Here is a 57,671-nt window from a genome sequence, read left to right on the forward strand (position 1 = left end):
GCGGGGTCCGTTTTAAAATCCGTCTCCCCCCCCGGGCCTAACCCGGGCCTGGTGGCGGGGTTAACCCCCCGGCCCCCGGGCCCGTTTTCATTCCGGGCCTACCGGAGCCCCGCGTCGACGGCGTTCATCAGCACGCCGGTGTCGCCGGACATCTCCCAGGCCATGACGCCGAGGAGTCCCTTGGACTTCAGCCAGGCCATCTTCTTCCCGATGGACCACGCGTCGTCGAAGGTCCACCACTGCCCGTTGTTCCCGGTGTAGCAGTACGTCGCGATCGCCGGTTCCGCGTGGTAGACGGTACAGTTGGGCACGCTCGCGACCAGGTTCGCGTAGCCGCGGGTGCCCGCCTCCTCGGCGAACTGACCCGGTGCGGCGCCGTTGGCCGATTGCCACGCGCCGTGTTTGCCGCCGTCGGCCACGCTCTGCCAGCCTCGCCCGTAGAAGGCGAGCCCGAGGGTGAGTCTTCGCGGATCGACGCCCGCGTCCGTGTACGCCTTGATCGCGCCCTCCACGCTGAAGTGGAACTTGTACGGATCCTCGGCGTCCACGTACAGGTTGCCCTGATGACCGGTGCGCAGCGGCTCCCACGAGTTGTCACTGCCGGACCCGTGGAAGTCGTAGCCCTGCACGTTGGCCACGTCGAGCGAGCTGAACACCTTCGGCAGTTCCCAGCCCGAGGCCACCTTCGCCGGGTCGGCGGGGGTGAAGGCGTGCAGCTGGTAACGCTTTCCGTTGGTCGAGCCGAAGGCGTCCAGCTGGGCGCGGAACTCGGCCAGCAGCGCGGTCAGGTTCTGCTTGTCGTTGACGTTCCAGTGGTTTCCGGCGTGACCGTCGCCGCTGGCCGGCCATTCCCAGTCGATGTCGATGCCGTCGAAGATCCCGGCCGCGGTGCCGGGCCCGCCCGCGCCGCCGTACGACGCGATGTTGCCCTTGATCCACGTGTCGATGCAGGAGCTGACGAACTTCTTCCGCGACGCGTCGGTGGCCGCCACGTCGGAGAAGTACTTCGAATACGTCCAGCCGCCCAGCGACACCAGGATCTTGAGGTCGGGGTGCAGCTTCTTGAGCTTTTTCAGCTGGTTGAAGTTGCCGCGCAACGGTTCCCAGCCGGTGTCGGCGACACCGTCGACGGACTGGTCGGCCGAGAACGGCCGCGAGTAGTCGGCTTCGGCGTCACCCGCTCCGTCGCCCTGGTTCGGGTCCTGCGGATTCGAGGTGGTGCCCTTCGTGACGCCGGACAGGCAGGTGAGGTTGACCGGGTCGATGTTCTCGAACGCGTACAGCAGATGGGTCAGTTTGTTCGCCGCGCCTGTGGTCTGGAGGTTCTTGACGAAGTACTGGCGGCCGTAGATTCCCCATTGGACGAAGTAGCCGACGCGGGCGTAGCCGGACACGATGTCCCCGGTCTTCGCGGTCACGGGCGTGCTCGGGGCGGACACGTTGTCGTAGCCGTCCTTCGCCCGCACGGTGAAGGTGTACGAAGTGGACGGTGCGAGGCCGGACACGGTGGCCGACGTCGTGGTCACGGTCGTGGCCAGGGTGCTGCCCTGATAGACGTCGTAGCCGACGACGCCGGTGTTGTCGGTCGAAGCGTTCCAGGCCAGCGAGACGCTGCTGGAGGTGGCGCCGGTCGACCGGACATTGCCCGGAGTGGACGGTGGCTGGGTGTCGGCGGCCGGATCGTTCGTGGTCACCGACGCGGGTGCGCTGGCGGCGGATTTCGTTCCCTTGCCGTCCTTCGCGACCACGGTGAAGGTGTAGGCCGTCTTCGGCGTCAGCCCGCTGATGGTCGCGCTGGTGCCGGTGACAGAGGTGGCGAGCGTCGTGCCTTGGTAGACGTCGTAACCCGTGACGGGGAGCGAGCCGGGGGCCGAGGCGCTCCAGCTCAGCGAGACCGTGGTCGTTGTCTTCGTGACCACGGACAGGTTCGCCGGCGCTGCGGGCGGGGTGTCCGGCGAGCCGTCGCAGTTGGCGTCGTCGATCCGGCACTGCGTGGGTTGAACCCCTGAGCTGAGACGGAAGGTCGGGTTGTACGGGAAGGTCGAAGCGCCCGGCTGCAGCGTGGCGATGTAGTACGCGGGCGTGAGCGTGACGAGGTTGCCCGACTGTGTCACGGTGCCGTTCTCGCCGGTGCCGGCGGTGACCCCGGAGGGCAGCTGGAAGGTGATCGACCAGTTGCTGACGGCGGCGCTGCTGGTGTTCTTGACGGTGTAGGAGCCGTTCGTGCCGTCGAGCGCGAGTTGCGCGGTCAGGCGGCCGGCGGCCTGGGCGGGGGCGGCGGCCGCCGCGACGCCGCCCAGTGCGAGCAGTGCCGCGGCGAGTGCGGAGCGTAACCGAGGGGGAGTGCGTCTCATGCGGTTCTCCCAGTGAGACGGAGGGAAGGTGACCCTGTGTGGTCTAGACCACAGAACAATGTAACCCCGCTGTTCCGGAAGGTCTAGACCAAATTGGCCCAACCGTCACCCTGGCCAGCGTTCCTACATTGGTGTAGCGTTTTCCGGCATGAGTGAAGGAACGGGTGCGCGGTCCCGGGCGAGGCATCTCGGGCCGGAGCGGCGACGGCCGCAGGTGCTGGACGCCGCGCTGGCCATCGCGGTGGACCAGGGGGTCGCCGCGGTGACGATCGGCGCGGTGGCCGACCGGGTGGGGGTGACCCGCCCGGTGGTTTACGCGTGTTTCGCCGATCGCGTCGAACTGCTGCGGGAGTTGTTGCGGCGTGAGGAGGAATACCTGCTCAACGACGCGCTCGCCGCGTTGCCGCACGGGCGCGCCGACGCGGATGAAAGCGTGTTCACCCACGGTTTCCAGGCGCTGCTGGAGACGGTCGCCAAACGTCCGGACTCCTGGCGGATCGTGTTCGACGCCGACCCGGATCCCGCGGTCGCCGACCTGTTCGGGCGCGGCCGCGCGGTGGTCGCCGAGCACGTCACCCGGCTGCTGCGGCCGACGCTGAAGCAGTGGGGGACCCGTGACGCCGACCGCAAGCTGCCGGTGCTGGTCGAGCATTTCATGTCCGCGAGCGAGGGGGCGGTCCGTTCGCTCCTGCGTGAGGGGGCCGCGTGGTCCCCTGCCGAACTCGGCGCTTTCGTCGGCGGTGCCGTCTACCGCGCCTTCCGCGACGCATAACGAGGAGGACGATCGTGAACCAATCCCGGATGCTGGCCGGTCACGGCTGGCCGTTCGACGCGGACCGGCCGCGTGAGGATCACGGGCTCTTCGGCCCGGACTCGCCGACCTGGCGGGTATGGACCAATCCGACGGCGTTGATCGCGTTCCTGCGGTCGATCGTCGTGGAGAGCTTCGATCCGTTCCTGACCGCGGCGGTCGACGACTCCAACGGCGTCCGCTACGACCTGCGTGGACGGCTCGACAGCACGTTGACGTACTTCACGATCGTGGCGATCGGTGACAGCCGCGCGGCGATCGAGTCCTCGGAGCTGCTGACGAAGGTCCATGCCCGCGCCACCGGCATCGAGCCGATCAGCGGGCGCCGCTACAGCGCCAACAACCCCGACAGCCAGCTGTGGATCCACATCACCGGATGGCAGTCGAACCTCCACTGCTACGAACGGTACGGACCGGGTCGTCTGTCCACAGAGGACGAAGAACGGTACTGGGCGGACTGTGTCACCGCGGCGGAACTGCAGACGTGCGATCCGGCGAAGGTACCCCGCAGCCGCGCCGATGTCCGGGACTACTACGCGGACACCCGGAAACGGCTCTGTATGTCCGAACGCGCCGCCGGGCTCATCGAGCATTTCCTGCATCCGCCGCGGCAGAAGGGCGAGCCGTTGTTCTGGCCCGCGACGAGGGCGCTGACCGTCGCGACGGTGGCCACCATCCCGCGGTGGATGCGCCGTCTCGGCGGATTCGACCAGCCCGCCGCCCTTGACGCCATGGCGCTGCCGACGGGCCGGGCCGTCGTGCGCGCCGCGACGCCGTTGAAGCGGCGACTCGCCATGGTCGATCGCATCGCACCGTCGGTGCGACCGGTCTGGCAGCAGGCGCTCGCCGGTCCGCCACCGCTGCGGGACGAGGTCCTCAGTCCGTCGCGGGCGCGGGAACTGTACGGGCGGCAGGGCGCGCGAGCCGAGAGGTCCGCCGGGTAACGAGGCCGACGCTCTGTGCTCTCGCCGGGGCACGCAGGCTGGCGGCCGGGTTCAGCGGCCGGTGAAGGTGGCCTTGCCGGGGCCGTCGGCGAGGAACGACTTGACCGCGTTCCGCAGATCCTCGGTCTCGTACAACTCGGCCGCGATCGTCGTGACGTGGGCGTTCGCCTCCGGCACCCCGCCGTGGGCGAAATGCCCGAGAATTCGCTTGGTGGCGGCGTGGGCGCGGGTCGGCCCGTCGGCGAGCCGGGTGGCGAAGGCGCGCGCCGCTGCGTCGAAGCCTTCGGCGGGGAGCACGCGGTTGACGACGTTCCAGCGTTCGAGGGTGGCCGCGTCGTAGGTGTCGCCGGTGAAGACGAACTCCTTGGCCCGGCCGGCCCCGGCGCGTTCCGCGAGCCGCTGCGTGCCGCCCATGGTCGGGGTCAGGCCGACGACCTTCTCGACGAGCCCGAACTTCGCGCGCTCGGAGGCGAGGATGAGGTCGCAGGCGACGGCGACCTCGAAGGCCCAGGTGAGGCACAGGGCGTGCGCGGCGAAGACGGTCGGGAACTCCAGCGCCGCGATGCGGTCGGGCAGCGTGAGCATCCGGTCGAAGAGCACCTTCGCCTCGGCGGCCGAGTCCTGCGCGTCGAACAGGGAGACGTCGACGCCGCCGCTGACGATCTTGCCCTCCGCCCGGATCAGCAATGCGCGGGCCGGTGCGGCCTCCAGCTGCGCGACGGCGTCGACGAACTGGTCGTGCAGCTCGGCGGTGTAGAGGTTCAACGGCGGTGCGTCGATGGTGACCACGGCGAGGCCGCCGTCGCGGTCGAGCCGGACCAGTGCGTTGTCAGCCATGCTCACCCTGTTTCTTCGGCTTCCAGGAGGACGTCCCAATAGTGCTGGGCGTCCGGGCGCCAGTCGACGTGTTTGTGATGGAACAGATCGGCGGCCTGCGCCCCGCACCATCGGGTCGGCAGCAGCTCGGCGGGCAGGCGCGGATCGAGGTAGGGGAACCGGCGCCACTCGTGCACGAGCTCGGTCTGGGCGCGCAGCACGGCGCGGCCGCCGGACGGGCGCAGGTCGCCGAACCGGCCGACGAACTGTTCGTAACGCTCTTCCAGGTCGGTGAGGTCCCACGACTGCGTGACCATGGCCTCCTGCTCGCCGATCTCGCCGTACGCCGCGATGAACGACAGCGCCTGCGTGCTCAGGCCGAGGTCGGCGAGGATGCGGTCGGCCTCTTCCTGCCGCCCGGGATCCGCGCTGATCCACACCCCGGCCACCGGCGAGCCGAAGCCCGCCCAGGTGAGCCGGGTGCGCAGCCGATGGCGGAGATCCCGTTTCGCCTCCGGCACCGAGATCAGCAGGATCAGCCAGCGGCCGTCCCACGGCGGCCTGTCCCGGCCGAAGGCGTAGACACGCTCCGCGGCCTCGGTGAGCAGGCGGCGTCCCGGCGGGGTCAGCGACCATCGCACGCGACGGCCCAGCCGTTCGGAAACGATCCAGCCCTCGGCGGCGGAGCGGGCCAGCGCCTGCCGCGCGGATTTCTCTTCGACACCCAGGAACCCGAGCACGTCGACCAGCATCGACGTCCAGACCGGCGTGCCGCGGGGGAGCGCGTACTCGCCGAGCACGGTCATCAGGAGCGACCGGGCACTGGTGTGGCTGACTTCGCGGCGTCTGCTGACTTTCGGCCGGGCCGCGGTGGTGCGTGGCTCCGCCATCGTTGGTTCACCGACCTCACTGCTCGGGTCGTGCTGGCGCGAATTCGGAAACCCGATCAGGTTACCGACGAAGAGTGATCGGAAGACTACTCCGCATGGAGTGTTGATCGATGCGGGTCGGAGCCGGGACAGTGCTTCTCCTAGACTCGGATGCCTCATGAGCGCCACACTCGTCGCGAAGGATCTCGCCGCCGCCCACGGTGACCGGACGTTGTTCTCGGGCCTCGACCTGGTCGTCGCGCCGGGCGACGTCGTCGGTCTCGTCGGAGTGAACGGTGCCGGGAAGTCGACGCTGCTGCGGACGCTGGCCGGGCTGAACCGCCCCGAGGAAGGGGAAATCCGGCTCAATCCGCCGACCGCGACCGTCGGCCACCTGCCGCAGGAACCCGAGCGGCGACCTGGCGAGTCGGTCCGCGCCTTCCTGGCCCGCCGCACCGGTGTCGCCGCCGCGCAGGCGGAGCTGGATGTCGCTACGGAGGCGTTGACCGAGGACGTCGCCGGCGCGGACGAGCGGTACGCCGTCGCGCTGGACCGCTGGCTGGCGCTGGGCGGTGCCGATCTGGACGACCGCGCCGGCGAGGTAGCCGCGGAACTGGGCCTCGCGGTGGACCTGGAACAGCCGATGGTGTCGTTGTCGGGTGGGCAGGCGGCGCGGGCGGGGCTGGCCTCGCTGCTGCTGAGCCGGTACGACATCTTCCTGCTCGACGAGCCGACCAACGACCTCGACCTCGACGGGCTCGCGCGGCTCGAGCGGTTCGTGACCGGGCTGCGGGCGGGCACCGTGCTGGTGAGCCACGACCGGGAATTCCTCGCACGCACGGTGGATCGGGTCGTCGAACTGGACCTCGCGCAGCGGCAGGTGCGGGCGTATGGCGGCGGGTACGAGGCCTATCTGGAGGAGCGCGAGGTCGCCCGGCGGCACGCGCGTGAGGACTACGAGGAGTACGCCAGTACCCGGGCGGCGCTCGAAGCGCGGGGCCGGATGCAGCGCGCGTGGATGGAGAAGGGCGTCAAGAACGCCCGTCGCAAATCCCCCGACAACGACAAGAACGCCCGGAAGTTCCGTGCCGAGGCCACGGAAAAGCAGGCGTCGAAGGCAAGGCAGACGGACCGCATGATCGAGCGGCTGGACGTCGTCGAGGAACCACGCAAGGAATGGGAACTGCGGATGGAGATCGCCGCGGCACCCCGGGCCGGCGCGGTGGTGGCGACCCTGCGCGGCGCCGTCGTGCGGCGGGGCCCGTTCACGCTCGGCCCGGTGGACCTGCAGATCGACTGGGCGGACAAGGTCGCGGTCACCGGCGCGAACGGCGCGGGCAAGTCGACGCTGCTGGGCGCGCTGCTCGGCAGGGTCCCGCTGGACGAGGGGAGTGCCGCGCTCGGGCCCGGCGTCGTCGTCGGTGAGGTCGACCAGGCACGGCGGCTGTTCCTGGGCGAGCACCCGCTCGCCGAGGCGTTCGCCCGCGAGGTTCCCGAGTTCGCCGACGCCGAAGTCCGGACGCTGCTGGCGAAATTCGGCCTGAAGGCGGCGCACGTGCTGCGCCCGGCCGCGACGTTGTCGCCGGGGGAACGGACACGGGCGGCGCTGGCGCTGCTGCAAGCGCGCGGGGTCAACCTGCTCGTGCTGGACGAGCCGACGAACCATCTCGACCTGCCCGCGATCGAACAGCTCGAGGCGGCGCTGGACCATTACCCCGGCACGCTGCTCCTGGTGACCCACGACCGCCGGATGCTCGACGCCGTCCACGTCACCCGCCGCCTCGAAGTCACCGACGGCAAGGTCACCGAGGTCTGAGCGCTACCGGCGGTTGATGGTGCGGGTGATCCCGGCGACGACCGTGGTGGCGAGCAGCCAACCGGCGGCGACGAGCGCGTAGGACAGCCACTGGTAGCCGCCGTGCGGGTTGACCGCCTTCGCCTGGCCGAAGTCCACGATCGGCAGCAGGAGGTCGAGCGTGTAGACGAAGGGGTTGAAGACCGGCGCCTTGCCGGCGTCCAGCGCGGGCGGGTGGTGGAAGCCGAACACGAGCGTGCCGACGGCGAGGAGCAGGGCGAGCCAGGCCGCCGCGCGGAGCGGCCGGTAGCCGTACCCGACCGTGACGTCCTGCAGATAGCCCCAGATCCTCGCGTACCGCGGCCGGGTGCCGCGCTGGTGTCGCTGCCTGGCCAAGCCGACTTCGCGGGCCGAGACGTCATCGCCGACGCTGCTGTATGCGGCAGCGAGTTGCGTGTAGCTCTCCGGGACGAAGCCGTCTTCGTTGCGTTTCAGCAGAGGCAGCCGTTCTCGCGCGGGCAGGTGGGGCGCGAGGGCGCCGTACCGGAGACCGTTGAGCTTCACCACTTCTGGCCAGACCTCGGGGGGCGCGGTGAGCAGGTCGAACCGCGCGTTCTGCAGGCTGACCAGCCCGCGGATCGGCTTCGCCTCGCGCAGCGACAATTCGGCGGCGGAGCCACTGCTGACCCGCAGGGCCAGGACGCCGTCGTCGTTCGACAGCTCGGCGTGCGCGAGGTCGAGCCTGCCGGTGATCTTCCCGCCGCGCAGGTCGACGCACCCTCGCGCGGACACCCGCGTCGCCCGCAGATCGGCGCCGACGACGACATTGTCGGCCCGCAATGCCTTGCCCCCGGCGGAAGTCAGCGTTGCCTCGGTGATGTCGAGGGTGCCGCCGACGCGGGCACCGGTCAGCCGGACCTCGCCCACGGTGGCCAGTCGTGACGCGAGCACGCCGGACCCCACGCCGAGGTTGGTGCCGTCGAGGCAGACGTCGCCCGGGCTGCTCAGTTCGGCGTCACGCAGGTTCAGCGCTCCGTCGATGGCCGCCCCCTCCATGGTCACCGGCCCGATGGCCTTCAGGCCGGGCGCCCAGAGGTCGTTCTCGATGTGCGCGGTGTCCAGCCGCAAGGCTCGGCCCTCGGTCGCTTCGAGGCGGGCGTGTTCGGCCAGGAGCGGACCCGCGATGCGCGCGCCCGCCAAGCGGACATCCCCGGTGACCCGGCAGGCGGTCAGGTGGAGAGCACCCGCCATACGGACTCTCGCGCCGCGAAGGCCTGGCAGTACCGACGCGTTGAGGTCGAGCTGGCGGGTCCTCGCCGCCTCGACGTCGAGCAACTGGTCGAAGTGGCAGGCGTGGAACCGGACCGGGCAGGGGACGTCCGCGCCTGCCAGGTCCAGCTTGCCGCTGATCCGCGCGCCCGCCACGCGCAGTGCCGGGACCACGCCGTCCTCGGCTTTGCCGGTGAGCAGCAACCATCGCAGGAATTCGGCCCGGACCGTCCGCTCGGGTCCCCACGAAGCGCCGTCGTCGGAATCCTCCCGGAAATCGGCCTCCGCGCCGCGGGCGAACGCCCGCAGCACCCGATCCTCGGCCGGACTCAGCTCCACCACAGGCCCCCATCCGTCGGCTCGCCGGATGTTCTCACAGCACCTGTCAGCCCTTGGTGGCTCCTCCGGTGAGGCCCTTGACGAACTGCTTCTGCAGCGCCAGGTAGAAGATCAGCACGGGCAGCGTCGCCAGGAACATCAGCGCGAACACGCTGCCGAGATCGGCCTGGTACTGCCCGATCGACCGGTAGATCCCGGTCGTGATCGTGGTGCCCTGGCCAGGGCCGAGGATGATCAGCGGATCGATGAAGTCGTTCCAGATCCAGACCCCGAGGAAGATCAGCACGCTCGCGGTCGCCGGGCGCAGCAAGGGAAACACGACGCGCCAGAACACCTGCATCCGGTTCGCGCCGTCGAGCCTGGCGGCCTCTTCGAGCTCGATCGGGACGCCGCGGATGAACCCGCTGAACACGAACACGCCGAACGGCACGTAATAGCCGACGTTGAACAGCACCAGCCCCGGCACGGTCGCCATGAGGCCGGTGACACGCAGGACGTCGGTGATCGGGATGAGGATGACCTGCGGCGGGATCATCAGCCCGGCCAGCAGCACCAGGGTGAGTACCCTCGTCCAGCGTTTCGCCGACCGCGCGAGGTAATGCCCGAGCATGGCCGACAGCACGGTGAGCACGAGGATCGACAGCACGGTCACGACGACGGAGTTGGTGAGGCTCACCCAGAACAGCCCGTCCGGGCGCGTCAGCACCGCGTGGATGTTCGCGAGCGTCGGCGGCAGCGGGAGCGACGCCGGTTCCCGCGCGATGGCCTCGCCGCGCTTGAACACGTTCGCCAGCACGAGGTACAGCGGGACGGCGAACGCCGCCGCGACGACGACCGCGATCACCGGACGCGGCCACGAAAGGCGCTTCACAGGTCCACTTCCCGGCGTCGCAGGAAGTGCAGCACGACCGTGGTGAGCGCGGCGACGATCACCAGCATCAGCACCGCCATCGCCGAGGCGTAGCCGATGTGGTTGGCGTCGAACCCGGTCTGCAGCACGTCGAAGGCGATCGTCGCGGTCGCGCCGGAGCCCGGTCCGCCGTTGGTGATCACCTTGACGTAGTCGTAGGTCTTGAAGGCCGAGATCAGCAGCACGACGGTGTTGATGGTCAGCGACGGCGCGAGCAGCGGCCAGGTCACCGCGCGGAACCGCCGCACCGGTCCGGCGCCGTCGATCTCCGCGGCCTCGAGCAGCTCCGCCGGAACCCCTTGCAGCCCCGCCAAATACACGACGACGCAGAAGCCGAGCAGCTGCCAGCACACGATCGAGGCGACCGAGTACAGCGCGAGGTCCGGATCGGACAGCCAGCCCGGCGGATGCTCGACGCCGAGCGCGCGCAACGCGGAGTTCAGCGGTCCCTGGTCGTCGAGCAGCCGCGACCACACGATGCTCACCACCACCGAACTGAGCACCACCGGAGTGAAGAACACGCTGCGCAAAGCGTTGTACAGCCAGCCTTTCCTGTCCAGCAGCAGCGCGACGCCGAGACCGAGCACATTGGGCACGATCACGACGATCAGCGTGAGCACCGTCGTGACGCCGAGCGCGGTGCGGCACTGCTCGTCCGCGAACAACATCGCGTAGTTCTCGAAACCGACGAATTTCACGGGCGGGTTGAACGGGTTGTAGTTGGTCAGGCTGTAGCCGAAGCTGATCACGATCGGCGCCAGCACGAAACACGCGTAAACGAGCACACCGGGTGCGCCGAACGACGTGAAATGCCAGAGCCGTCCCGAAATCGGCTTACGCCGGTGGCGTGCGGGAAAGCGTTCTCCCACCGGCGCCGCCGCGAGATCCGTAGCCATGCCCGGCTCAGCCCGCCTTCGCCCATTCGGTGTCCAGGAAGGCACAGGCCTCCGGGACGGTTTTCCGGCCGGTGATGACGTCCTGGGCGGCCTGGTCCACTTTGTCCTTCATCCCCGGCAACAGCCCGTCGTCGGCGGTTTCCCAGCGGAACGCGTGCACCACGGCGTTCTCCTGCACCGCTCGCTGGTACAGCTCGTAGCCCGCCTTGAAAGTCGGTCCGACGTCGGCGGGAGGCTGATAGCCCTTGACAGCCGGGAAGAGACCATCGGCCTTGACCGACGCGTCGAGCTGGCCCTTGTCGAGCTGGAAACCGAGGGCGAACTTCTTGGCGGCGTCGAGGTTCGCGGCCTTCGCGTTCACGATCATGCCGCCGCCGGTGTACGCGGGAACGACGCGTTTTCCTTCCACGGCAGGGAAATCGAAGACGCCGATGTCGAAGTCGTGCTTCTTGGCGTCGGCGTTCGCGGCGAACCAGTTACCCATCGGGTACATCGCGCTCTTGCCGTCGAGGAAGGCCTGCTCGGTGGCGGCGTAGTCGCGGGAAACGCTGGTCTTGTCGAGATAATCGCGCGCGGCGAGTTCGGCGAGCCTGCCGAAGGCCTGCTGGAAAACGGAATCGGCGAACTTGACCTTGCCCGCGCGGCGCTGGGTCAGCCAGTCCGGGGTCGTGCCGTAGACCTCGGTGCTGACGAGCCCGGAAAGGATCATCGACGACGGGAAACCGTCCTTGCCACCGCCGATCGTGAACGGCGTGCTGCCCTTGGCCTTGAGTTTCCCGGCGTCGGCGACGAGTTCGTCCCAGGTCTTCGGCGGCACGGCGATTCCGGCTTCGGCGAACAGCTTCTTGTTGTAGTAGATCGGCGGTATGGTCTGCGTGTTCGCGGGCAGCTGGTAGTACCCGCCGCGCACCGGGTTCGCCTCGGGGAACTGGAAATCCTTGAGCTCTTCGGGTTTCCACGCGTACAGATTCCCGGCTTCGGCGAAACCGGCCGAGTCGACGGCGATCATGACGTCCGGGAACTGCCCGGACTGCAGCAGCTGCTTCGCGTACGACGTCCGCCCGTCCGCGGTGGGGGCGACGAGTTTCCTGACGTGGAGGCCGGGGTTCCTGTCCGTGACGCGTTTGATCGCGGCGTCCCAGTAAGCGGGAGTGAGGTTCGGCGTTTCGAAGGTCAGGAAGGTGATTTCGGCGCCGCCTCCGGTGTTCGTGCCGACCGAGCACGCGGTCACGCTCACGGCCAGGAGTGCCGCCACTCCCAGCGCCAGGGACCTTCTCATGGCAGCCGCCTTCCCCGCAGTGTGATACCTGATATATGACGCATTCGATCGGACCTCTGGCGCGATGTCAACCGCCGGATAGCATCAAAACCGGCTCAATGCCCCCGATACGTCGGAGCTTTCAGATTCGGTTGAGCCGAACCACCGTGCTCGCGTAGTCGCCTTCGGGGAGCCGGAGCGGCAAGCCGTGCGAGAGCAGGACGGCCCCGCTGTGCTCGTCGCCCGAGTCCGGATCGCGGTAGTGGGCGGCGGGATCGAGCCCGTCGAGCCGGAGCGGTGCCTCGGGTGCCGGAAACCGTCCGCGCGGCCGATACGCGAAGACGACCGCTCGCGCTGTGTCGGCGGCGACGTACTGAAGCGCGGTGACGCCGTCGTCGGCGGGACGCAACCGGTACAGGCGCCCGTGCTGCACCACCTCGCGGATGTCCCGGTACAGCGCGATTTGCTCGCGAGCGAACGCGAGATCCTCCTCCGGCCACTTCCCGATGTCGCCGCCGATTCCGAGCACTCCGGACATCGCGACGTGGAAGCGAAAACGCAGCGGGATGGACCGGCGGGTGCCGAAGCCGGGGACGTCGGTGACCCAGGCCGACATCGTCCGCGCCGGATACACCTGCCCGAACCCGTGGTGGATGTCCAGCCGGTCGAGGGCGTCGGTGTTGTCGGACGGCCAGACCTGGTCCGCACGGGCCAGCATGCCGAGATCGGTCCTGCCCCCGCCGCCACCGCACGCCTCGATCCGCAGCGCGGGATGGCCGGCGCGGAGCCGGTCCATCACCGCGTACACCGCGCGCGTGTGCTCGACCCACAACCGGTCCGGATCGGCTTCGCCCGGCCAGCCCGCCTCGCTGAACGGACGGTTCATATCCCACTTCAGGAAGTCGATCCGGTGCTCGGTGACCAGCGTGTCGAGCCACTCGTGCGCCCACGCGGCGACGTCGGGCCTGGCGAAGTTCAGGACCAGCTGGTTGCGCAGCTCCGAACGCCGCCGGTGCGGCTGGTGCAGGACCCAGTCCGGATGCGCGCGGTAGAGGTCGCTGTCCGGGTTGACCATCTCGGGCTCGACCCACAGGCCGAACTTCATCCCCAGCCGGTGCACGTGGTCGACGAGCGGGCCGAGGCCGTCGGGAAAGCGCTTTCGGTTGACGTGCCAGTCGCCCAGCCCCGCGTGGTCCCCGGTCCGTTCGCCGAACCAGCCGTCGTCCAGCACGAACAGCTCGGCGCCGAGCGCCGCGGCCTGCTCGGCCAGCGCGCTCTGCCCGGCGACGTCGACGTCGAAACCCGTTGCCTCCCAAGAGTTGTAGAGCACCGGACGCGTTTCGCCGGGATGCGGCAGGACGTGGCCGAGGACGTAGCGATGCCACTCCCGGCTCGCCCCGCCGAATCCGCCGCGGGTGTAGAGGCCGGCGAACACCGGGGTCGTCAGCCGATCACCGGGGCCGAGCCGATGACTGACGCCGTCCTGCCCGAAGCCGCCGCTGACGGTGACGCGGCCGGTCGAGGCGCGAGTCGTCGTGATCCGCCACGACCCGCTCCACGCCAGCGCCGCGCCGTAGACCTCGCCATGGCGCTCGGTCGCGGTGCCGTCGTCGAGCATGACCCACGGATTCGCGTGGTGGCTGGTGATCCCGCGCCTGCTGGCGGCCACGGTTTCCCCGTGCGCCAACGGATCCCGTCGCAGGGCGCACTCGCCCGCCCATCGGCCGGTGACGTGACTGAGCCGGTACCCGGGCCACCGCGGCAGCACCCAGGACGCCGAATCGGCGCGGACCACCTCGACCTCGTCCCCGTCGTTGCCGAGTTCGAGCCAGCGCTCGACGACGTCGGTGCCGCGTGCGATCCGGTAGTGGAGCGTGAACCGCAGCGGATAGTGCCGGTCGCGGAACTCGAGCCGCAGGTGCGGCGCGTCGATCGTGTATCCGGTGTACTGCCATTCCACCGAGCGGGTGTGCTCGGTGAAACGGATCTGCAGCGCCGGGGGCCAGTACCGGGTACCCCCGTCGGCCGCGAGTTCGTCGAGGCCCTCGTCCGGGTCGTTGAACCCGTCCCACCACGGCCGTGACCCGGTGCCGAGCCCGGCGATCTGCGCGAGCGTCAGCGCCGGGCCCCAGTAGACGTGCCGCGGGACGTCCTCGTCGGTCAGCCGCAGGGCGTAGGACGTGGCCGCGGTCCGGAGCACCCAGGTCCGCGTGCCCTCGTCGCACTCGATCATGTCAGCGATCCTTGCGCGCTCACCCGGCCGCGGTCATCCCCCGTCCCGGTCATCGGGGCAGCGGCGTTCAGGGCCGATCGGTCAGATAACCACCCATGGTGGTGAAGTACTCGTCCGCCGTCAGCTCGACGTCGCCTGCCGTCCGGACCCGTTCGACGACCAGGCCGGGCGACTGCCCGCGTCGTGCCTCGGGGCCGGCGACGATGACGACACCGTCACCCTCCTTGATGAAGATCCGGCCCGGCGTCCCGCCGTAGTGGCCTCGCGAAACGGACGCCTTGACGATCCGCAGCCGCTCGCCGCGGTGGTAGGTGAACGCGTTCGGGTAAGGATCGGACTGCGCGCGCACGAGCCGTTCGATGTCCTCGGCGGGCCAGGTCCAGTCGATGCGGCTGTCGCGCGGAGCGCGCTTGTGGAAGAAGCTCGCCTTCGACCGGTCCTGCGGCACGGGCACTACGTTCCCGGACTCGATGAGCGTCAGCGCCTCGATGACGATCGGCTCGATGAGGTCGACCGTGCGGTGGAACAGGTCGGTGGTCGTGTCGGACGGCCCGACCGGGACGGCCCGCTGCAGGACGATGTCCCCGGCGTCGAGTTCGCCGTCCATCATGTGGGCGGTCACGCCGACCTCGGGCTCGCCGTTGATGAGCGCCCAGATGAGCGGCGAAAATCCGGCGTAGGCGGGCAGCAGGGAGTCGTGCACGTTGAGCGTGCCGTGCCGCGGCAGCGCGAAGATCTCCGGCGGCAGCCAAGTACGCCAGTTGTTGGCGACGATCAGGTCGAGGTCGGCTTCCTTGAGCTCGGCGAGCAGTTCCGCGTCGTCGGGGCGGGTGCGCAGCAGCGCGCGGATGCCGTTCTCCCCGGCGAGTTCGGCCACCGAATCCGACCAGATCCTTTCGTAGGCGTGGTCGCTCTTCGGGTGGGTGACCACGAGCGCGACCTCGTGGCCGCCGTCGATCAGCGCCTTGAGGGTGCGGTGTCCCCAGGTCTGGTAGCCGAACATGGCCACGCGCATGAGCTGCCCTTTCGGGGTCGAGGGATGAATATCACCACCAAGGTACTAGTTGAGGCTGTCCTAAGTTAGGTTAGGGTTTCCTGAGCTTTGCGTCGGTGGAACGAGATGCGGCAGTGCCGCGCTAGGGGACCAACATGGCACCAGCAGGAGCCGGTGAGCGGATTCCGGTCTACGACGTCGTGGGGGTGGGCTTCGGACCCTCGAACCTGGCGCTCGCGATCGCGCTGGCCGAGCACAACGCCGCGCCGGGGGACGCGGGCACGGTGACCGCGCACTTCCTGGAACGCCAACCGCGCTTCGGCTGGCACCGCGGCATGCTGATCGACACCGCGACGATGCAGGTCTCGTTCCTCAAGGACCTCGCCACGATGCGGAATCCCACCAGCGAGTTCAGCTTCCTGAACTACTTGCACGGCAAGGGCAGGCTGATCGATTTCATCAACCACAAGAACCTGTTCCCGCTGCGCGTCGAGTTCCACGACTACTTCGAGTGGGCCGCGGCGAAGGTCGACGACGTCGTCTCCTACGGCACCGAGGTACGTTCGGTGCGGCCGGTTTTCGAGGACGGGGAAATCGTCTATTTCGACGTCGAAGCCGTCGCCGACGGCGAGCCGGTGGAGCTGCGGGCGCGAAACCTGGTGCTGGGCACGGGTTTGCGGCCCAACCTGCCTGAGGGCGTGAGCGCGGGGGAGCGGGTCTGGCACAACAGCGAGTTGCTGCACCGGGTCGAGGCGTTGCGCGGCACCGATCCGCGCCGGTTCGTGGTGGTCGGCGCGGGGCAGAGTGCCGCCGAGGTCGTGGCGCTGCTGCACGACGAATTCGGTGACGCCGAGGTGTGCGCGGTCTTCGCGCGGTACGGCTACAGCCCCGCCGACGACAGCTCGTTCGCGAACCGGATCTTCGACCCGGAAGCGGTCGACCAGTTCTACCGTGCGGACGAACCGGTCAAGGAACGCCTGATGCGTTACCACGGCGCCACCAACTACTCCGCGGTCGACCTCGACCTCATCGACGAGCTGTACCGGCGGATGTACCGGGAAAAGGTCCTCGGCGTCGAGCGGCTGCGCATGCTCAACGTCTCGTGCCCGGTCGACGTGACCGACACCGGATCGGGCGTGCTGGTGACCGTGGAGTCGCTGACCACCGGCGAGCGGACCGTGCTGGAGGCCGACGCGGTGGTCTATTCCACCGGCTACCTGCCCGCGGACCCGACACCGCTGCTCGGCGAGCTCGCGGCGGGCTGCCGCCGCGACGACCGGGGCAGGCTGCGGATCGAGCGGGACTACCGGATCGAACTCGACCCCGCGCCACGCGGCGGTGTCTACCTTCAGGGCGGGACCGAGCACACGCACGGGATCACGTCCTCACTGCTGTCGAACACCGCGGTCCGGGTCGGCGAGATCCTGCGGTCCATTGTGGACCGCAGGGCGGCAGCGGTGCCGCCTGCCGAGTACGCGGTAAGCGTTTCCCGCTAGGTCCGTTCCCTGTTCCCCGTGGAGGCATCGATGACCCGCGGCGTCCTGCCCGGTTTCCCGCTCACCGCGGCGCAGGCCGGGGTCTGGTACGCGCACCAGCTCGACCAGGCGAGCCCGGACTTCGGGCTCGCCTGGTCCGTGGAGATCCGTGGCGCGATCGACCTGGACCGGCTCCGCGACGCCGTGCGCCGCGCGGTCACCGAGGCGGAATGCCTGCACGTGACGGCCGGAATGGCCGGCGGCACGCCGGTCCAGTACCCGGTGGCGCCGTCGGCCGGCGTCGACGTCGTCGATCTGACCGGCGAGGCGGACCCGTCCGTGGCCGCGGAGGCGTGGATGTCCGACCGGCTGGGGACGGGCATGAACCCGGCGCGGGGCCCGCTGACCGCCCACGCGGTGCTGACGCTCGGACGTGAGCACGTCGTGTGGTTCCAGCGCTACCACCACTTCGTGATGGACGCGCACGGCCAGCTCGCGCTGACCAGGAGGGCCGCGGCGCTCTACAACGGATCGGACGACGATCCCGGCTGGGCGCTCCCGGTGCTCGCCGACGCCGATGCGGCGTACCGGGAATCCGCGCAGCATGCGACCGATCGTGCCTACTGGCAAGGAAAACTGGCCGGGCGCCCGGATCCGGTCCGGCTCGTGGAACGCTCCGGCGCCCCGGCCCGCCACGGGTTCGTCCTCGCCGCGGCCCGTACCGGTGCGCTGCGGAAGCTCGCGGGGAATCTGGGCACGCGGCTGTCCCGTGTGACGATCGCGGCGGTCGCGGCCTACGCCCACCGGGTCACCGGTGTCGAAGACCTGGTGCTCGGCCTGCCCGTGGCGGCACGTGACGAGGCGACACGGGGCAGGCCGGGGATGACGGCGAACCTGCTGCCCCTGCGGCTGACCGTGCGCCCGGAACACACCCCCGCGCAGCTGATCGAGACGGTGGCAGCCGAGGTCGGCGAGCTGGTCGAACACGGCCGGTATCGCGGTGAGGAGCTGGCGAAGGAACTCGGTGTGCCCGGCGGGATCCACGACCTGGTGGGTCTCGGTGTCAATCATCTGACCACGGGCAACGGCCTCGCTTTCGGGACTGCTCAGGCGTCGGTCCGCCCTCTCGCGTTGGGCCCGGTGACCGATCTGGCGGTCGCGATCACCGATTCCGGCGAGGGACATGGTCTGCGGATCGATCTGGAGGGGGTCTGTACCCCGGCGGAGTTCGTCGGCCACGAGCGCCGGTTGACCAGCGTCGTCGACGCGCTGCTCATCAGGACGGACCAGCCGCTCGCCGGGATCGACCTGCTCAGTGCGGCCGAACGCGCCCGGGTACTGGCGGAGTTCGGCGCCGATCCGGCCGACGCACCCGAGCTGACCTGGCCCGCGGCGTTCGGCCGGGTGGTGGCGAAGACACCGGACGCCGTCGCGGTGGTGTGCGAGGAAGAACGGCTCAGCTATCGCGAACTGGACGCCGCGGCCAACCGCCTCGCCCGGTTGCTGCAGGCCCGCGACGTCGGCACCGAGGACGTCGTCGCGGTCGCGCTGCCCCGCTCGGTCGACCTCGTGGTCGCGTTGCTGGGGGTGCTCAAGGCCGGGGCGGCGTATCTGCCACTGGACCTCGACCACCCGGAGGACCGGCTGGCCTACATGCTCGACGACGCGAGCGCACGTCTCATACTGTCCACGGTGGATCTCGCGGATCAGTTGCCCGCCGGGTCCGAAGTAGACCGCGTGTTGCTCGACGACGCTTCGGTGCGTGCAGAACTCTCCACACTGGACTCATCCACAGTAGACGTCAGCGGGCTGAGGTTGGATGGCGCCGCCTACGTCATCTACACCTCGGGTTCGACAGGACGCCCCAAAGGCGTCGTGCTGTCCCACGACGGTATCGGCAGCCTGATCGTGACGGCGACCGAGCGGATCGGGATCGGGCCGGACAGCCGGGTCGTTCAGTTCGCTTCGGTCGGATTCGACGTCACGGTGTGGGATCTGGTGATGTCGCTGTGCGTCGGCGGCAGGCTGATCCTGGTGCCCGCGCACCGCCGCGTCGCCGGCGTCGAGCTGACCGGCTACATCACCGAGCACGCCGCGACCCACATGATCCTGCCGCCGTCGCTGGTGGCCGCGCTGCCGCGGGAATGCACGCTGCCACGCGGCGCCACGCTGATCGTGGGCACCGAGACCGTGCCGCCGGACCTGATCGCCCGCTGGGCCCGCGACCTGCGCGTCGTCGCCGCGTACGGGCTCACCGAGGCGACGGTGAATTCCACGCTCTGGCCGGCCGAAGCGGACTGGACAGGCCCGATCCCGATCGGGCACCCGGACCCGAACACCCGGTGCTACGTGCTCGACACCGCGCTCAGCCCGGTGCCGGTCGGCGTCGAGGGCGAACTCTACGTCGGCGGTCGTGGCCTGGCCCGCGGTTACGTGGGCCGCGCCGGCCTTACGGCGGAACGGTTCGTGGCGGACCCGTTCGCGGGCGCCGGCGAACGCATGTACCGCACCGGTGACCGGGTGCGCTGGCGCGCCGACGGCGAGCTGGACTTCCTCGGCCGCGCCGATCACCAGGTCAAGATCCGCGGGTTCCGCATCGAACCCGGCGAGATCGAATCGGTCGTCGTGGCCCATCCCGCGGTCGCCTCGGTGGCCGTGGTGCCGCGCGAGGTGAGCCCGGGGGACCGGCGGCTCGTCGCCTATGTGGTGCCCACCACCGATTCGGCGGGCGAGCGCGATGCCGAGCGGGAAGCCGCTCAGGTCGAGCGCTGGAAGAGCGTGCACGAACTGCTCTACTCGGTCGCCGACCGCGACCCGTTCGAAGAGGGCTTCACCGGCTGGAACTCCACCTACGACGGAGAACCGTTGCCGCTGGAGGAAATGCGTGCCTGGCGTGAGTCCACAGTGGATTCGATCAGGGCGCTCGGGCCACGCCGGGTGCTGGAGATCGGTGTGGGCAGTGGATTGATCCTCTCCCGGATCGCCCCGGACGTCGACGAGTACTGGGGGCTCGACCTGTCCGAAGAGGTCGTCGATCTCCTCCGGCGGCGGGTCGCGGAACGACCGGAGCTGGCGGAGAAGGTCCGGCTGCACGCGGCGCCCGCCCATGACCTCGGCGATCTCCCCGGCGGGCATTTCGACACGATCGTGCTCAACTCGGTCATCCAGTACTTCCCGAGCGCCGACTACCTCGCCGACGTGCTGAGTCAGGCCGTCGAGCTGCTCGCCCCGGGCGGCGTCGTGTTCGTCGGCGACGTCCGGAACCTGCGGCTGCTGCGCGCGTTGCGGGCCGGTGTCGCGGTCGGTGCCGGTTCGGCCACTTTGGACGCTGTCGACACGGCTGTCCGCTGGGAAGACGAACTACTGGTGGATCCGGGCTTCTTCCCGGCGCTGACTCGGCATGCGGACGGGATCGCCGAGGCGGATGTCCGGCTCAAACGCGCCGGGTACGACAACGAACTGAGCCGCTACCGCTACGACGTCGTCCTGCGGACCACTGCCGCGCGATCGCAGGAGTGCCCGGTCGTACCGTGGGCCGAGTTGGGCTCGTCAGGCGCCCTGACCGAGCACCTGAGCACCCGGCGTCCGGAGACCCTGCGCGTCGCGGCCGTGCCCAACGATCGGCTGACCGCCGACCTTTCGGCGCTGCGCGGACTCGGTGCCGGGCTGCCTGCCGCGACCGGGCGGCCCGCCGATCCGGACGTGCTCCTCGAACTGGCCGCCGCGGCGGGCTACCGGGGCGTCGCGACCTGGTCCGGCCCGGACACGGACGGCGCGTTCGACCTCCTGCTGGCCCACGAGGATTCCACTGTGGACCTCCGGGGCGACTATCTCGGAGCGGACGCGCCGCTGGCGTCCTTCGTCAACGTGCCCGCGGTCTTCCGTGATCCGGCCGGGCTGATGAAGGAATTGCGAAGCCGCGTCGAAGACGCCCTGCCTCACTACATGGTTCCGTCGGCCTTCGTCGCGCTCGACCGGCTGCCCTTGATGACGAACGGAAAACTCGACCGAGCGGCATTGCCGGAGCCCGATTTCGGGGCGTTGGCCAGTGGTCGCGCGCCCCGCACTCCGCGCGAACAAGCCTTGTGCGCGGTGATCTCCGAGGTGCTGGGCGTTGCTTCGGCAGGTGCGGACGACGACTTCTTCGCGCTCGGCGGCGACAGTATCCAATCGATCCGCCTCGTGCTCGGCGCCGCCGAACGGGGCCTGGTGATCACGCCACGTCAGGTGTTCCAGCATCGCACCGCGGAAGCGCTCGCCGCCTGTGCCACCGAGGTGGTCGCCGAGCCCGCCGTGGACAGTCCGCTGCTGGAACTGTCCACAGCGGACGCCGACGCGCTCGGTGCGTACGAGGAAGTCCTGCCGGTGACGCCGTTGCAGGAAGGTTTCTACTTCCACGCGGCGTTCGACACCGAAGAGTCCGATGTGTACACCGTGCAGGAGGTGTTCGACCTGCGCGGCCCGCTCGACCCGACGGCGGTGCGCCGCGCGGTGCAGGACCTGCTCGACCGGCACACATCGCTGCGTTCCGGCTTCCGCCTGCTCGACGACGGCCGGGTCGTCCAGGTCGTCGCCGGACACGCCGAGCTGCCGTGGCGCGAGGTGGACGTGCGGGACAGCCCCGGCCCGGATCGCGCGACGGCGGCACTCGAAGCCGACCGGACGCGCCGGTTCGCGCTCGATCGGCCGCCGTTGCTCCGCGCCACGCTGGTCCGCATCAGCGAAGACCGCAGCAGGCTGGCGCTCACCTTCCACCACATCGTCGCCGACGGCTGGTCGGTGGTGGTGATGGTGCGGGAAATCCTCGCCCGCTACGACAACCAGGACGCGCTGCCCGCCCCCAGTTCGCGGGCGGACTACCTCCGTTGGCTGGCGGGCCGCGATTCCGACTCCGCCCGGCGAGCGTGGGAGAACGCGCTGGCCGGGATCGAGGAACCCACCCGGCTGGTCGAGACGCCGAGGGGGACAGCTCCGCGCCGTTCCGCGAAGATCCACATCTCTCTCGGCGAAGACGTCACCGGGAAGCTGGGCACGCTCGGCCGGGAACGCGGCCTGACGCTCGGCACGCTGCTGCACGGCGCCTGGGGCCTGCTGCTCGGCAGGCTCACCGGACGCGACGACCTGGTCTTCGGCAGCACGGTCTCAGGCCGTGGCGCCGGGGTGGCGGGCATCGAATCGGCGGTCGGCCTCTACATCAACACGCTTCCGGTCCGGCTGCGCTGGTCCGGTTCGGACACCCTGACGACGGTCCTGCGGCGGCTACAGGACGAGCAGACGGCGTTGCTGGACCACCAGCACCTCGGGCTCGCCGAACTCCAGCGCCTCGCCGGAACCGGGCAGGAAGAGCTGTTCGACACGCTGGTGGTGGTCGAGAACTACCCACGGGACAGCGATCAGAGCGGTGCGCTGACGGTCAGCGGTGTCGAAGTCAACGACGCCGTGCACTTCCCGGTGGCCCTCATCGCCACACCGGGCGAGACCCTGGACTTCAGCCTGAAATTCGACGCGGCTCGCCTCGACGCGCACGCGGCGGAACGGCTCGCCGAACGATTCCTCCGTGTGCTCGAAACGATCGCGGCCGACGCCGATCAGCTCGTGTCCCATGTGGACATCGCATCACCGTCTGAGCTGTCACGGGTCGCGGAGATCAACGCGACCGCGGTGACGATCCCCGAACGCACCCTGGTTTCCGCCTTCGCGGATCAGGTCGCGAAGACACCCGATGCCCCCGCAGTGATTTTCGAAGGCGCGGAGCTGTCCTATGCGGAGCTCGACGCACAGTCGGACGCACTCGCGCGGCGGTTGCGCACGCTGGGAGCGGGTCCGGAGCACGTGGTCGGAGTCACCGTCCCACGCTCGGCCGAACTGATGATCGCGCTGCTGGGCGTGCTCAAATCCGGCGCCGCGTATCTGCCGATCGACCTCGATTACCCGGCCGACCGGCTGACGTTCATGCTCACCGGCTCGGGTGCGAAGCTCGTCGTCACGGAACCCGGCACCGTGGACCGGGTTCCCGTGGTCGAAGGTGTGACTTCGGTGCCGGTGACCGGCCCGGAAGCGCCCGATGCCGTCCCGGCGCCGCCGGATCCGGACAACGCCGCTTATCTGATCTACACCTCCGGTTCGACCGGACGGCCCAAGGGTGTGGTGGTCACCCACCGCGCCATCGCGAACCGGCTCGCCTGGATGCAGCACGAGTACCGCCTCGCCGGAAACGACCGGGTACTGCAGAAAACCCCGTCGAGCTTCGACGTTTCGGTGTGGGAGTTCTTCTGGGCCCTGTGCGAGGGCGCGGCGGTGGTGCTCGCCAAGCCGGACGGTCACCGCGACCCGGCCTACCTTGCCGGGCTGATCCGCGAACAGCGGGTCACCACCCTGCATTTCGTGCCGTCGATGCTCACCGCCTTCCTTGGCGCGGAGGAGGTCACGGACGATCCACGCTGGGCCGATCACCTCCGGCACGTGTTCGCGAGCGGTGAGGCACTGCCCGGCGAAGCCGCCGAGCGGTGGCGTGCGCTGACCGGCGTCCCGCTGCACAACCTCTACGGCCCGACCGAGGCCGCTGTCGACGTGTCGTATTTCGCCTGCCACGGCGGTTCCGGGACGACCGTCCCCATTGGACGTCCGGTGTGGAACACCCGCCTCCACGTGCTCGACACCTGTCTCCGGCCGGTGCCCGACGGCGTCGCGGGCGAGCTGTACCTCGCCGGTGTCCAGCTCGCCAGGGGCTACCACGGACGGCCAGGGCTCACCGTCGAACGGTTCGTCGCCGATCCGTTCGGCGAACCCGGCGGGCGGCTCTACCGCACCGGCGACCTGGTGCGCCGTCGCGCCGACGGCGAACTGGAGTACCTCGGGCGTACCGACCGGCAGGTCAAGATCCGCGGCAACCGGATCGAACTCGGCGAGATCGAGGCGGTCATCGCCGCTCAGCCGGGGGTGACAGCGGCGGCGGTCGTGGCTCGCGACGGCGCGCTCGTCGGCTACGCAACCGGATCCGCCGAGGTCACACCGCTGCGGACGGCGCTGTCCGAGGCGTTGCCCGCGCCGATGGTGCCCAGTGCGCTGATGGTGCTGGACGAGTTCCCGCTGACTCCGAGCGGGAAGCTCGACAGCCGGGCGCTCCCCGCACCCGCCGTTCCGGAAACCGGCCAGGTCGCCGCACCCCGCGACGGCAGGGAACGGCTACTGGCCGGGATCTTCGCCGAGGTGCTCGGGCTGGCGGACGTCGGTGCCGACGCGGACTTCTTCCTGCTCGGCGGTGACAGCATCTCGTCGATCAGTGTGTCCAGCCGGGCCCGGAAGGCGGGCTTCGCACTGAGCCCGAAGGACGTGTTCGACCATCGCACCCCGGCCGCGCTCGCCGCGTTGGGCGGTCCTGCGGAACTACTGGAAACTGTCGCATCACCGTCCGATGTGGACGGTGTAGGTGACGTTCCGCTGCTGCCCGCCGCGCATCGCCTGCGCGAACTCGGAGACGCGGCGGTGCCCGAGTCCGTCGTGCTCCGGACGCCTGCCGCGGCGGACATCGAGACACTGGCCGCCGCTGTGCAATCGGTGCTGGACCACCACGACGGTCTGCGACTCAAGCGTACCCGCGTCGCGTCCGTGCTGTGGTCGCTGGAAACCCAGCCCATCGGCGCGGTGTCCGCGGCCGATCTGCTGCGACGTGGCGAAATCACGGACGAAACGTTCGCCGAAGCCGCTGCCAGGCTTGACCCGGACGCGGGTATCCTGCTCCAGGCGGTGTGGTCCGACGCGGAGGCCGAACTGCTTCTCGTCGCACATCCGCTGCTGCTGGACGTGTGGTCGTGGCCCACGATCGCGGACGACCTCGCGGTGGCGTGGGCGGCCGTCAGCGAAGGCCGCCGACCGGCGTTCGACTCGATCGAGACTTCGCTGCGTACCCACGCCCGGCGGATCGCCGAACGGGCTCACAGCCCGCAGACGCTCGCCGACTTCGAACGCTGGGCGGACCTTCTCACGAGCACGGAACCCCTGCCCGAGACCGGGAACCAGGTCGAACGCACCTTCGCATTGTCCACTGAGGACAGCAGGAAGATCGTCGAAGTCTTGTCCGACGTCGTGCGCGTAGACGTCACGGACGTGCTGCTGGCGGCGCTGAAACAGGCAGCCGGGGACGTCCTGGTCGAGGTCCAGGGCCGTCCGCGCGAGCTGGCGAGGACGGTCGGCGCGGTACACGACGCACGTCCGGTGCGGCTGGCCGGTGTGGGGGAGCCGCTGGAAATCCTCAAGCAGGTCAAGGAGATCGTCCGCACCACGCCGGACAGTGTTGGCTACGGGCTGCTGCGGTACCTGAACACGCAGACTGCTCCGCTGCTCGCGCGGTCGGCGCGGCCTCAGGTCCTCCTGCGTTACGTGGGCCGGGTCCCGATGGGCGGCGAGGACTGGTCGTTCGTGCGGCAGACGTCGGCGCCCGCCGGTGAGCACACTCTGCGTGTCGGCGTGACCTGCGAGGACACCGAGGCGGGGCCTCGCCTGGTCGCCACCTTCGCCGGTCCGGCCGACGCCGTCGCGCTCGCCGAGAGCTGGCTTGACGCACTCCGGGCGCTCGCGGCGGCGGACACGGCGGAAGTGGTCACGCTGACCCCGTCGGACCTGGCACTGACCGAACTCGACCAGGCGGAGATCGACCGCGTCACCGGGCTGGCCGCTCACCCCCTGGTCGACATCTGGCCGTTGTCGCCGCTCCAGGAAGGCCTCTTCTTCCACTCCAGCTACGACCAGGCCCGCGTCGACATCTACACGATCCAAGAGGTCATCGACTTCGACCGCGAACTGGACGCCGGCAGGCTGCGGGCCGCGTGCGCGGCCATGCTGCGCCGCACACCGAGCCTGCGGGCCGGATTCACCAGCGACGGCCTGCGTGGCCCGGTCCAGTTCGTCACCGCCGAGTTCGCCTCACCGGTGTCCGAAGTGGACCTCAGCGGACTGTCCGAAGCGGACCGCCGGGATCGGCTCGCCGAGATCGTCGAGCAGGATCGCACCACGAGGTACGATCTGGCCGTGCCGCCGCTGTTCCGGCTCACCCTGATCCGGCTCGGCGAGGGCCGTGACCGGGTCCTGGTGAACCGGCACCTCCTGCTGTGGGACGGCTGGTCGGCGTGGTTGTTCATCGAGCAGCTCTTCGCGCTCTACGAACTGTCCGGTGACGACCGTGCCCTGCCCGCCGCAGGTTCCTATGTGGACTACCTGTCCTGGCTGTCCGAACAGGACGTCGAGGCCGCGGCCGGAGCCTGGCGGGACGCGCTCGCCGGCTTGTCCGAGCCGACCCTTATCGGCCCGGACACCCAGGGCAGGGAGCCGGTCACCCCGGTAGCGGTCGACACCCTGCTGCCGGCGGAACTCACCGACCGGCTGCGAGAGCAGGCCCGGCGGCACGGTCTCACGGTGAACTCGGTGCTGAACGCGGCTTGGGCGCTCGTGCTGTCCACCATGACCGGCCGTCAGGACGTCGTGTTCGGCGCCGCGGTGGCTGGCCGCCCGGCGGCCGTCCCGGACATCGAGAGCACCATCGGGCTCTTTCTCAACACGGTGCCCACACGGGTCCGTCTGAGCCCCGGCGAATCCGTGCTCGACCTGCTGCGCCGCGTCCAGGCCGAGCGGATGGACCTGACACCGTACGAGTTCATGAGCCTCGGTGTACTCCAGCGGGAGTCCGGCCATCGGACCTTGTTCGACACGCTGTTCGTCCTGCGCAACGCCGACGGTGATGATCGTCTCGCCGGGCTCCGGCATCGGCACGGTATCACCGAGATGGTCAACATCGACGCGACGCATTACCCGCTGACACTCGTGGTGACCCCGGGTTCGCGGCTGCGGGTCACACTGTCCTATCGGGACGATGTCTTCGCCGCGGAGACCGTCGAGGATGTGCTCGGCCGGTTCACTTCGCTTGTGGAGCAACTCATCGGCGACCTCACCGCGCCGGTCGGAGCACTCGATACGCTCTCGGCCGGACGTCGCGCGGAACTGGCGGCGGACTGGGCGTCCAGCGAGAACCCGATGATCGCCGACACGGTCGCGGACCTGCTCGCCCGGCAGGCGGCCAGGTCGCCGGACACGATCGCGCTCGTCTTCGGTGAGCAACGGCTGACCTACGCGGAACTCGATGCCCGCATCAACCGGATGGCGCGGCTCCTGCTCGTCAGGGGAGCCGCGCCGGAAGAGGTGGTCGCACTCGGCCTGCCCCGGTCGATCGACATGGTGGTGGCCCTGTTCGCGGTGCTCCGTACCGGCGCGGCGTACCTGCCGCTCGAACTGGACTATCCGGCCGACCGGCTCGCGATGATGCTGGACGATGCGCAGCCGCTGTGCCTGGTGTCCACTTCGGACGTCGCCGCGGCACTCCCATCGGGGATACCCCGCGTGCTCCTCGACACCGCCGAGGTCGGCGTCGAACTGTCCTCATTGGACGGTGGCGAGATCACCGACGCGGAACGTCCGTTGTTCTCGCGCGATCGCGCCGACCGGATGGAACACCCGGCCTACGTCATCTACACCTCGGGTTCGACCGGGAAGCCGAAGGGTGTCGTCACTCCGTATCGCGGCCTGACCAACATGCAGCTGAACCACCAGGAGGCGATCTTCGCCCCCGCGATCGCCTCGGCGGGCGGCCGTGGGCTGCGTATCGCGCACACCGTGTCGTTCGCCTTCGACATGTCGTGGGAAGAGCTGCTGTGGCTGGTCGAAGGTCACGAAGTGCATGTCTGCGACGAGGAACTGCGACGCGATGCCCGCGCGCTGGTGTCCTATTGCGACGAACACCGGATCGATGTCGTGAACGTCACGCCGACCTACGCGCATCTGCTGATCGAAGAGGGCCTGCTGGACGACGGCGACGGCAGTCATCGGCCGGCGCTCGTGCTGCTGGGCGGCGAGGCGGTGTCCGAATCGGTCTGGAACCGGTTGCGGGACACCGAGGGAACCTACGGCTACAACCTCTACGGCCCGACCGAGTACACGATCAACACGCTCGGCGGCGGTACGACCGACAGCGACATCCCCACCGTCGGAAAGCCGATCTGGAACACCCGCGCCTACATCGTGGACGCCTGGCTTCGGCCGGTCCCGGACGGTGTCGCGGGTGAGCTGTACATCGCGGGCACCGGTATCGCCCGCGGCTATCTGAACCGCCCCGGCCTGACCGCGGAGCGATTCGTGGCTGATCCGTACGGTGCGCCGGGGGAGCGGATGTACCGCACCGGTGACCTCGTCCGGCGCCGCCCCGACGGGAATCTCGACTTCCTCGGCCGGACCGACGACCAGGTCAAGATCCGCGGCTACCGAGTCGAACTCGGCGAGATCGAGACCGCGCTGACCCGGCATCCGCAGGTCGCCCAGGCCGCGGTCATCGCCCGTCCCGATCCCTCGGCGCCGGGCCTGCAGCGGCTCGTCGGCTACGTCGTGCCCGCCGAGCTGAGCGGCGACGCGCGCGACGCGGCCGAGGCGGAGCAGGTCGGGGAGTGGCAGCAGATCTACTCCGACGAGTACACCGAGATCCCGACCGCGTTGTTCACCGAGGACTTCGCCGGCTGGGACTCCAGCTACGACGGTGAACCGATCCCGCCGGCGCACATGCGTGAGTGGAGGTCCGCCACGGTGGCCCGGATCAGCGAGCTGAAACCGCGCCGGGTGCTGGAAATCGGCGTCGGTACCGGGCTGCTGATGGGACAGCTCGCGCCGGTCGCCGAAGAGTACTGGGGCACGGACCTGGCCGCGCCGGTGATCGCGAAGCTCACCAAGGAGCTGGCGACGGAGCCGGAGCTGGCCGCGAAGATCACGCTACGCGCGCAGCCCGCGCACGTGTTCGACGGCCTGCCGCGCGGGCACTTCGACACGATCGTACTCAACTCGGTGATCCAGTACTTCCCGAGTGTCGACTACTTGACCGACGTCCTCCGGTCCGCGACCGAGTTGCTCGCCGCCGGCGGCTCACTGTTCGTCGGCGACGTGCGGAACCTGCGGCTGGCCAGGTCCTTCCACACCGCGATCCAGCTGACCAGGGCCGATGCCACCTCGGACGTCGCGCGGCTGCGGCGGGCGATCGAACGGGCCGCGGCGCTGGAGAAGGAACTCCTGATCGACCCGGACTACTTCGCCGCGCTCGGGCCGACGTTCGGCGGCGTCGACGTCCACGTCCGGATCAAGCGGGCTGCACTGCACAACGAGCTGAGCCGATACCGCTACGACGTCGTGCTGACGAAGGATCCCGTCGACTCGTTGTCCGTCGCGCAGGCACCGCGGATCCTCTGGGACGAGCTGGGAGTCTTCGCGGAGCTGGAGCGAAAGCTGGCGGAGTCGCCCGAACTGCTGCGCGTCGCTCGGATTCCGGACGCCCGGTTGACCGCCGAATTCGAGGCGATGCGCGCGCTGGACGCCGGCGTCTCACTGCTTGACGTGCTCGACCGTTTTCACTCCGGGGGCGGCGTCGAGCCGGAAGCCGTGCATCGGCTGGGAGAGCGGCTCGGCTACGGCGTGCACACGACCTGGTCGACCGGTGCCGATGGTGTGTTCGACGCGGTGTTCGTCCACTCCGGACTGTCTGCTTCGGACGGACCGGTTTCGGGTCTCTACGTCCCCGCGGCGACCGGGACGAACCTCGCCCGGTTCGCCACCAGCCCGACGGCCTCGCGCGGGGGAGCCGAGCTGGTCCAGGTACTGCGCGAGGCACTCAAGCGGGAACTGCCGGACTACATGGTTCCCGCCGCGTTGGTCACACTCGGCAGCCTGCCGTTGACGGACAACGGGAAGCTCAACGTCCGGGCGTTGCCGGACGCCGAACCGGCGGTCACGCTCACGGAAAGCCGCGCGGCCGAGACTCCGGAGGAAGAGACGTTGTGCGCCCTCTTCGCCGACGTCCTCGGGCTGGAACGGGTCGGCGTCGAGGACAACTTCTTCGATCTGGGCGGACATTCCTTGCTGGCGACCCGGCTGATCAGCCGGGCCCGCACCGAACTGGACGCCGAACTGGCGATCAAGGATCTGTTCGAGGCCCCGACTCCCGCCCTCCTCGCCGGGCGTGCCGGAACCGGGGCGCCCGCCCGGCCCGCCGTGGTCGCGGCCGTCAGGCCTGAGCGGATTCCGCTTTCCGCTGCGCAGCAACGCTTGTGGCTCGTCGAACAGCTGGACGGGAACGGAGCGGCGTACACGTACCCCTTGGTCGTCCGGCTGCGTGGCGCGTTGGACGTCGAGGCGCTGCGAGCCGCTTTTGCCGATGTACTGGAACGACATGAGGTCCTGCGGACGGTGTTCACCGACGTCGACGGGACGCCGTATCAGTGCATTGTGGACACTCCGGAACCGCCGTTCTCGGTGACGGAATGCCCTGAAGCCGACCTCGGCACACGGCTGGATTTTGTGGCCCGCCGTCGATTCGACCTGACCGCCGAGCTACCCGCGCGGATCGATGTGGTGCGCCTGGCCGCGGAGGATCACGTGGTCGCGATGGTGCTGCACCACAGTGCGACCGACGAATGGTCCGACCGCCCCTTCCTGGACGACCTGACAACGGCGTACCGGGCGCGACTGACCGGTGACCGTCCGCAGTGGACATCGCTGCCGGTTCAGTACGCGGATTTCGCCTTGTGGCAGCGGCGTTTCCTGGCCGATAACGGGGCGGAGCAACTGGCGTTCTGGATCGGAGCGCTGCGCGGCCTGCCCGAGGAGATCCCGCTCCCGCTCGACCGAGCGCGTCCCGCCGTGCCGGGTGGGCAGGGTGGCAAGGTCGCGCTGGAGCTGCCCGCGGAGCTGGCCGACGCCCTCCGGACGTTGTCCGGGCAGTCCGGGGTGAGCCTGTTCATGGTGTTGCAGGCCGCGGTGGCGGCGTTGCTGCACCGCCTCGGCGCGGGCGACGACATCCCGCTGGGCGCCCCGGTCGCGGGTCGCACCGATGCGGCTCTCGACGACCTCGTCGGATTCTTCGTCAACACACTCGTGTTGCGGACCGACGTCTCCGGGGAACCCACGTTCACCGAACTCCTCGACCGGGTGCGGGCCACGGATCTCGCCGCCTTCTCGCATCAGGATCTGCCGTTCGAACGGGTCGTGGAAGAACTCAACCCGGCCCGGCTCCCCGGCCGGAACCCGTTGTTCCAGGTCATGGTCGGCTATCACTATCGGCCGGACGGTGACCCCGACGTCCTCGGCATGGCGACCGAATGGCTCGAACCGGACCAGGGCGCCGCCAAGTTCGACCTGCACTTCACGCTGGTGGACGAGGCAGCCCGGGGCCGCTGTGCCCTGATGCTCGAGTACGCCGCCGATCGCGCCGACCGGCGCACGGCTGAGGGTTTGCTCGCCCGGCTGGCCGGTCTGCTGGCCCAGGTGACGGCGGACCCGGCGTCGCGACTCGGTGACCTCGACGTGCTGAGCGCGGACGAGCGGGCGCGGCTGGAGTCCTGGAACGCGACACGCCACGACGTGCCCGCGCTTGCTTTGCCGCGATTGTTCGAGGCGCAGGTCACGCGGACTCCGGACGCGACCGCGGTGATGTTCGAGGACGAGCGCGTGTCCTATATGGACCTGAACGCTCGCGCGAACCGGCTGGCGCGCTGGCTGGTGAATCGTGGCGTCGGTGCGGGCTCGGTGGTGGCGGTGTCGGTGCCCCGCTCGGTGGAGCTGGTCGTCGCGTTGTACGCGATTCACAAGGCGGGTGCGGCTTACCTGCCGGTGGACCGGGACTATCCGGCCGAGCGTGTCGCCTTCATGCTGGCCGACGCCACTCCGGCCGTGGTGCTGGACGATCTGACGCCGTTCGCCGAGTCGGCGGACCACGACGACTCCGACCTGGCGGTGGAGATCGACCCGGAGTGCCCGGCGTACGTCATCTACACGTCAGGTTCCACGGGTCGTCCGAAGGGTGTGGTGGTGCCGCACGCCGGGATTGTGAACCGTCTGCTGTGGATGCGGGCCGAGTACGGTTTGTCCACGGACGACCGGGTGCTGCAGAAGACGCCGTCGAGCTTCGATGTTTCGGTGTGGGAGTTCTTCTGGCCGCTCATCACCGGAGCCACGCTGGTGGTGGCGAAGCCGGAGGGACACCGGGATCCGGCGTATCTGGCCGAGTTGATCCAGCGGGCCGGCGTGACGACCGTCCACTTCGTACCATCCATGCTGCGTCTCTTCCTGGAGGAACCCGGATCAGCGCGGTGTGACGCCCTGCGTCGGGTGTTGTGCAGCGGTGAGGCCCTACCAGCCGACCTCGCGACATGGTTTACCGAGGTGTTCGACGCCGAGCTGCACAACCTGTACGGGCCGACCGAGGCCTCGGTCGACGTGACCGCATACCGCGCCACCGCCCCGTTTACGGGCTCGACCGTCCCGATCGGACGTCCGGTGTGGAACACGCGGACGTACGTGCTGGATGCCGCCCTGCGGCAGGTACCGCCGGGCGTCGCGGGGGAGCTGTACCTCGCGGGTGTCCAGCTCGCACGCGGTTACCTCGCGCGCCCGGGGATCACCGCCGAACGCTTCGTGGCCGATCCGTTCGGTGCGCAGGGAGAGCGGATGTACCGCACGGGTGATCTCGCGCGGTGGAGCGGTGACGGCGTGCTGGAGTTCCTCGGCCGGGTCGATCACCAGGTGAAGCTCCGAGGCTTCCGGGTCGAACTCGGGGAGGTGGAAGCGGCGCTCACCTCGGCCGCTGCGGTCACCGCCGCCGTCGTCGTGGCCAAGGACGACCGGCTGGTCGCCTACGTCCTCGCCGAGTCCACAGTAGACACCGAAGAACTGCGTTCGGCAGTGAGCGCGAGCCTGCCGGAGCACATGGTCCCGTCCACGATCCTCGTCCTGGGCGAGTTGCCGCTGACGCCGAACGGCAAGCTCGACCGCGCGGCGCTGCCGGAACCGGATTTCGGCGGGGGACGCGGCCGCGCTCCCGCCACACCGCGGGAGACGGCGTTGTGCGCCCTGTTCGCGGACGTGCTCGACGTCGATAGCGTCGGTCCCGATGACGATTTCTTCGTTCTGGGCGGCCATTCGCTGCTGGCGATGCGGCTGGTCGCGCGCATCCGCACGGCGCTGAACATCGAGGTCGGCATCCGGCAGGTGTTCGACGCGCGGACTGTCGCGCGGCTCGCCACGACGCTCGCCGTACCGGCGGAGTCCCGGCCTGCCCTGACCGCGGTCGCGCGGTCCGGCCACGTGCCGTTGTCGGCGGCGCAGCAGCGGTTGTGGTTCCTCTACCAGCTCGAAGGCCCGACCGCGACGTACACCATTCCGCTTGCCTGGCGGCTCACCGGGCCAGTGGACGTCGACGTGCTCCGCGTGGCGTTCGGGGACGTCGTCACGCGGCACGAGGTGTTGCGGACGGTCTTCGAGACGCACGGCGGTGTCGCGGTCCAACGCGTGCTCGACTCCGTGGAACTCGATTTCGCGGTCGAGTCGATCGCGGAGGAGGGGCTGCGTGCCCGTCTGACCGGTGAGGCGTCCGTCTCGTTCGCCCTCGATGATCAGCCGCCGGTCCGGGTGCGGGTGTTCGCGTTGCCGTCCGGCGAACACGTACTGCTGATCCTGGTCCACCACGTCGTCACCGACGAGTGGTCGGAGCGGCCGCTGCTGGCGGATCTGGCCACGGCCTATCGCTCCCGGCTCGACGGCGACACTCCAAAGTGGACACCATTGCCTGTGCAGTACGCGGACTACGCGATGTGGCAACGTGAAATGCTCGGGTCCGAAGAGGACGATTCGAGTGTCATGGTCCGGCAGCTGGAGTTCTGGCGGGACACGCTCGCCGGGATGCCCGAGGAGCTGGCGCTGCCCACGGACCGTCCGCGTCCGGCGGAGGCGAGCCATCGCGGTGGCACGGTGACCTTCCCCATCGACGCCGGGCTGGCCGACCGGCTCCGCGCGGTGGCCCGCGAGCACGACGTGAGCATGTTCATGCTGGTGCAGGCCGCGGTCGCGGTTCTGCTGCACCGGCTCGGCGCGGGAACCGACATCCCGCTCGGCGCACCGGTCTCCGGCCGGTCCGACGAGCGGCTCGCCGGTCTGATCGGCTTCTTCGTGAATTCGCTGGTGTTGCGGACGGACCTCTCCGGCGACCCGGCCTTCGACGAGGTACTCCGGCGCGTGCGGGCGGCCGACCTCGCCGCGTTCGAGCACCAGGATCTGCCGTTCGACCGGCTCGTCGAGGCCGTCAACCCGGAGCGGTCGCTGGCGCGTCATCCGCTGTTCCAGGTCATGGTCGTGCATCTGCCCGCGGGCACCGGCGGTCTCGCCCTGCCGGGTGTCACAGCGGCTCGGGAGGATTTCGACCACGACGTCGCGAAGTTCGACCTGGAGTTCGGCTTCCTCGAAGACGCGGCGCACGGTGGGATCTCCGGTGCCATCGAGTACAGCGCGGATCTGTTCGACCACGGCACGGTGGTCGAGCTGGGTGGACGGCTGCTGCGCGTACTGACGCAAATCGCCGCCGACCCGGCGACCCGGATCGGCGCGGTCGATGTTCTCGGCGAGGACGGGCGGGCGCTGCTGACCGAGTGGAACGCGACAGGCCAGGAGGTCCCCGCGGTCTCCTTGCCGCGACTGTTCGAGGCACAGGTCTCGCGGACTCCGGATGCGACGGCGGTAGTATTCGAGGACGAGCGGGTGTCTTATGGCGACTTGAACGCCCGGGCGAACCGGCTGGCGCGCTGGTTGATCGACCACGGTGTGCGCACCGAGTCGGTCGTGGCCGTGTCGTTGCCACGTTCGGTGGAACTGATCGTCGCGTTGTACGCGATTCACAAAGCAGGCGCCGCCTACCTGCCGCTCGACCCGGACTACCCGGCCGAGCGGCGCGCGCTGATGGTGGCCGACGCCACCCCAGCGGTCGTGCTGGAAAACCTGACCCCGTTCGCTGAGTCGGTCGCCTACGACGGGACCGATTTGGCGGTCGACGTCGATCCGCGACACCCGGCCTACGTCATCTACACCTCGGGCTCGACGGGCCGCCCCAAGGGGGTGGTCATCCCGCACGCGGGCGTCGTGAACCGTCTGGTGTGGATGCAGGCAGAGTACGGTTTGTCCACGGACGACCGGGTGCTGCAGAAGACGCCGTCGAGCTTCGACGTGTCGGTGTGGGAGTTCTTCTGGCCGCTCATCACCGGTGCGACACTGGTCGTGGCGAAGCCGGAGGGGCACAAGGATCCGGCGTATCTGGCCGAGTTGATCCAGCGGGCCGAGGTGACCACTGTCCACTTCGTACCCTCCATGCTGGAAGTCTTCCTCGCCGAACCACGTGCGGCCGGGTGCCGTGGCCTGCGGCAGGTGATGGCCAGTGGCGAAGCGCTGCCCCCTGACGTCGTCACTCGATTCTCCGAGGTGCTCGACGCCGAGCTACACAACCTGTATGGCCCGACCGAGGCCTCCGTCGACGTCACGGCGTCCGCGGCGCACATCGCGACCTCAGGCACCGTCCCTATTGGACGTCCGGTGTGGAACACCCGGACCTACGTGCTCGACGCGACGTTGCGGCCGGTACCACCGGGGGTGCCTGGCGAGCTGTACCTGGCGGGCGCGCAACTCGCCCGTGGCTACCTCGCGCGGCCGGGGCTCACTGCCGAGCGGTTCGTGGCCGATCCGTACGGCGCACCGGGGGAGCGGATGTACCGCACCGGCGATCTCGCGCGGTGGAACGCCGATGGCCACCTGGAGTTTCTCGGCCGAGCCGACGACCAGGTCAAGCTCCGTGGCTTCCGGATCGAACTCGGCGAGATCGATGCCGTACTCGCGTCACATCCCGCTGTCGCGCAAGCACGTACGGTCGTCAGGGAGGATCGGCCGGGACAGCGACAGCTAGTCGCGTACGTGGTGCTCAGCACCGCTGCCGACGAGGCCGTGTTGCTTACGCATGCCGCCGCGGTGCTGCCGGAGCACATGGTCCCGGCAGCGGTGGTGCCCGTGGCGGAACTGCCGCTCACGCCCAGCGGCAAGCTCGACCGCAGGGCCCTGCCCGCGCCGGACTTCGCCGACGCGGTCACCGACGACCTGCCGAGGACGCCGCGCGAGACCACGCTCGCGGGGATCGTCGCCGACGTGCTCGGCCTGGCGAAAGTCGGGATCCACGACGACTTCTTCCGGCTCGGCGGCGACAGCATCATCGCCATGCAGCTGGCCGGACGAGCCCGCGACGCGGGTCTGGTGGTGAGTCCGCGTGACGTGTTCCGCCACCGGACCGTCGCCGGGCTGGCCGAGGCTGCCACGGAGCGGCTCTCCGCACCATCCACTGAGGACGGTCGGCCATTGTTGGAGCTGACCGAAGAGGAACGTGCGGAGATCTGGGCACTCGCACCGGACACGGCGGAGGTCTGGCCGCTCACACCGCTGCAGTCGGGCCTGCTGTTCCTGGCCACCATGGACACCGACTGCCCCGACGTCTACACCGTTCAGGTCGCCTTCGACCTCGACGGCGAGGTGGTTCCGGAACGCCTGCGGGCCGCGGTCCAGGCACTGGTCGAGCGGCATCCGAACCTCCGGGGGAGCTACCGCTACCTGAATTCGGGCCGGGCGGTGGCTCTCGTACCGCGCGCAGTCGAGGTGCCGTGGCGGTACGCTGATCTGTCCACTACGGACACTTTCGCCGACGAGCTCGCCCACGAGGGACGGCGGTTCGATCCCGCGACCGCGCCGCTGCTCCGGTTCCTGCTGGTCAAGCTGGACGAGAACCGGTACCGGCTCGTGTTCTCGCACCAACACCTGCTGCTGGACGGCTGGTCGGTTCCCCAGTTGCTGGCCGAACTGCTGGCGTTGTACGCCCACGGGGACGCGCTGCTCCCGGCCCTGCCGTACCGCGCCTACCTGAGCTGGCTGGCCGACCAGGACACCGAGGCAGCCGAGGAGGCCTGGCGCGCGGCGCTCGACGGGCTCGGCGAACCGACGCACCTGGTGCCCGCCGATCCTCAGCGGGTTCCCGAACTGCCCCACCGGCGTGCGCTCGAATTGTCCACTGAGGACACTTGGGCGCTCACAGCGGCCGCGCGTGACCGGGGCCTGACGGTGAACACGCTCGTCCAGACGGCCTGGGGGGTGCTGCTCGGCAGGTTCACCGGACGGACCGACGTCGTGTTCGGTGCCACCGTCGCGGGACGGCCGCCGGAACTGGCCGGAGCCGACCGGATGATCGGCCTGTTCATCAACACCGTCCCGGTCCGGGTGCGGTTCGACCCGGCGGAAACGGTGGGCGAGGTGCTCGACCGGCTCCAGGACGAGCAGTCGGCGCTGATCCCGCACCAGCACCTCGGGCTCGCCGACATCCAGCGAACCGCCGGACTGGGCGAGCTGTTCGACACGCTGATCGTGTTCGAAAGCTATCCTGGCGCCGCGGAACCCGAAGGCAGCCAAGGCCTTCGTGCCGAGATCGTCCGGCACGAAGACGCCACGCACTACCCGCTGACCTGGGCTGTCGAGCCGGGCGAGCGGCTGAAGCTGACCGCCGAATATCGGGCGGACCTGTTCGACGACGCCGTGCCGCGGCGGTTGCTGACGGCGATGGAACTGGTCCTCCGTGCTCTGGTGTCCGATGTGGACAGGACGATCGGCGCGGTCGACGTCCTGAGCGCCGCCGAGCGGCGGCGGATCGTCCAGTGCTGGAACGCCACCGCGGCCGAGGTCGAGCCGTCCACAGTGGCCGGTCTGTTCGAAGCTCAGGTCCGCCGCTCACCGGACGCGGTGGCGGTGGTGAGCGGGACGACGTCGTGGACGTACGCGGAGCTGAACGCGCGAGCCAACCGGCTGGCGCGGGCGCTGGTGGAGCGCGGTGCCGGACCCGAGACGGTAGTCGCGTTGGCGTTGCCCCGGTCGGCGGAAACACTGCTCGCGATTCTGGCCGTGCACAAGGCAGGGGCGGCCTACCTGCCGCTCGACCCCGCCTACCCGGCCGAACGGCTCACGGCGATGCTCGCCGACGCGCGTCCCCGGCTGCTGCTCACCGATCCGGCGGTGTCCGGTTCGTTCACGACATCCGAAGTGGACACTTTGTCGTTGCCGGAACTGTCCATGCTGGACCTTCCGGCTCACAATCTGTCCGATGAGGACCGGTGGAAACCGTTACGTCAGGAGAACCCGGCGTACGTGATCTACACGTCCGGTTCGACAGGGACTCCGAAGGGTGTCGTGGTGACCCACCGTGGCCTGGCCAATCTGTTCCACAGCCATCGCGAGACGCTGTACCGGCCGGCGATCGCGAAGACCGGACGTACGCACCTGCGCGTCGGCCATGCCTGGTCGTTCTCCTTCGACGCCTCCTGGCAGCCGCAGCTGTGGCTGCTCGACGGGCACGCCGTGCACGTCGTCGACGAGGAAGCACAGCGTGATCCGGAGCTGCTGGCCGCGATGATCCGGCGGGACGGGTTCGACTTCATCGAGGTCACGCCGTCGTTCTTCGCGCAGATGGCCGAGGCGGGGCTGCTCGATGGCGACCGCTGCCCGCTCGCCGTCGTCGGGGTGGGCGGCGAGGCGGTGCCGGAACAGCTGTGGCATCGTTTGGCCACTTTGGACGGCACCGAGGCGTTCAACCTCTACGGCCCCACGGAATCCACGGTGGACGCGCTGGTCGCGAGGGTCGCGGACAGCACACGCCCACTCGTGGGACGGCCGGTCGCGAACACCAGGGCCTATGTGCTCGACGGCGCGCTGCGCCCGGTGCCACCGGGTGTCACGGGCGAGCTGTACCTCGCCGGGGCGGGCCTGGCCAGGGGATATCTGGGCAGGCAGGGGCTGACCGCCGAGCGGTTCGTCGCCGACCCGTTCGGCGCGGAGTTCGGCGACGCGGGCGGCCGGATGTACCGCACCGGTGATCTCGCCCGCTGGACCGAGGACGGCCGTCTCGACTTCGGCGGCCGCGCCGACGACCAGGTGAAGATCCGCGGGTTCCGGATCGAGCCCGCCGAGGTCGAAGCGGTGCTGGACCGGCATCCGGCGGTCGCGCGGTCGGTCGTGGTGGTGCGTGAGGACCGGCCCCGGCTGAAACAGCTCGTCGCCTACGTGGTCCCGCTCGCCGGATCCACGGTGGACTCGGCGAAGCTGCGCGCCTACGTGAGCGACACGGTTCCGGACTATCTGGTCCCGGCGGCGTTCGTGGTGCTGCCCGCGCTTCCGGTGCTGGCGAACGGCAAGCTCGACCGGGCCGCGCTGCCGCAGCCGGACTACCGCGAACTCGTGTCGGGCAGGGCACCGGAGACCGCGCGGGAGAAGGCGTTGTGCGCGGTGTTCGCCGAAGTCCTCGGCGTCCCCGGACTTGGTGTCGAGGACGATTTCTTCGCGCTCGGCGGCGACAGCATCGTCGCGATGCAGCTGGTCAGCCGGGCGCGGGCGACCGGTCTGCGGATCTCCCCTCGGCACGTCTTCCAGTACCGGACGGTCGCGGGGCTGGCCGACGTCGCCACCGAAGTCACCGCCACGACCGGGCCGCGGGACGACGGGACCGGCACGGTCGGCCTCACGCCGATCATGCACGCCATGCGGGAGCTGGGCGGCCCGATCGCGGGCTACCATCAAGCGGCGCTGCTTCGTACTCCGGCGAGTCTCGATCGCGATCGGCTGACCGCTGTGCTCCAAGCGGTGGTCGACCGGCACGCGATGCTCCGCGCGCGGCTGGATCGTGCGCCCGACGAATGGGCGCTACGGGTTCCGGGGCCGGTGGATGTCGCGAACTGGATCGACCGGGTCGACGTCGCGGAGGTGTCCGATTTGGACACTGTGATCGCTGAACACGCCCGCGCGACGCGGGATCGGCTGGACCCGGACGCGGGCGCGATGCTGCGCGCGACCTGGTTCGACGCCGGTCCGGAGGAGCCGGGGCGGCTGCTGATCCTGATCCATCACCTGGTGATCGACGGGGTGTCGTGGCGTGTCATCCTGCCCGACCTCGCCGCCGCGTGGGAGGCGGTCTCCGCGGGCAGGACCCCGGAACTGTCCCCTGTGGACACTTCGTTCCGCCGCTGGTCCGAGGCACTGGCCGAGCGTGCCGTGGACGCGACCCGGGCGTCCGAGCTGACGCGGTGGAAGTCGGTGCTGAGCGGAGGCGCGCCCATCCCGGTGGACCGGCCGCTCGACCACACCCGCGACGTCGAGGGGACGCTGCGGTCGTTGTCGCTCACCCTGCCGCCGGAGCTGACCGGGCCATTGCTCGGCCGGGTGCCCGCGGCCTTCCGGGCCACGGTGAACGACGTGCTGCTCACGGGGCTCGCGCTCGCGGTCGCGGACTGGCGACAGCGTCACGGCGGGGGAGCGGCCACGGCGGTGCTGGTCGACTTGGAAGGCCACGGCCGCGAGGAGGAGTTGGCCGGTGGCGCGGATTTGTCGCGGACGGTCGGCTGGTTCACCAGCGTCGTCCCGGTCTGTCTTGACGCCGGCCCGGTCGATCTCGCCGACGCGTTCGCGGGCGGCGCGGCCGCCGGTGCCGCGCTCGACCGGGTCCGGTCTCATCTGGACGAACTGGTGGCGTCCGGCGTCGGATTCGGCCTGCTGCGCTATCTGAACCCGGAGACCGGTCGCGAACTGGCCGGATTGCCCGCGCCGCAGATCGAGTTCAACTACATGGGCCGGTTCGGCCATCCGGAAGAGACGGACTGGTCGTACGCGCCGGAAGCCGACGCCGCCGACCTGGGAGCAGACCCGGGGAAGCCGGTGACACACAGCCTCACGGTCAACGCGCTGACCGAGGACCGCACGGGCGGCCCGGAGCTCGGCGCGTACTGGTCGTGGCCGGACTCCGTGCTGACCGAGGAGTCGGTGCGGGATCTGGCGGAAACCTGGTTCCGGGCACTGGGCGCGCTCATCCGGCGCGCCGACGATCTCACGAAGAAGGAGAACTGATGACCAACCCGTTCGAAAACCCCGACGGCACCTTCCACGTACTGGTCAACGACGAGGGCCAGCACAGCCTGTGGCCCGAGTTCGTCGAGATCCCCGCGGGCTGGACGTCGGCCTTCGGCCCCGGCACCCGCCAGTCCTGTCTCGACTACGTCGAACAGAACTGGACCGACCTGCGCCCGAAGTCCCTCATCAAGGCCATGGAGTCCTGACCAAACCACGTAACTCGCGTGTCTGAAACGCGAACTCGCGTGATTGGACGCGTAACTCGCGTGATTGAACGGAGAACTCGCGTGATCGGGCGAGATCTCCGTCCAATCACGCGAGTTCCGTCTCTGGACACGCGAGATCGCCGTCTGATCACGCGAGATCGCCGGGTCAGCCGGCGGGTTTGACCTCGGTGGCGGGGTTGCCGTCGACGGCGGCGGTGAGCTGGGGGACGAGACGGTCCAGCTCGTAGGGCAGGCTCAGCGGGGAGACGAAGGTGATCGAGCGGCCGTAGGTGCTGCCGTCCTCGACGAGGACCTCGCGCTTTTCCTTGGCCACCTTGAGCTGTGAGTAAAGCTTGTCCTTCGACAGGGTGCCCTGGCCGTTCGCGATGCTGTCGACGATCCAGACGAGCGCGTCGACGTTGAGCAGGTCGGTGCGCTCGGCGCTGATGTTCGCGCCGAACTTGTCGCCGATGGTCTGGTCGAGGTTGTCCGGGAGCTTGAAGCCCAGTGACGTCAGGACGCGGGAGCGCGGGTCCTGGCTGCCGAAGACGAAATAGCCCTCGTAGATCGTCGCCATCAGCGCGGTCTTCCCGGCGAACTCCGGGTGCTCCTGCTTGGCCTTCGCGAACTTCGCGTCGACGTCGGTGACGAGCTGCTTGGCCTCCTTCGCCTTGCCGACGACGGCCCCGACCTTCTCGGTCTCCTCCTGCCACGGGATGCCGAAGTCGTTGTACTCCTTGGGCTGCGCGACCACCGGGGCGATCTTCGACAGGGTGTTGTACTGCTCCTGCGTGAGGCCCGAGTACAGCGCCAGGATCACGTCCGGCTTGAGCGCGGCGATCTTCTCGAACTGCGGGCCGTCCTTGTCCTGCAGCACCGTCGGCAGCGGCTTGTCACCCAGCTTGTCCTTCGCCCACGGCCCGATCGCGCCCGGGTAGTTCCCGTTCCACTCGGTCGTGCCGACCGGGACGACGCCGAGGGCCAGCAGCGCGTCCTGCTCGGTCAGCCCGACCGTGACGACCCGCTGCGGCGCCTTCTCGATGGTCGTCTTGCCGTACTTGTGGTCGATGCTCACCGGGAACGCGTTCGGATCGGCTCCGGTGTTCTGCGTGCCGGACGTCTTCGCGTCCGAACCGGAGCCGCACGCGGTGAGCGCGCCGGCGAGCAGCACGGCTGAGGCGAGCGCCCCCACCACACGGGCGCGGCGGCGCCGGGGGGACAGCAGGGAGATTCGGGCCATGGGTGGTCCTTCGGTCGAAACTCGATTAATCAGGTTTGCCTAACCTAAATCCACGAGGTCGGTGGACGCAAGGAACACGGCGCGGGTCACGTCCGCTGTCCGGACCAAGCCGCCCACAGCGTCGCGTACCGGCCTCCGGCGGCGACCAGTTCGTCGTGTGTCCCCATCTCGACGACGGCTCCCGCGTCGAGCACGACGATCCGATCCGACGTGGCGGCCTGGGTGAGCCGGTGCGCCACGACAAGCCCGGTTCGTCCGGCCAGTGCGGCCGCCGCGGCGGCTTCGAGGGTTTTCGCGCCCGCGCTGCCCGCTTCGGCGGTGGCCTCGTCGAGGATCGCCACCGGGGGATCGGCCAGCACGAGCCGTACCAAGGCGAGCTGCTGCGCCTGGGTCACCGTGAGCTGGTGGCCGCCCTCGCCGACGACGGTGTCGAGGCCGTCGGGCAGCGCCTCGGCCCAGCCGAGTGCCCCCACGACGTCCAGCGCCGTCCGCAACTCGGCGTCGGTGGCTCCGGGTTTGGCAAGGCGCAGATCCTCGGCGAGTGGCCCGCTGAAGACGTGCACCTCCTGGCTGATCAGCGCCACCGCGCGGCGGGCCGCGTTCCCCGAGCCGAGTTCGACACCGCCGATCGACACGGAACCCGTGCCCGGCCGGTGGATTCCGGCGACGAGCTTGGCCAGCGTCGTCTTCCCGGCACCGCTCGCCCCGACGAGCGCGACCCGTTCCCCGGGCGCCACATCGAGGTCGACGTCCCACAGCACTGGATGTCCGTCCACATAGGAGTGTCCAAGGGAGACGGTCTTGACCGAGGCGTCGATCGGCCGTGCGGGTCGTTCCGGTTCGGTCGTGGCGGGCAGATCGGCGACGCCGATGATCCGTGCCAGGCTCGCCGCCGCCGACTGCGCGTCGTCGACGAGCGCGAGCGCGACGTTGATCGGATTGAACAGGCTGTGGAAGTACAGCGCGGCCGCCGAGGCGACACCGACCGTCGCCGTGCCCGCGCCGACCAGCAGGAACCCGGTCGCGAGAATCGCGGACAGGCCGACGAACTCAGCGAGGTTGAGGCGGGAGAAGAACCGCGTCATCAGGCGGACGCCGCGCAGCGCGAGGCCGACGGCGGCGTCCGAGCGATCCCGCACCCGGTCGATGTGGGCGCCGGCGAGCCGGAACGCGCGGACGGTCGGTGCGCCGCCGATGGTGTCGAGCAGCTGTTGCTGCTGCGCGCCGACCGCCTCGCGCTGGGCGGCGTAGACCGGCTTCGCCCGCCGGACGTACCAGCGGACGGTGTGCAACTGGATCGGTGCGGCGATCAGCGCCGCGATCAGGAACCGCCAGTCCAGCACGGCAAGCGCGACCAGCGTCAGCACGATCGTCAGCACGGACCGCGCGAGCTGCGGCAGCGCCTTGCGGACGGCGTCGGCGACCACGGAGACGTCGTTGGTGACACGGGCCGTGAGATCGCCGGACCCGGCGCGTTCGACCTGCTCCAGCGGCAGGTGCAGCGCGCGCTGCACGAAGCGTTCGCGCAGTTCGGCCAGCATCGTCTCGCCGAGCCGGGACACCAGCGACATGCCCAGCGCCGTCGCGATCGCCTGCGCGACCGCGACGAGCGCCAGCGCCACCACCGGGGTCACGAGTTCGGCCGCCGTGCGGTGCCCGGACACGATGTCGACGATCCGGCCGAGCAGCGGCGCGGTGAGCAGGCCGATCGCCGTCGCTCCGACGAGCAGGGCGAACGATCCGGCGGCCAGGAACCTTGCGCGGCCGAGAAGTTCGCCGAGGACGGCACGGATCCGCTGCCCGGAGGCGGTCGGCAGCAGCTGGTTGTCCACTGTGGATGGAGAGGTCACGAGAGCACCACCGCCCGGTAGTCGGCCCGTTCGGCGACCAGGCCGGTGTGCGTGCCCTCGCCGGTGACGCGGCCGCCGTCGAGCAGGACGACGCGGTCGGTCGCGGCCAGCAGTGCGGGGCTGGTGGTCACCAGGATGGTGGTGCGGCCGCGACGCAACCGGGTCAGCCCCTCGGCGATGCGTGCCTCCGTGACGGTGTCCACCGCCGTTGTCGGATCGTGCAGCACGAGCACCGGCGCGTCCGCGGCGAGTGCCCTCGCGAGCGCGACCCGCTGCCGTTGCCCGCCGGACAGCGAACGTCCGCGTTCGGACACCGCCGTCGCGACTCCCGAGGGGAGCGCCGAAGCGACCTCGTCGGCCGCCGCGGCAGTCATCGCCTCGGCGGTACGAACGCCGCCCGCCCGGACGTTCTCCGCCAGCGTTCCGGCGAAGAGATCCGCGTCGTGGGCCGCGACCAGCACTACCTCTCTGAGTCGTTCGGGGTCCACTGTGGACAGTGGGGCCGCGTCGACCAGTACCGAGCCGGACGCCGGATCGGCAGTCCGGCTCAGGCAGTCGAGCAGCGCGGTGGCGTCCCCGGGATCGGCGGCGACGACTCCGAGCAACTCGCCGGGCCGCGCTTCGAGGTCGATCTCGCGCAGTTCTCCGTGGGAGACGGCGGAAAGCCGGACATGGCCGGTCGCCGGAGACGGCAGCGCGGCCGAGCCGCCGTCGACGGCGTGCGGCGCGGAAAGCACGGCCGCGATCCGGCCCGCCGAAGCCCGGCCCTGCGCCAGATCCGAGTTGACCTCGGCGAACACGGAGAACGGGGTGATGAGGTACTGCGCGAGACCGACAGCCGCGACGAGGTCGCCGACGCTGATGTGGCCGTCGAGCGCGAGCTTCCCGCCGACCAGCGCGACCACCGCGATGAAGATCCCGGTCAGCGCGAGCAACGCGCCGTTGTGCCAGGCCTGCGCCCGCGCCGCGCGCAACGTCGCCAGCAGCGAGGAGTGGCTCGTGCGGCGGTAGCGTTCGATCGCGGCCGGTTCGGCGCCGATGCCCTTGAGCACCCGCAATCCGGCGACGAGGTCGGTGGCGACGCCGGAGGCGTGCGCGGACCGTTCCTGTTCGGCCTCGCTGCGCCGTTCGAGGGGTTTGCCGATCAGGTGCGCCAGCACCAGGATCGGCGGCGTGCCGAGCAGGACGAGCAAGCCGAGCGGGACCGACATCCGCAGCAGCATGACCGCGCTGACGAGCAACCCGGACAACGCAGCGACGCCGAACGGGATGATCGCGTCGACGACGCCGACCCGCCGGGCGTCCGAGGTCCCGATGCTGACGAGTTCCCCGGCGAGGTTCCCGGTTTCGGCGCCACCGCGAGGGTGTAGCACGCGGCGGCTGACCTCGATGCGGAGGTCGTGCGCGCTCCGTTCGGCGGCGCGCTCCGCGGCCCGCGCGCCGAAGCGGTAGCAATTGGACAATCCGGCGAACACGGCGCCGAGGACGGCGAGCCAGCCGAGGAGGACCCAGCCCGAGCCACCGGCGACGGCCTGGTCGATCACGACGCCGATGATGACCGGGACCAGCGCTTCGCCCGCCTGGTGTCCCGCGGCCAGCGCGGAGGCGAACACGATCGGACGTCGCTGGCCGGCGATCGCGCGCCGCAGCACGTCCCGGCCGGTGATGCTCGCTGCCGTCACCGGCACCTCCGTATCGCTCAGGGGCTGGGTCGCGGGATAGGTAAGGCTAGTCTAAGTGCGGGCCCTCGTTGTCCCCCGTCCGGGCGTTCGGTTAGCCTCGCCTCAGTTCCCCGAGCCCGGAGGTTTCGTGACAGCGACGACGGCGAGTCCGCCGGTTCACGAGGGCAGTCCACCGGGAGCGCGGGGCCGGACCCTCCGCTCCGCCGGGCTGCTGGTGGCGCTCGCCGCGCTGGGGCTGGTGTTCCTGCTGAGCGTGTGGGTCGGCTCGAAGGGGATCCCGTTCACCGACACCTGGTCGGTCCTGTGGCACAACGACGGCTCCGCCGACGCGATCATCATCCACGACCAGCGCATCCCGCGGACCCTGCTCGGCGCGCTCGTCGGCGCCGCGCTCGGGCTGGCGGGCGCGGTGATGCAGGCGCTGACCCGTAATCCGCTCGCCGATCCCGGGCTGCTCGGGGTCAGCAACGGCGCCGCGGCCGCGGTCGTCTCGGCCATCGCCTTCGCCGGGGTGACCGGTGTGCTCGGGTATGTCTGGTTCGCCTTCCTCGGCGCGGCGGTCGCGGCGGTCGCGGTCTACGTGCTGGGCGCGGCGGGCCGCGGCGGCGCGACCCCGGACCGGCTCGTGATGTCGGGCGCGGCGATGAGCGCGGTGCTGATCGCCTACATCAACGCGATCCTGCTGATCGACCCGAAGACGTTCAACCAGTTCCGGTTCTGGGACGTCGGTTCGCTGTCCGGCCGCCGCTGGGACGTGCTGGCGCAGCTCTCGCCGTTCATCGGTGTCGGGATCGTGCTCGCGTTGTTCCTCGCCCGCCCGCTCAACGTCCTGGCGCTGGGCGAGCAGACGGGCAAGGCACTCGGCGCGCACATCGGCCGGACGCGGGTGCTCGGCGCGATCGCGGTGACCCTGCTGTGTGGCGCTTCGACGGCGGCGATCGGGCCGATCGCGTTCATCGGGTTGGCGGTGCCTCAGGCGGTCCGCATTCTCGTCGGTCCCGATCAACGCTGGGTGCTGCCGTATTCGATGCTGCTGTCCCCGATCCTGCTCATCGGCGCGGACGTCCTGGGCCGGATCGTCAACCCGCCACAGGAACTCCAGGTCGGCATCGTGACGGCGTTCCTCGGTGCGCCCGTTTTCGTCGCCCTCTGCCGCCGCCGGAAGCTGGCCCGGCTGTGAACGTGGTGAAGGAGCGGCAAGGCCGCGTGCTGCGTACCCCGGGCGGCTCGGTGTCGATGCGGGTGACCCCGCGTGCGCTGATCGCCGGCGCCGTCCTGCTGGTGGCGGTGCTCGTCGTGAGCGCGATCAGCCTGACCACCGGTGATTACCCGGTGTCGGTCGGCGACGTCGTGAAGACACTTTTCGGCTTCGGCGACGCCGGCACCGAGTTCATCGTGACGACGTTGCGGCTGCCCCGGCTGCTGACCGGCTTGCTGGTCGGCGCGGCACTCGGCGTCAGCGGCGCGGTTCTGCAGAGCCTGACCGGGAATTCGCTCGGCAGCCCGGACGTCATCGGCTTCACCGAGGGGTCGGCGTCCGGCGCACTGCTGGTGATCGTGCTGGCGCACGGCGGGATGCTGGAGATCGCGGCGGGCGCGCTGGCGGGCGGGCTCGTCACCGCGCTGGTCGTAGGGCTGCTCGCGGCCCGGCGCGGGGTGCAGGGTTTTCGGCTGATCCTCGTCGGAATCGGCGTCTCGGCGATGCTTGTCGCGGCGAACAAGTACCTGATCACGCGAGCTTCGGTGCCGGACGCGGTGTCGGCGCAGGCCTGGCTCGTCGGCGGGCTCAACGGACGCGGCTGGGAGCACGTCGTCCCGATGCTGGTCGCCGTCGCGATTCTGCTGCCCCTCGCGTTCGGTTACGGCAGGCGGCTTTCGTTGCTGGAGATGGGCGACGACTCCGCGAAGGGGCTCGGCGTCCCGGTGGAGCGGAGCCGGATCGTGCTGATCGCGGTGAGCATCGGGCTGGCGTCGGTGGCCACCGCGGCCGCCGGGCCGATCACGTTCCTCGCGCTGGCGGCGCCGCAGCTGGCGAAACGGCTGGCGCGCTCGGCCCGGCCGGCGCTCGGTTCGGCCGCGTTGCTGGGAGCGCTGCTGCTGGTCGGCAGTGATCTGGTCACGCAGCGCGTGTTCGGGGAGGAAGGCCTGCCGGTCGGGATCGTGACCGGCGGGATCGGCGGGCTGTACCTGATCTGGCTGCTCAGCCACGAATGGCGCCGCAACCGCGGCTAAGTGCGAGCCGGAGTGTCCACTTCGGACTCGACGGGGGCGGGCTCGCCGAACCGGGCCAGCGCCAGCGCGGCCGCCACGGCGAGGACGAACCCGGCGACGGCGACGATCGCGAAGCCCGGCCGCGTCCGGTCGCCGAGTGCGAAAATCCCGATCAGCGAAGGGAAGACCGTCTCGCCGAGGACCATCATCGCGGTCGAGGTCGTGACGCTCCCGCGTTGCAGCGCGGTCGCGTAGAACAGCATCGCCATCGGCCCGGCGACCACCACCGTGTAGGTCGCGGGGTCGGTGAGCAGGTCGAGCGGGGCGAGGCTCGGGATGACCCGGCCCGCTATCGCGACGGCGCCGAAGCACAGGCCCGCCACCAGCCCGAGCGCGGGCGTCCGCACCCGGCGTCCCGCCTTCCCGGCGACGAACCCGCCGATCCCGAGCACCACGACGGCGCCGATCAGCACGAGCCGGAACCCGAGCCCGACCGGATCCGACCCCTCGCTCTCCGCCGACGTCCCGAGGAGCGCGAGCCCGGCGCAGACGAGGCCGACGGCGGCCCATTCCCGGCCGCCGAGCCGGATGCCGAGCACCCGCGCCGCGACGGCGGTCACCGCGAGGCTGGCCGCGAGCGCGGCCTGCACCACGAACAGCGGCAGGACGTGCAACGCGGCGATCTGGGCGACGAAACCGAGGACGTCGAGACCGACACCCACCACGAACCGCCACTGGCCGAGCACCCGCACCAGCAGCCGCGGATCGACCCCGGCGCGGTCGTCACCGCCGTTGTCGGCGGCGCGGGCGGCCACCGCCTGCATCACCGAAGCGACGCCGTACGCGCACGCGGCGCCCAAGGCGCAGAGCAGTCCCCACCACATGAGCCCAGCCTAGAGGTCGCGTTGCTCGCTGTAGGGTACGCGTCATGTCGAACGAGCGTTCGAGGATCGCGGAGCCGGTCGGCCGGTCGTGGCCGGCGAACATCGCGGACGACGAACTGCGCCTGCAGTGGGAGTTCCTGGCCTTCCTGCGCGCCACCGCGGTGAACAAGGTCGCCGGGCTGAGCCGCGCACAGGCCGCGGCGACCCCGCTGACGACATCGCCACGGATGAGCGCGCTGGGGGTGCTCAAGCACCTCACGGCGATGGAGCGGTGGTGGCTGTCGATCGAGGCCGGCGGCGCGGACCTGCCGTCGTTGTGGGCGGGTTCGCCGGATCCGAGCTGGGACCTCACGGGCGACGACGACCCGGTGTCGGTCGTCGGGGCCTATCGCGCGGAATGGGCGCACGCCGCCACGTCCACGGCCGGGCTCGGCGCGGGGGACCGGGCACGGCGCTCGCCGGACGAGTTCACGGTGCGCTGGATCCTCGCCCACGTCGTCCAGGAAACGGCCCGGCACGTCGGGCATCTGGACGTTCTGCGGGAGCTGGCCGACGGCGAGACCGGTGAATAACCGCGCGCCTTCCGGTGGCGCCAGCCGGTATGCTGAACGCGTGGCCGTCGTAGCGGAAACCCGCCGATTTACCGGCCCCCTGGCCCCCATCGGGCGCCGCGGGGAACCGGTGCCACCACACGCGCGCTGACCCGCCTCGCCGAGCGCTCCGGGGTCAAGGGGGAGAAGTCCCACCCGATCCCGTTCCGCTCAGGAGGCTTTGTCATGTCCATCCTCAGTTCCGCCCAGCTGGCCCGCGACCTCGCCGTACGCGATCTCAGCGATCCCACGGCAGGCCCGCACGCACTCCAACTCGTCGTCGAACGCGCCGTCAATGCGTTGGCGGCGTTGTGGGACTGCGAGATCCGCTGGTGTCGCGGCGACCGGATCGTCACCGTCGAGGACAACTACGACAACCTCGGCTACGACCCCGCCGACGTCACCCGCGACGCGCGCTACACCCGCTACGTCGACGAGCACCACATGCTGCGCAGCCATTCCAGCGCGCTGATCCCCGCCGCGCTGCGCTCGCTCGCCGCGGAGCCGGTCGACGATGTCCTGCTCGTGTGCCCCGGCGTCGTGTACCGCCGCGACAGCATCGACCGCCTGCACACCGGCACTCCGCACCAGCTCGACCTGTGGCGGATCACCCGGGGCGCGCCGATGGACGGCACCGCGCTGCACGGGATGATCACCGCGCTGCTGGCCGCGCTCGTGCCCGGCAAACCCGACCGCCGGGAACCCCGCCGTCATCCGTACACCCTCGGCGGCGTCCAGGTCGACGTCGAGCACCACGGCGAATGGGTCGAAGTCGCCGAATCCGGCGTCGCCCATCCCGGGGTCCTCGCCAAGGCCGGGCTGGACGGCGCCTGGTCGGGGCTGGCACTCGGCATGGGACTGGACCGGATGCTCATGCTGCTCAAGGGCGTTCCGGACATCCGGCTGCTGCGCTCGGCCGAAGCGGGCGTGGCTGCCCAGCTGGGCGACCTCGAGCCGTACCGGCCGGTGTCGGCGATGCCGCCGGTGCGCCGCGACCTCTCCATCGCCGTGGACGCCGACGACCTCGCCGAAGATCTCGGCGACCGCGTCCGCGACGCGCTGGGGCAGGACGCCGACAGCGTCGAATCGGTGGACATCCTCGCGGAGACGCCGTATGCCGAGCTGCCGGCGCGGGCGGTGGCGCGGCTCGGCGCGAGCCCGGTGCAGAAGAACCTGCTCGTCCGGATCGTGCTGCGGCCGCTCGGCGCCACGTTGTCCGATCACGAGGCCAACGTGCTGCGGGATCGGGTGTACGCCGCGCTGCACCGGGGCACCGTCGCGCAGTGGGCGGCGGGCGGGTCCTAGGGTGGGCCCATGGCAGATCGGCTGTACTTCCGGCAGTTGCTCGCGGGCCGTGACTTCGCGGTCGGCGACCCGGTGGCGACCCAGATGGTCAACTTCGCCTACCTGATCGGCGATCGCGAGACCGGCGACGCGGTGGTCGTCGACCCCGCGTACGCCGTGCGCGATCTGCTGGACGTGCTCGCCGCCGACGGCATGCGGCTCACCGGCGTGCTCGCGACGCACCACCATCCCGACCACGTCGGCGGCGAGATGATGGGGTTCTCGCTGCCCGGTATCGCCGAGCTGCTGGCGATCGAGCAGGTCCCGATCCACGTCAACGGCGCCGAGTCGGAGTGGGTGCGCAGGGTCACCGGGGTGTCCGGCACCGACCTGCGCACCCACGACCACGACGACGTCCTCGAGGTCGGAGCGATCCCGATCCGGCTGCTGCACACTCCCGGGCACACACCGGGCAGCCAATGCTTCCTGGTCGAGGACAAGCTCGTCTCGGGGGACACGCTGTTCCTCGAGGGCTGCGGCCGCACGGACTTCCCCGGCGGCGACGCGGACGCGATCTTCCGCAGCCTCCAGTGGCTGGCCGGGCTGCCGGGGGACCCGGTGGTCCATCCCGGGCACCAGTACTCGCCCGCGCCGTCGGCAGCGCTGTCGGAGGTCAAGTCGACGAACTTCGTCTTCCGGCCGCGCTCGTTGCAGGAGTGGCACCAGCTCTTCGGCGGCTGACACGGCCTCGTCTCAGCTGTCGAGACCGTACAACGCCGCCGCGTTGCCCGAGGCGAACTTCTGACGGTCCACATCGGACGAGAAGTGCCCGAGGAGGGCGTCGATGTCCTCTTTGGACGGATGCTGGAAGGGATAGTCGGTCGAGAAGATCAGCCGGTCGGCCGAGGTCACCGACAAGGCGTGGTGCAGGAGCGCCGGGTTGAGCATGCCGGACGCGGTGATGAAGAAGTTCGACCGGAGGTAGTCCGAGACCTTGCGCCGCAAACCGGCGACGCGGGAAAGGCTGTCGGCGCGGTCCAGCCAGAACAGCAGCATTTCGCCCCAATGGCCGAGCACGACCTGGAGATCCGGATGCCGGTCGAACGTGCCGCGCAGAATCAGCCGCAACGCCGCGGTCCCGGCGTCCAGATGCCATCCCCAGCCGAAGGTGGCGAGGGCGAGATCGGTCGTCGGGTCGAAGCCGCGGTAGGACGCGTCGCGCACAGCACGCGACGGTAGTTGAGGATGGATGAACACCGGTTGGCCGAGTTCCGCGGCGGCCGCGAAGAAGTCGTCGTAGACGGGGTCGTCGAGGAAGCGGTCGCCCGAACGGCCGTAAACCATGGTGCCCACGTGGCCGAGTCCGGCGGCTCGTTCCAGCTCGCCCGCGACGTCCTGAGGTGCGGACAAGGGCAAGGTGGACAGTGCGCGGAACCGGGACGGGTTTTCGCGCACGGCCGCCGCGGCCGTGTCGTTGGCGGCGCGGCTCAACCGCAGTGCCTCGTGGGGCGGCAGCGGCTGGGTGCCCGGTGGTGTCAGCGCGAGGATCGACACGTCGATGCCCTGCGCGTCCATGGTCGCGATGCGGCCGGCGCCCAGATCCTCCAGCCGCTGCTGATGGTCGCCCATTTCGTTGAAGGCGAGGCTTTCGTCGCGGACCTCGGGCGGTAACGCGGTGAGGGCGGACGTCAGTTCCGGCAGGATCCAGTGTTCTTCGATGGCGATGAGAGTCATGGTTCACCCTTCGTTGGTGGCTGGGACGACTGGGTAGTGGCTTTCCCGCGGGGAACGCCCGGGGAAGGCCGCGTGCGAGAGCGCCGCGACTACGGCGAGCGCGGCGATGGTGATCGCCATGGGGACGGCGGAATGGCTGTCGCCCAGGCTGACGAGCGGGGAAACGAGGGCGGCGAGCCCGAACTGGGCCGCGCCGAGGACCGCCGATCCGGTGCCGGCGGCTCCGGGAACCGCGTCGAGGGCGATCGCCGTGGCAGGACCGAGGATGAACCCCAATGCCGACACCGCGAAGAAGATCGGGACGGGCAGCCAAACGGCGCTGACGGGCAGCAGTGCGAGGGCGAGCAACGCGAGTGAAGCGATGAGAAGCCAGAGGACGCCGATGACGAGGATGCGCCGCGGTTCGCCGCGACGCAAAAGCCGCGATGCTCCCGCGCTGCTCAGTACCAGGCCGAGCGCGTTGAGCGCGAACAGCAGGCCATAGCTGACAGCGCTCACCCCGATGACGGTCTGGTACAGGAAGGGTGACGCCGAGATGTAGGCCATCAGGACGGCGAACGAAAAGACGAAGGTGGCCGTGGTGGACACGTAGGCGCGGCGGCGCAACAGGCGGAATCCGCCGCCCCGGACCGTTCCTCTTTTCCCGCGCGGCAGGCTTTCGCGCACGATCACCGCGGACCCGGTGAGCATGGCCACGGCCAGCCCCGCCAGGACGGCGAGGACTCCGCGCCACTGGACGTGATCGACCAGAAGACTGCCCAGCAGCGGAGCGACCACCGGGGCGACACCACTGACGATCATCATCAGGCTGAAGGCTCGGGCGGCGGCGCGGCCGGTTTCGAGGTCGGCGATGATCGCGCGGCCGATGACCATGCCCGCCGCGGCGCTCAGTCCCTGTACGAGGCGGGCGGCCAGGAGGATGCCGATCGTGGGCGAAAAGGCGGCGAGGACACTCGCGGCGACGAACAGCCCCGAACCGGCGAGTAGCGGCCCTCGCCGTCCGAGCCTGTCGGACACCGGCCCGAAGACGAGCTGACCCGCGGCGAGCCCGAGCAGGAACATCGTGAGGGTCAGCTGGATGGCCGTGTCGCTTGTGCGGAGGTCGGCGGCCATGCGCGGGAACGCGGACAGGTAGAGGTCGATCCCGAACGGCGCGACGCTGGCCAGCAGCGCGAGCGTGAGCAGGAGCGGGACGGTGATGGTGCTTCGGGGCGAGCTGGTCACCGAATCTCCTATCGAGTGATAGCTATCAATTGACAGCAAAGATAGCATCACGGAGTGGATGAAGCGCAAACGTCACGGCTGTTCGAGCTCGCCGACCTGATCCTGGCGGTCGGGCGGCAAATCCACGCTGCCAAGGAGAACGCTGCCAAGGAGTTCGCGGCCGAATCGTGGACGCCGCTGGAGAGCGCGGTGATGCGGTTCATCGACCGGAACCCGGGCACGTCGGCCGGTGCGGCGGCGGAGGCGACCCAGCTGATCTCCAGCAACTTCAGCAGGGCGGTGCGGAGCCTGGAGAAGAAGGGCCTCGTGCGCCGCGACGTCGATCAGCGCGACGGCAGGCGGGTTCGGCTGTACCCCACCGCGCGGGCGCGGGAGAACCTGCGGCAGCTCCGGGAAATCTGGAGCGGCCTGCTCGACGGGATCGTGTCCGATCCCCAGGAGATCGAGGCCGTGAACGCGATCCTGCGCCGCGTCGAAACCGGACTCGGCGCGCGAGCCCGCCGGGGCACCCAGCCCTGACGGCCAACCCGCGGGGAGTCCGCCGTGCAACCGTTCCTGCGGATTCGTTCACATCCCGGGACGCGCGGTCCACTGGTTGACTCGGTGCCGCGGGCGCGACGATGCTCGGGACCATGAACCGCGGCGCTCTCCTGGTTGCCCGTCTGCACGTCGATCTCCGGCAGCAGGCGAGCGCGGTCTGTCCGGCAGGCTGATTCGCGCCCCGGCGTTCGCCGGCCAGTTTCCCCTTCCCCTGAACGAAGTCCGGAGAAATCCGTGTCCTTTTCCACGGGCGTGCTCGCGCGCGCCGAACCGGCCGTGCCCGAGGCACCGCCGCGCCGCAGACGGTGGCGGCTGCCCAACCTGCGCCGCTGGATCAGCCCACTGGCGCTCCTCGCGATCTGGCAGATCGCGAGCGCCACCGGGATCCTGTCGCCGGACAAGCTCAGCTCACCGTGGACGGTGCTGAAAGCCGCGGGCGAGGTCGTCCGCAGCGGGGAGCTGGGCACGGCGTTCGCGGTGTCGATCGGCCGGGTGGGCGCGGGGTTCGCGCTCGGCGCCGTCGCCGGGATCGCGCTCGGCGTCCTCGCCGGGCTGTCCCGCTGGGGCGAGGCGCTGGTCGACCCGCCGGTGCAGATGCTGCGGACCCTGCCGTTCCTCGGCCTGATCCCGCTGTTCATCCTGTGGTTCGGCATCGGCGAGCAGACGAAGATCGTCCTCGTCGCGCTCGGTGTCGCGTTCCCGCTGTACCTCAATGTCCACTCGGGAATCCGCACCACCGACGAACGGCTCGTCGAGGCCACCCGCGCGCTGGGTTTCAGCCGGTCGGAACGACTTTGGCACGTCGTGCTGCCGGGCGCGCTGCCGCAGGCGCTGGTCGGGCTGCGGCAGTCGCTGGGACTGGCGTGGCTGGCGCTGATCGTCGGCGAGACGGTGAACGCGGACGCCGGAGTCGGCTACCTCATCAACAACGCGAGGGACTTCCTGCGCACCGACGTCGTGGTCGTCGGTCTCATCGTCTACGCGCTCCTCGGGCTGGTCACCGACGCACTGGTCCGGCTCTTGGAAAGGAGGGCGTTGCGATGGCGCGCCCGGTGACGGTTTCGGGGCTGACCAAGCGGTTCGGTGACCGGACCGTCCTCAATGGACTCGAATTGACGATCGGCCGCGGCGAGTTCGTCGCGCTGCTCGGCCGCAGCGGTTCCGGAAAGTCCACCTTGCTGAAGGTGCTGGCAGGGCTCGACGGCGACGTCGAGGGCATCGCCGACGTCGAGGGCACGGTGTCCGTCGCGTTCCAGCAGCCGAGGTTGCTGCCGTGGCGGCGGGTGTGGCGCAACGTCGTACTGGGGCTGCGCCAGGACGGTGTCAGCCAGGCCCGCGACCGCGCGCTCGCCGAACGCGCGCTGGCGGAGGTCCAGCTCGGCGCGCACGCGGACGACTGGCCGCTGACGTTGTCCGGGGGCGAGGCGCAGCGGGTGTCGCTCGCCCGCGCGCTCGTGCGGGAACCCGACCTGCTGCTGCTCGACGAACCGTTCGGCGCGCTCGACGCGCTGACGCGGATCGCCATGCACCGCCTGGTCGAAGACCTGTGGCGGCGCCACGAACCGGCCGTCCTGCTGGTGACCCACGACGTCGACGAGGCACTGCTGCTCGCCGACCGGATCCTGGTCCTCGGGGAGGGCCGGATCGTCTCCGAACACGCCCTCGGCCGCCCCCGGCCGCGGGCGCTCACCGATCACGTCGAGGTCCGCGCGCGGGTGCTCGAAGACCTGGGAGTGACCGAAAATGCGCTGGCGTAGGACGATCACCGCGGCCGTGTCCGTACTGGCCCTCGGTGCGCTGACCGCCTGCGGCGCGTCGGAAGGCTCGACCGGGAAGGCCGCGGTTCCCGGCCCGGTCTCCGCGGCGGACCTGGCGAAGGTGACGCTCAAGGTGGGCGACCAGAAGGGCGGGGTGCAGGCACTGCTCACCGCGGCGAACCTCCTTGGCGATGTCCCGTACAAGATCGAATGGTCGACGTTCACCTCGGGACCGCCGCTGCTCGAAGCGGCGTCGGCGGGCGCGATCGACCTCGGCCGCGTCGGCAACACGCCGCCGATCTTCGCCGCCGCGGCCAAGGCGAAGATCGCCGTGGTGAGTGTCGCCACCAGCAACGTCGAACGCGAGGCGCTGCTCGTGCCGCCCGACTCGCCGGTCAAGGACGTCGCTTCGCTGCGGGGCAGGACGATCGGCGTTGCCAAGGGCAGTTCGGCACACGGCCAGATCCTCAACACCTTGCGGAAGGCTGGACTGTCCACAAAGGATGTCCAGCTGTCCTTCCTACAGCCGTCGGAGGCCTACGCAGCGTTCACGCAGCACCGCATCGACGCCTGGGCGATCTGGGATCCGTACACCGCGCAGGCTCAGCTCGACGCGGGCGGCCGGGCGATCGCCGACGGCCGGGGCAGCTCGAACGGGCTGAGCTTCCAGGCCGCGAGCACGGCCGCGCTCGGCGACGCCGGCAAGAACGCCGCGATCAAGGACTATCTGATCCGCGTGGTCAAGGCGCAGAAATGGGCGGACACGCACCGCGCGGAATGGGCGAAGGCGTGGGCACAGGGGACCGGGTTGCGGCTCGACGTCGCGCAGAAGTCGGTCGACGCGGGCCGGGACCTGCCCACCCCGCTCGACGACACGGTGGTGAAGTCGGAACAACAGCTCGCCGACGCGTTCGGCGAGGACAGGACCCTGCCGGGCAAGGTGGACTTCGCGTCCTTTGTGGACCGGCGATACGGGCTCGAGCTGGAAGCCGTGAGGAGCAACGGATGAGCGTCACGCTGCACTGGTTCCTGCCCACCAGCGGGGACGGCCGGACGATCGTGGAACGCTTCCACGCCAACAAGTCCGCCGGACCGGCCGCGCAGCGGGACCCGGACATCGGCTACCTCGCCCAGGTCGCCCGCGCGGCCGAGCGCCAGGGCTTCGAAGGTGTGCTGACGCCCACCGGCACGTGGTGTGAGGACGCCTGGCTGACCACGGCCGCGTTGATCCGGGAGACCGAACGGCTGAAGTTCCTGGTCGCGTTCCGGCCGGGCGTCATCTCGCCGACGCTGGCCGCGCAGATGGCCGGGACGTTCCAGCGGCTGTCGGGCGGCCGGACGCTGCTCAACATCGTCACCGGCGGCGACGCCGTCGAACAGCGCCGCTTCGGCGACTGGCACGACCACGACCAGCGCTACGCCCGCACCGACGAGTTCCTGTCGATCGTGCGCGGGGTGTGGTCGGGCAAGCCGTTCGACTTCTCCGGCGAGCATCTGAAGGTCGAGGGCGCGACTACCCTGGCGGTGCCGGATCCCTTGCCGCCCCTGTATTTCGGCGGTTCCTCGCCTGCCGCGCTCCCGGTTGCCGCGCGGCACGTCGACGTCTACCTGACCTGGGGTGAACCGCCCGCGCAGGTGGCCGAGAAGATCGCCAAGGTCAGGGAGCTCGCGGCGGAACACGGCAGG

Annotated in this window: 31 protein-coding genes (1 of these 31 running past the window's edge); 16 read left to right on the forward strand and 15 right to left on the reverse strand. The window is 70.1% G+C overall.

All coding sequences use genetic code 11. The features are described 5' to 3' along the window. Positions 1-98: 98 nt before the first annotated feature. Positions 99-2,354: a glycosyl hydrolase family 18 protein gene (locus tag ACFWY9_RS15580; protein ID WP_378339124.1), complete on the reverse strand. Its 2,256-nt coding sequence runs from the start codon at positions 2,352-2,354 to the stop codon at positions 99-101. A gap of 148 nt (positions 2,355-2,502) precedes the next feature. On the opposite strand from ACFWY9_RS15580, the gene ACFWY9_RS15585 reads away from it, so the two are divergent. Both ACFWY9_RS15585 and ACFWY9_RS15590 read left to right on the forward strand, forming a co-directional pair. Further along, positions 2,503-3,126 (forward strand): TetR/AcrR family transcriptional regulator, encoded by a 624-nt coding sequence (locus tag ACFWY9_RS15585; RefSeq protein WP_378322630.1) that lies wholly within the window; start codon positions 2,503-2,505, stop codon positions 3,124-3,126. A gap of 14 nt (positions 3,127-3,140) precedes the next feature. Then, positions 3,141-4,109 (forward strand): oxygenase MpaB family protein, encoded by a 969-nt coding sequence (locus ACFWY9_RS15590; protein ID WP_378339125.1) that lies wholly within the window; start codon positions 3,141-3,143, stop codon positions 4,107-4,109. Between the two features lie 51 nt (positions 4,110-4,160). On the opposite strand, the gene ACFWY9_RS15595 is transcribed toward ACFWY9_RS15590, so the two are convergent. Both ACFWY9_RS15595 and ACFWY9_RS15600 read right to left on the reverse strand, forming a co-directional pair. After that, positions 4,161-4,946, reverse strand: a complete 786-nt coding sequence (locus ACFWY9_RS15595) for an enoyl-CoA hydratase/isomerase family protein (RefSeq protein WP_378339126.1) — start codon at positions 4,944-4,946, stop codon at positions 4,161-4,163. 2 nt (positions 4,947-4,948) lie between these two features. Then, a complete protein-coding gene (locus ACFWY9_RS15600; RefSeq protein ID WP_378322633.1) occupies positions 4,949-5,815 on the reverse strand; it encodes a PaaX family transcriptional regulator C-terminal domain-containing protein in 867 nt (288 codons plus the stop codon). 157 nt (positions 5,816-5,972) lie between these two features. On the opposite strand from ACFWY9_RS15600, the gene ACFWY9_RS15605 reads away from it, so the two are divergent. After that, on the forward strand, positions 5,973-7,610 hold the full coding sequence (locus ACFWY9_RS15605) for an ABC-F family ATP-binding cassette domain-containing protein (protein ID WP_378339127.1): 1,638 nt from the start codon (positions 5,973-5,975) through the stop codon (positions 7,608-7,610). A 3-nt stretch (positions 7,611-7,613) separates the two neighbouring features. On the opposite strand, the gene ACFWY9_RS15610 is transcribed toward ACFWY9_RS15605, so the two are convergent. From ACFWY9_RS15610 to ACFWY9_RS15635, 6 genes are all read right to left on the reverse strand, one after another. Further along, a complete protein-coding gene (locus tag ACFWY9_RS15610; protein WP_378339128.1) occupies positions 7,614-9,200 on the reverse strand; it encodes a hypothetical protein in 1,587 nt (528 codons plus the stop codon). A gap of 43 nt (positions 9,201-9,243) precedes the next feature. Then, positions 9,244-10,068, reverse strand: coding sequence for a carbohydrate ABC transporter permease (locus tag ACFWY9_RS15615; protein ID WP_378322636.1), 825 nt, complete (start codon positions 10,066-10,068; stop codon positions 9,244-9,246). Then, positions 10,065-11,003: a carbohydrate ABC transporter permease gene (locus ACFWY9_RS15620; protein ID WP_378339129.1), complete on the reverse strand. Its 939-nt coding sequence runs from the start codon at positions 11,001-11,003 to the stop codon at positions 10,065-10,067. Before ACFWY9_RS15620 ends, ACFWY9_RS15615 begins: the two co-directional genes overlap by 4 nt. A gap of 7 nt (positions 11,004-11,010) precedes the next feature. Then, positions 11,011-12,282 (reverse strand): extracellular solute-binding protein, encoded by a 1,272-nt coding sequence (locus ACFWY9_RS15625; RefSeq protein WP_378339130.1) that lies wholly within the window; start codon positions 12,280-12,282, stop codon positions 11,011-11,013. Positions 12,283-12,403: 121 nt separating this feature from the next. Then, positions 12,404-14,494, reverse strand: a complete 2,091-nt coding sequence (locus tag ACFWY9_RS15630; protein ID WP_378339131.1) for an alpha-galactosidase — start codon at positions 14,492-14,494, stop codon at positions 12,404-12,406. Positions 14,495-14,561: 67 nt separating this feature from the next. Then, on the reverse strand, positions 14,562-15,509 hold the full coding sequence (locus ACFWY9_RS15635; RefSeq protein ID WP_378322641.1) for a methionyl-tRNA formyltransferase: 948 nt from the start codon (positions 15,507-15,509) through the stop codon (positions 14,562-14,564). A gap of 134 nt (positions 15,510-15,643) precedes the next feature. Between ACFWY9_RS15635 and ACFWY9_RS15640 the strand changes: the two genes are divergently transcribed. Genes ACFWY9_RS15640 through ACFWY9_RS15650 form a run of 3 tightly spaced genes read left to right on the forward strand, consistent with a single transcriptional unit; the run spans position 15,644 to position 40,989 of the window. Further along, a complete protein-coding gene (locus ACFWY9_RS15640; RefSeq protein ID WP_378339132.1) occupies positions 15,644-16,984 on the forward strand; it encodes a lysine N(6)-hydroxylase/L-ornithine N(5)-oxygenase family protein in 1,341 nt (446 codons plus the stop codon). Positions 16,985-17,014: 30 nt separating this feature from the next. Next, positions 17,015-40,780, forward strand: coding sequence for a non-ribosomal peptide synthase/polyketide synthase (locus ACFWY9_RS15645; RefSeq protein ID WP_378339133.1), 23,766 nt, complete (start codon positions 17,015-17,017; stop codon positions 40,778-40,780). Then, positions 40,780-40,989 carry an MbtH family protein gene (locus ACFWY9_RS15650; protein ID WP_378322644.1) on the forward strand — a complete coding sequence of 70 codons (210 nt, stop codon included), beginning with the start codon at positions 40,780-40,782 and terminating at the stop codon, positions 40,987-40,989. Before ACFWY9_RS15645 ends, ACFWY9_RS15650 begins: the two co-directional genes overlap by 1 nt. Before the next feature lie 166 nt (positions 40,990-41,155). Here the strand turns inward: ACFWY9_RS15650 and ACFWY9_RS15655 are convergent, their stop codons facing one another. From ACFWY9_RS15655 to ACFWY9_RS15665, 3 genes are all read right to left on the reverse strand, one after another. Beyond that, entirely contained in the window at positions 41,156-42,229 is a 1,074-nt protein-coding gene (locus ACFWY9_RS15655) for an iron-siderophore ABC transporter substrate-binding protein (RefSeq protein WP_378339134.1), read from the reverse strand. Positions 42,230-42,315: 86 nt separating this feature from the next. Continuing rightward, positions 42,316-44,061, reverse strand: coding sequence for an ABC transporter ATP-binding protein (locus ACFWY9_RS15660; RefSeq protein ID WP_378339152.1), 1,746 nt, complete (start codon positions 44,059-44,061; stop codon positions 42,316-42,318). 14 nt (positions 44,062-44,075) lie between these two features. Next, the gene (locus ACFWY9_RS15665) at positions 44,076-45,761 is read right to left on the reverse strand and encodes an ABC transporter ATP-binding protein (RefSeq protein ID WP_378339135.1); all 1,686 of its coding nucleotides are present in this window, start codon (positions 45,759-45,761) and stop codon (positions 44,076-44,078) included. Between the two features lie 127 nt (positions 45,762-45,888). On the opposite strand from ACFWY9_RS15665, the gene ACFWY9_RS15670 reads away from it, so the two are divergent. Further along, on the forward strand, positions 45,889-46,941 hold the full coding sequence (locus ACFWY9_RS15670; RefSeq protein WP_378339136.1) for a FecCD family ABC transporter permease: 1,053 nt from the start codon (positions 45,889-45,891) through the stop codon (positions 46,939-46,941). A gap of 56 nt (positions 46,942-46,997) precedes the next feature. After that, the gene (locus ACFWY9_RS15675) at positions 46,998-47,993 is read left to right on the forward strand and encodes a FecCD family ABC transporter permease (protein WP_378339153.1); all 996 of its coding nucleotides are present in this window, start codon (positions 46,998-47,000) and stop codon (positions 47,991-47,993) included. Here ACFWY9_RS15675 and ACFWY9_RS15680 read toward each other — a convergent pair. Beyond that, on the reverse strand, positions 47,990-48,856 hold the full coding sequence (locus tag ACFWY9_RS15680) for a hypothetical protein (protein WP_378322648.1): 867 nt from the start codon (positions 48,854-48,856) through the stop codon (positions 47,990-47,992). The genes ACFWY9_RS15675 and ACFWY9_RS15680 overlap by 4 nt on opposite strands. 44 nt (positions 48,857-48,900) lie before the next feature. Here ACFWY9_RS15680 and ACFWY9_RS15685 point away from each other — a divergent pair, with 44 nt between their 5' ends. From ACFWY9_RS15685 to ACFWY9_RS15695, 3 genes are all read left to right on the forward strand, one after another. Beyond that, on the forward strand, positions 48,901-49,428 hold the full coding sequence (locus ACFWY9_RS15685) for a DinB family protein (RefSeq protein WP_378322649.1): 528 nt from the start codon (positions 48,901-48,903) through the stop codon (positions 49,426-49,428). A gap of 204 nt (positions 49,429-49,632) precedes the next feature. Beyond that, positions 49,633-50,751, forward strand: coding sequence for a hypothetical protein (locus tag ACFWY9_RS15690; protein WP_378322650.1), 1,119 nt, complete (start codon positions 49,633-49,635; stop codon positions 50,749-50,751). A 9-nt stretch (positions 50,752-50,760) separates the two neighbouring features. After that, positions 50,761-51,471, forward strand: a complete 711-nt coding sequence (locus ACFWY9_RS15695) for an MBL fold metallo-hydrolase (protein ID WP_378322651.1) — start codon at positions 50,761-50,763, stop codon at positions 51,469-51,471. A gap of 12 nt (positions 51,472-51,483) precedes the next feature. Here ACFWY9_RS15695 and ACFWY9_RS15700 read toward each other — a convergent pair whose 3' ends face one another. Then, positions 51,484-52,464, reverse strand: a complete 981-nt coding sequence (locus tag ACFWY9_RS15700; RefSeq protein ID WP_378322652.1) for an amidohydrolase family protein — start codon at positions 52,462-52,464, stop codon at positions 51,484-51,486. A gap of 3 nt (positions 52,465-52,467) precedes the next feature. Then, complete coding sequence (locus ACFWY9_RS15705; protein ID WP_378339137.1) at positions 52,468-53,688, reverse strand: multidrug effflux MFS transporter; 1,221 nt, start codon at positions 53,686-53,688, stop codon at positions 52,468-52,470. 54 nt (positions 53,689-53,742) lie between these two features. Between ACFWY9_RS15705 and ACFWY9_RS15710 the strand changes: the two genes are divergently transcribed. The 5 genes from ACFWY9_RS15710 to ACFWY9_RS15730 all read left to right on the forward strand — a co-directional run. Continuing rightward, entirely contained in the window at positions 53,743-54,207 is a 465-nt protein-coding gene (locus ACFWY9_RS15710; RefSeq protein WP_378322654.1) for a MarR family winged helix-turn-helix transcriptional regulator, read from the forward strand. 255 nt (positions 54,208-54,462) lie between these two features. After that, positions 54,463-55,284: an ABC transporter permease gene (locus tag ACFWY9_RS15715; protein ID WP_378339138.1), complete on the forward strand. Its 822-nt coding sequence runs from the start codon at positions 54,463-54,465 to the stop codon at positions 55,282-55,284. After that, positions 55,269-55,985 carry an ABC transporter ATP-binding protein gene (locus ACFWY9_RS15720; RefSeq protein WP_378339139.1) on the forward strand — a complete coding sequence of 239 codons (717 nt, stop codon included), beginning with the start codon at positions 55,269-55,271 and terminating at the stop codon, positions 55,983-55,985. The genes ACFWY9_RS15715 and ACFWY9_RS15720 overlap by 16 nt, the downstream gene beginning before the upstream one ends. Next, entirely contained in the window at positions 55,972-56,994 is a 1,023-nt protein-coding gene (locus ACFWY9_RS15725) for an ABC transporter substrate-binding protein (RefSeq protein WP_378339140.1), read from the forward strand. The genes ACFWY9_RS15720 and ACFWY9_RS15725 overlap by 14 nt, the downstream gene beginning before the upstream one ends. After that, on the forward strand, positions 56,991-57,671 hold the 5' portion of the coding sequence (locus tag ACFWY9_RS15730; RefSeq protein WP_378339141.1) for an LLM class flavin-dependent oxidoreductase. 474 nt of this gene lie beyond the right edge of the window; only the first 681 of its 1,155 coding nucleotides appear in the window; it begins with the start codon at positions 56,991-56,993; its stop codon lies beyond the right edge, outside the window. Before ACFWY9_RS15725 ends, ACFWY9_RS15730 begins: the two co-directional genes overlap by 4 nt.

The sequence above is a fragment of the Amycolatopsis sp. NPDC059027 genome (genome assembly GCF_042739735.1).
GTDB lineage: Bacteria > Actinomycetota > Actinomycetes > Mycobacteriales > Pseudonocardiaceae > Amycolatopsis.

Bases quoted from the DNA above. Each gene is read 5' to 3' on its own strand.
- ACFWY9_RS15580 (WP_378339124.1), bottom strand. From the start codon at position 2,354: ATGAGACGCACTCCCCCTCGGTTACGCTCCGCACTCGCCGCGGCACTG.
- ACFWY9_RS15585 (WP_378322630.1), top strand. From the start codon at position 2,503: ATGAGTGAAGGAACGGGTGCGCGGTCCCGGGCGAGGCATCTCGGGCCG.
- ACFWY9_RS15595 (WP_378339126.1), bottom strand. From the start codon at position 4,946: ATGGCTGACAACGCACTGGTCCGGCTCGACCGCGACGGCGGCCTCGCC.
- ACFWY9_RS15600 (WP_378322633.1), bottom strand. From the start codon at position 5,815: ATGGCGGAGCCACGCACCACCGCGGCCCGGCCGAAAGTCAGCAGACGC.
- ACFWY9_RS15605 (WP_378339127.1), top strand. From the start codon at position 5,973: ATGAGCGCCACACTCGTCGCGAAGGATCTCGCCGCCGCCCACGGTGAC.
- ACFWY9_RS15620 (WP_378339129.1), bottom strand. From the start codon at position 11,003: ATGGCTACGGATCTCGCGGCGGCGCCGGTGGGAGAACGCTTTCCCGCA.
- ACFWY9_RS15625 (WP_378339130.1), bottom strand. From the start codon at position 12,282: ATGAGAAGGTCCCTGGCGCTGGGAGTGGCGGCACTCCTGGCCGTGAGC.
- ACFWY9_RS15630 (WP_378339131.1), bottom strand. From the start codon at position 14,494: ATGATCGAGTGCGACGAGGGCACGCGGACCTGGGTGCTCCGGACCGCG.
- ACFWY9_RS15635 (WP_378322641.1), bottom strand. From the start codon at position 15,509: ATGCGCGTGGCCATGTTCGGCTACCAGACCTGGGGACACCGCACCCTC.
- ACFWY9_RS15640 (WP_378339132.1), top strand. From the start codon at position 15,644: ATGGCACCAGCAGGAGCCGGTGAGCGGATTCCGGTCTACGACGTCGTG.
- ACFWY9_RS15645 (WP_378339133.1), top strand. From the start codon at position 17,015: ATGACCCGCGGCGTCCTGCCCGGTTTCCCGCTCACCGCGGCGCAGGCC.
- ACFWY9_RS15650 (WP_378322644.1), top strand. From the start codon at position 40,780: ATGACCAACCCGTTCGAAAACCCCGACGGCACCTTCCACGTACTGGTC.
- ACFWY9_RS15655 (WP_378339134.1), bottom strand. From the start codon at position 42,229: ATGGCCCGAATCTCCCTGCTGTCCCCCCGGCGCCGCCGCGCCCGTGTG.
- ACFWY9_RS15675 (WP_378339153.1), top strand. From the start codon at position 46,998: ATGCGGGTGACCCCGCGTGCGCTGATCGCCGGCGCCGTCCTGCTGGTG.
- ACFWY9_RS15680 (WP_378322648.1), bottom strand. From the start codon at position 48,856: ATGTGGTGGGGACTGCTCTGCGCCTTGGGCGCCGCGTGCGCGTACGGC.
- ACFWY9_RS15685 (WP_378322649.1), top strand. From the start codon at position 48,901: ATGTCGAACGAGCGTTCGAGGATCGCGGAGCCGGTCGGCCGGTCGTGG.
- ACFWY9_RS15690 (WP_378322650.1), top strand. From the start codon at position 49,633: ATGTCCATCCTCAGTTCCGCCCAGCTGGCCCGCGACCTCGCCGTACGC.
- ACFWY9_RS15695 (WP_378322651.1), top strand. From the start codon at position 50,761: ATGGCAGATCGGCTGTACTTCCGGCAGTTGCTCGCGGGCCGTGACTTC.
- ACFWY9_RS15700 (WP_378322652.1), bottom strand. From the start codon at position 52,464: ATGACTCTCATCGCCATCGAAGAACACTGGATCCTGCCGGAACTGACG.
- ACFWY9_RS15720 (WP_378339139.1), top strand. From the start codon at position 55,269: ATGGCGCGCCCGGTGACGGTTTCGGGGCTGACCAAGCGGTTCGGTGAC.
- ACFWY9_RS15725 (WP_378339140.1), top strand. From the start codon at position 55,972: ATGCGCTGGCGTAGGACGATCACCGCGGCCGTGTCCGTACTGGCCCTC.